Below are 56,426 nucleotides of genomic sequence, written 5' to 3' on the forward strand. Positions count from 1 at the left end.
TCAGGTTGCCGCCGTCATCCTCGACGATGGCGCTGGCGTTGGCGGTCTCCGGCGCCTTGTCCTTGTCGACTTCCTGCTTCGACTGGCGTGCATCGAAGGTGCCGCGCAAAGCGCCCTGTCCCTGCAGCGAACCGAGCGCATTACGCATATCGTCAAGGCCATTGGCGCAGGCGGCATTGGCAAACAAAAAAGCAAGCAGCGCAGCGTATTTCATCGAGGATCCTTTCTCAACAATCGCAATAGTCGAGCAACTATACCGAAGCACCGAGGCGCAAATTGCCGACTTTGTAATCGATTGTTTCGGCCATATGCACGCGCCACACGGTAAACTGTGCCCTTTCAGTTTCGCCGCAACCTGCCCATGTCGTTCACCTCTCTCGGCCTGATCGAACAGATCGCCGGCACCCTCGCCTCCCTCGGCTACAAGGCGCCCACGCCGGTCCAGGCCCAGGCCATTCCCGCCGTGCTCGCCGGGCGCGACGTGATGGCGCTCGCCGCCACCGGCACCGGCAAGACGGCCGGCTTTGCCGTGCCGCTGCTGCAGCGCCTCGTGATGGACGGCGCGCAGGTCGCCAGCAACTCCACCCGCGCGCTGGTGCTGGTGCCCACGCGCGAGCTGGCCGAGCAGGTCCACGACAGCGTGCGCGCCTACGGAGCGGGCTTGCCGCTGCGCACGCTGGTGGCCTACGGCGGCGTCTCCATCAACCCGCAGATGATGAAGCTGCGCCGCGGCGTCGACCTGCTGGTCGCCACGCCCGGCCGCCTGCTCGACCTGCACGGCAAGAACGCGCTCAAGCTGAACCAGGTGCAGACCCTCGTGCTGGACGAGGCCGACCGCATGCTCGACCTGGGCTTCGCGCGCGACCTCGACGTCATCCTGGCCGCGCTGCCGAACAAGCGCCAGACCTTGCTGTTCTCCGCCACCTTCTCCGACCCGATCCGCGCGCTGGCGGCCAAGCTGCTGCGCGACCCGGTGAGCATCGAGGCCAGCCCGCCCAACACCGCGCCCAAGGCGATCCGCCAGTGGGTGGTCCCGGTCGACAAGAAGCGCAAGCCCGACCTGTTCCTGCACCTGATGAAGAAGCACGGCTGGAGCCAGGTGCTCGCCTTCGCCAAGACGCGCAAAGGCGTGGACGAACTGGTCGGCCTGCTGTCGGCCAAGCGCATCGCGACGGACTCGATCCACGGCGACAAGCCACAGCCGGCCCGCCTGCGCGCGCTGGAGCGCTTCAAGGCCGGCGAAGTGAAGGTGCTGGTCGCCACCGACGTCGCCGCGCGCGGCCTCGACATCGAAGAACTGCCGGTCGTGGTCAACGTCGACCTGCCGATCGTGGCCGAGGACTACGTGCACCGCACCGGCCGCACCGGCCGCGCCGGGGCCTCAGGCGAAGCCGTGTCGCTGGTCTGCGCCGACGAAGTGCAGCTGCTGGCCGCGATCGAGCAGCTGACCGGCAAAACGCTCAAGCGCGTGGACGAAGCCGGTTTCGAGCCGGACCACCGCGTCCCGGAGACCAACGCCAGCGGCCAGGTGCTGAAGAAGCCCAAGAAACCGAAAAAGCCGAAGGGCGACGCGCCGGTGGTCGACGTCGACGTGCGCTTTCGCCGCTGACGGCGCGCCCCGCCGCCATTGGATATGGCACCATAGCCAGCCGGCAGCCCTCTCGTACCGTAGTAAATTTACTTGCAAACTCGCCATTTGCGTAGTAAATTTACACACCAAGCGTCCACCCACTTGCGATCGATACCCATGGCTATTTCTGATTTTGACCTCGTTCTCTTTGGCGGCAGCGGCGACCTCGCGATGCGCAAACTACTGCCCGCGATGTACGCACGCGACTACTGCCAGGACCTTCCCGACAGCGCGCGCATCATCTGCGTCGGCCGCAACGACTGGTCGCAGGAGCAGTTCCTGCAGACCGTCGAAGCCAGCGCCAAGCCGCACATCAAGGAGACCCCGGTCGACGAACACTGGCAGCGCTTCCTGCAGCGCATCGTGTACGTCCCGATCAACGCCTCCGACGTCAGCACCTACGGCAAGCTGGCCGACACGCTGCGCCGCGATCCCGCCATTACGCTGGTTTACTACCTGGCCACCCCGCCTTCGCTGTTCGCGACCATCTGCGACAACCTGAAGGCGACTGGCCTCGCGACCCCGAACTCGCGGGTGGTGCTGGAAAAGCCGCTCGGCCGCGACCTCGAAAGCGCCAAGCAGATCAACGCCGAAGTCGGCAAGGTGTTCGCCGAATCGCAGATCTACCGTATCGACCACTACCTCGGCAAAGAGACCGTGCAGAACCTGTTGGCCCTGCGCTTCGGGAACATCCTGTTCGAGCCGCTGTGGCGCCGCGAGTGGATCAGCGACGTGCAGATCACCATCGCCGAGAAGATCGGCGTCGGCAACCGCCTTGGCTACTACGACACCTCCGGCGCGCTGCGCGACATGCTGCAGAACCACCTGCTGCAGCTGCTGTGTATCGTCGCGATGGAGCCGCCCACCTCGATTTCGCCGGATGCCGTGCGCGACTCCAAGCTGCAGGTCCTGCGCTCGCTGAAGCGCTTCACCCCGACTACGCTGTCGCAGAACATCGTGCGCGGCCAGTACCGCGCCGGCTACGTAGACGGCAAACCGGTGCCGGGCTACCGCGAGGAGCCGGACGCACCGAAGCAGTCGAAGACCGAAACCTTCGTCGCCCTGAAAGCCGAAATCGACACCTGGCGCTGGGCCGGCGTGCCCTTCTATCTGCGCACCGGCAAGCGCATGTCCGACCGCCTGGCCGAGATCGTGGTGCGCTTCAAGCAGATCCCGCACTCGATCTTCAACCAGCCGACGTCGAGCTTCCAGCCCAACAGCCTGGTGATCCGCCTGCAGCCGGACGAAGGCCTGTCGCTGAACCTGATGGCCAAGACGCCGGGCGACAGCATGCGCCTGAAGCAGGCCGAACTCGAACTCGACTTCCGCGAGCAGTTCAAGGCGCCGCGCATGGAAGCCTACGAGCGCCTGCTGCTCGACGTGCTACGTGGCCAGCTCACCCTGTTCATGCGCGGCGACGAGCTGGAAGCCGCGTGGGAATGGGTCGAGCCTATCCTCGACCACTGGGACCAGGACGACAACTCGCCGCTGCCCTACGCATCGGGCACCTGGGGCCCGGCCGCATCGTCCGCGCTGATCGGCCGCGACGGCCTGCAATGGCGCGAAGAATCGCTGCCCGAAGACTGACGTGCTGCTCGATTCGATCCGTACCCAGCTCGACTCGCTCTCCAAATCGGAGCGCAAGGTCGCGCTTGCGGTGCTCGACAATCCGTCGGCCACGGTCAGCCAGAACATCACCGCGCTTGCCAAGAGCGCGGGAGTGTCCGAGCCGACCGTGGTGCGCTTTTGCCGCACGCTCGGCTACGACGGCTGGCATGAGTTCAAGCTGAAGCTGGCCCAGGGCCTGGCGCTCGCGCTGCCCGGCGCCACCGACCAGCCGGCGCAGGACGATCTCGCGGCGGACCTCGTCAACAAGATCTGCAGCCGCTCGATCAACACCCTGCTCGACCTGCGCAACAACCTGAACCCGGAGACGATCCAGAAGGCGCTCGACATCCTTTCGCGCGCCAACAAGATCGAGTTCTACGGCCAGGGTTCGTCGGGCTTTGTCGCGGCGGACGCGCAGCACAAGTTCTTCCGCTCTGGCGTGCCAACCGTGGCCTACACCGACCCGACCATCCACTCGATCGCCGCGGCGCTGGTGCGCGAAGGCGACGCGGTGGTGGCGATCTCCCAGCGTGGCAACAACGCGGCGCTGGTGCGCTCGGCCAAGCTCGCGCGCCGCGCTGGTGCGGACGTGATCGTGCTCGCGCCATCGGGCACGCAGCTGGCCGAGATGGCCACGGTGCTGATCCCGATCGACCTGGTCTTCAACATCGATCCCTACACGCCGATCTCCGCGCGCCTCGCCCACCTCGTCGTGATCGACGTGCTGGCCGTCGGCCTGGCCCTGAAGCGCGGCCCCGACTTCCGCAAGAAGATGCAGAACGCGCAGAAGGCGCTGCAAGAATTCGACATGCAGTTCGATTCCTTCATCGGCTAGATCATCTCCAGCGGCACCTTGCGCTTCGGCGGTGCGAAGGCGCGGTCGAGCGCTTGCAGGTCTTCCGGCGACAGCACGATGTCGAGCGAGCCGCAAATCTGTTCCACGTGATTCGGCGTCGCGGCCTTCGGGATCGCGATCACATCGCCACTGCGCATGACCCATGCCAGCGCGGCCTGCGCCGGTGAGCATGCATGCTCTTGCGCGATGCGGCACAGTGCCGCGTCATTCAATATCCTGCCCTGCTCCAGCGGCGAATACGCCATGACCGGCATTCGCTGCCGCGCGCACCACGGCAGCAGGTCGAACTCGATGCCGCGCCGCGACAGGTTGTACAACACCTGGTTGGTTTGCGCGTGCTCGCCGCCGGGAAGCGCGAACATCTCATCCATGTCCTCGGTATCGAAATTGCTGACGCCCCAGTGGCGAATTTTCCCGTCGCGCACGAGACGCTCAAGCGCGTCGACCGTTTCTGCCAGCGGCACGTTGCCGCGCCAGTGGAGCAGGTACAGGTCGATGTAATCGGTACCTAACCGCTGAAGACTCGCCTCGCACGCCGCGACCGTGCCCTTGCGCGAAGCGTGATGCGGCAGCACCTTGCTGACGATGAATGCGTCACCGCGCCGCCCTTCGAGCGCCTTGCCTACCACCTCCTCGGCGCCACCGTCGCCGTACATCTCCGCGGTATCCACCAGCCGCAGCCGCTGTCGAACGCGAGGCGCACGGCGTCGATTTCGTTTCGCCGGGTCTGCCGACTCTCGCCCATGCCCCAGGTGCCGACTCCGAGCACGGGAACTTTAAGGCCACTTGGAAGTCTTGTCATGAGCATTGAATACTCCAGTTTGGCTTCATTCAGCGTCTATAAATTTCGAGTCAAGTTCCCCAAAAAGCTTAGATCAAAGTCGAGGGCAACCGTGACGAGCCACCTTCCTCAATGGGTCCAAGATATGAGTGCCGTCACGGGTATCGCTGGCTTCGTTGTGACCTTGATCGTGATGTTCCAGGTTCATTCGATACGGATGACGTTTCGAGCTCGTGCTCGCCTTCCTCAGATTACCAAAGAACTGGCAAGAATTTGAATTGGGAATAATCATGTACGACGCAGACGATAAGACCACCACCCTCATCGTGAAGTTGAACAGGTTGACCTCCCTTGGAGAAATCAACTGGAGAGTCGAGCCGCCCCCACGAACGATCGTGCGGCGGATCGACGATCATATTCCGGTCTTCCTGCGCACTCTCTACAAGGACAGGCAGCTCGGCTTATTCCAGCAACGCTATCAAACGTATGATGACGAACGTGACCGCTTCTATTGGAGCGAGCGGGTAGTCCTCGCAATCCTAGACTCGAATGATGAGGTGCTTTTGGAGATCGCCAACAATTCGTCCGCCTTGAACGACTTGTTCGATACCGTCCGACGAAAGGTAGCCGACGTCGACAGCATCATCGATGACTTAATTAGCGATGCCGATGAGGATTCTGACCATCCCTTAAGTCATCCATGAAATCCATGTGCTAAAGTGCTCCGCTTGCTCCGAAACGACGGGCACTTTGAGCTTCGGCTGACCAAACCTACAGCACAACCATGGACAACAATACTCCACCACCGGAATTCTGGAATCGCGCCAACGCCCTCATCAACCTGGCGAACGACCAGTGCGATTCCGCGATCCCGAACGAAGTCGCCGCATCGACGATGTACGCCTCGGCCCGATTCAACGCCTTCATCGTCGCGACCACCACCGGCAGCGCGGAAAACATGAAAGCCGAGAAAGAGCGCGCGCTGGAATATTTCACCGACCAGTTCCGCAAAATGATGGAATCGAATCTCGACGACTTTGCCGAGAATTTCGAGAAGTACCTGGCACCGGCCGCTCGATAAGCTCCCTTCCATGAACAAGCGCCATACCTTCCACCAGCTGGACGTCTTCACCGACATCCCATACAAGGGCAATCCCCTTGCGGTGGTCCATGACGCGCAAGACCTCAGCGATGCGCAGATGGCGTCGTTTGCGCACTGGACCAATCTGTCCGAAACGACCTTCCTGTTACCCCCGGCAGATCCGGCAGCCGATTATCGTGTGCGCATCTTCACGCCGGGAGGCGAGCTTCCTTTTGCCGGTCACCCCACCCTGGGCAGTTGCGCAGCCTGGCTCAAGGCTGGCGGCGCACCGCGCGAGGAAGGCGTGGTTGTGCAGGAATGCGGCGTAGGACTCGTGCGCATCCGGCGTAGCGGCAAGCGGCTCGCATTTGCCGCGCCGCCTTTGCGCCGGAGTGGGCCACTCGATTCGGCCTCGCTGCAGCAAATCAAACAGGCGCTCGGCCTGGCCAATGATGACATCGTGGACCATCAATGGGTCGACAACGGCCCCGGCTGGTGTGCGCTGATGTTGCGCTCCGCCGAGCAGGTCCTCGCGGTCAAACCTGATTTCGCTGCCTTGGGCGACATCAGGCTGGGCATCGCGGCACCGCAGCTGGCCGGCGCCGACACCGATTACGAAGTGCGCGTGTTCGTGCCATCGCTAGGTGTTCCGGAAGACCCGGTGACCGGCAGCCTGAACGCCGGCTTGGCCCAGTGGCTCATCGGTACCGGAGCCGTCGCGGACAGTTATGTGGCGGCGCAAGGCACCGCACTTGGCCGAGCAGGAAGAGTGTTCGTCGAACGTGTTGGCGACGACATCTGGATCGGCGGCGAAGTCGTCAGCTGCATCGAGGGAACGGTCGATTTTCCGGCTGCATGATCCCTGCACGAGGGCCGCTGATCATTTCATGTGATTCGCGCCCTCTTTTTTGTTATTCTTGAAAGATCATTTCTTTCAGGAGACACCGTGCTGCGACTCGCCGCTCTTTTGTCTACGCTGGTTCTGCCATGCGCCTTTGCCGCCGCGCCGGATCCGGCAATCACCCATGCCCGTGCCCTGCTCAAGTCGACCATCCTGATCGATGGCCACAACGATCTGCCGTGGGAAATCCGCGAGGACGAGAAGGCGCCGATGGACGTGGAGGCTTATGACCTGCGCCAGCACACGCGCGGCGAGACCGACCTCGCACGCCTGAAACAAGGACAGGTGCGGGGACAATTCTGGTCCATCTACGTGCCGGGCGAAATCAAGGACGGCTACGCGCGCACCCAGCTGGAGCAGTTCGACATCGCCAAACGCATGATCGCCCGTTATCCGGAAGCGATGGAGCTCGCGCTCACTTCGGCCGACGTGCGCCGCATCGCCGCCAAGGGCAAGGTCGCCTCGCTGCTGGGCATGGAAGGCGGCCATGTGCTGGAAAACTCCCTCGGCGCACTGCGCGCTTATTACGACCTCGGCGCGCGCTACATGACGCTGACCCACAACGTGACGCTGGACTGGGCCGACGCCGCGCTGGATGAGCCGCGCCACCATGGCCTGACGCCGTTCGGCAAGGAAGTGGTGCGCGAGATGAACCGGCTTGGCATGCTGGTCGATGTCAGCCACGTGTCCCCGGACGTGATGCGCAACGTGCTCGATGTCAGCGCGGCCCCGGTGATCTTCTCGCACAGCTCGGCCCTGGCGCTGACTGACCATCCGCGCAATGTTCCGGACGACGTGTTGAAACGGATGAAGGATAACGGCGGCGTGGTGATGGTGACTTTCGTGCCGCAGTTCGTAAACCAGGCAACGCGCGCGTGGAATGTCGAGCTGAACCGCCAATCCAAAGGTGTGGCGGCCGAAGCGGATCTCAAGCGCATCGAAGCTGCCTACATCAAGGAACACGGTCCGGCGCCGAAAGCCACACTGAAGGATGTAGCCGACCACATCGACTATGTCGTCAAATTGGCCGGTCACGACCACGTCGGCCTGGCCGCCGATTTCGCCGGTGGGAGCTCGCCAGTTGGACTGGAAGACGTGTCCAAATATCCGGACTTGTTCGCCGAGCTGATCCGCCGCGGCTGGAGCGATGCCGACCTGAAGAAGCTGGCCGGCGAAAACGTCCTGCGCGTCTTTGCCCAGGCGGAGCAGGTGTCCAAGCGCCTCCAGAAAGAACGTCCACCGAGCGTCGCCACCATCAGCGCACTGGATCACTAAGGAGCATTTGGATGGGCAAGAACCGAATAGAAGCCTTCAGCGACGGCGTCATCGCGATCATCATCACGATCATGGTGCTGGAGCTGAAGGTCCCGCACGGCTCCTCCTTGGATGTGCTGCTTCCGCTATTGCCGGTGCTCATGAGCTACGTGCTTAGTTTCCTGTACGTCGGCATCTACTGGAACAACCATCACCATCTGTTCCATGCGACCAAGCACGTCGCGGGGAACATCCTCTGGTACAACCTGCACCTGCTGTTCTGGCTGTCACTGTTCCCGTTCGCGACTGCATGGATGGGCGAGAATCATTTTGCGACCTACCCTGTCGCGCTGTACGGCTGTGTGCTGATGATGGCGGCCATCGCCTACTACTTCCTCGTGCGTGCATTGATTCATCACCACGGCCACCAATCGGAATTCGCGGTCGCGTTTGGCAGAGACACAAAAGGTAAGCTGTCGATTGTCGCCTACCTGGTTGGGGTCGTTCTGTCTTGCGTTCACCCTTGGCTCGGCCTCGCGATGTATTTTGCCGTCGCCCTGTCGTGGTTCATTCCGGACCGCCGCGTCGAAAAGCATTCGGCCAGCGCGGAATAGCACGCAGCCCCCTCTTGACAAAGAATCCAGATCGGCCGATTATTTCGATAATCATCTAATTAGGTGAAAATCGAATAATCGGAGGAGTGATGAAATCTGGTTTCGCGAAATGGCTGCTGGGTATGGTGCTTTGTGGGTTGGCGGCGCTGGCGTCCGCCGCCGAGTTCCAGGAACAAGCTGTCACGCTGGACACCGGCACCGGTACGCTGTTCGGCTCCCTGCTTCTGCCCGCGATGCAAGGCAAGGTCCCGGTGGCGCTGATCATCGCGGGCTCCGGCCCGACGGACCGCAATGGCAATAATCGCCTGATCCCCGGAAGTAACGACAGCCTGAAAATGCTGGCGCAAACGCTGGCTGGCGATGGCGTCGCCTCGCTCCGCTACGATAAGCGTGGCATCGCGGCCAGCGCCGCTGCAATGGGCAAGGAATCGGACCTGCGCTTCGACATGTACGTCAACGACGCCGCGGCTTGGGTGGAAAAGCTCAGGGCCGATCCGCGCTTCGGCCAGATCGTCGTCATCGGCCACAGCGAAGGCTCGCTGATCGGCATGCTGGCCGCGCAGAAGACCAAGCCGGCGGCCTACGTTTCGCTTGCGGGCGCAGGCGATTCCGCCCCGGTCGTCCTGCGCAAGCAACTCGCCGGCAAACTGCCGCCTGCGCTGGCAAGCGAAAACGAACGCATCCTCACTTCGCTGGAGCATGGCCAGTCGACGGACGCGGTGCCGCCGGAACTCGCCAGGCTTTATCACCAGGGCGTCCAGCCCTATCTGGTTTCATGGTTCCGCTACTCGCCGGCGCAGACCGTCAAGTCGCTCGACATGCCTGTCCTGATCGTCCAGGGCGATACCGATATCCAGGTCGGCGTCGATCAGGCGCAAGCGCTGAAGGCCGCCAAGCCGGATGCGACACTGGCCATCATCCCGGGCATGAACCACGTCCTCAAGATGGTAGCCGCGGACTCGAAGATGCCGCTCGCGTCCTACGGCGATCCTACTTTGCCTCTGGCGCCGCAGCTGCTCACCACGCTGAAAGACTTCCTGGTTTCGGCGCACATCATCGCGCCTGCCCGCTGATCCCAATGACCGACCACTGCACGTCGACCACCGGCGTGCGCGTCTCGCGGTCGCGCCGGTAGCTGTGGAAGGTGAACGGCGCGTCCTCGTGCGGACGGTGGCACATCGTGCACTCCTCCCGCACCGAGACCGACGTGAAACCGGCATCACGCACTTGCCGCCGCGCGATCGCGCCGAGGTCCAGCAAGCGGCCGCGCGGCGCGACCAGTTCGCGCGGCATCTCCCACCGCGTGCAGAACTGCTCGATCACCTCCTCTGACACTTCGTAGCAGCACGACCCGGCTGACGGCCCGAGCGCCGCGGTCCAAGCGGCAGGATCATCTCCGCGCTCGCGCAGCAGTTCCACGAAACGATCCACGATACCGGCCAGCGCGCCGCGCCAGCCCGCGTGCAGCGCCGCGACGGCGCGCCCGTCCGAGCGCGCCAGCAGGATCGGCACGCAGTCCGCGGTCGCGATACTCAACAGGAGGCCTGGCCGCTCGGTGTACATGCCGTCCGCTTCGCCGCAGTCTTCGCGCTGCCGGTCGACCACGGCGATGCGTGTCCCGTGCCGCTCGTGCTGGATCGGCCGCTTGGGCCACCAGGCTGAAAACAGCGCCGCCATGTCGTCGGCGCGGGTACCGAAGCCGTGGACAATGCCGCCGACCGCGGTCAAGGATGAACTCTTTAACATCACGAAGCAGGTATTGAAGAAGTGTCCATTGTGTCAGATGCGCGGGCGCGCCGCTGGGGGGCGCGGTAAAATACGGGGTTTGAAGCGTCGACACCGAACATCGCCATGCACATCAACCCCGAACGCAGCACCCGTCCCGACTACGACCTGCTGGTGCGCCAGGTCGCCAGCGTCCTCGAAGGCGAGACCTCGCTGGTCGCCAACGCCTCGCAGTTTTCCGCGCTGGTCTACGACACCCTCGCGGACCTGAACTGGGCGGGTTTCTACCTGACCGTTCCGGGCAAGAGCGGCCGTGAACAGGACCTGCTGGTCGGCCCGTTCCAGGGCAAACCGGCCTGCGCGCGCATCCCGTTCGGGCGCGGCGTATGCGGCACCTCGGCCGCGGAGCGCCGCACCATCGTGGTCGCCGACGTGCACGAATTCCCGGGCCATATCGCCTGCGATTCGGCGTCGAACTCGGAGATCGTCATCCCGCTGATCAAAAACGGCAAGGTGATCGGCGTGTTCGACATCGACAGCCCTTCCCTCAAGCGCTTCTCGGAAGAAGACCGCGCCGGCCTTGAAGCGATGCTGAAAGCCTTCCTCGACGCGACCGACTGCTGATTCAGAATTCAACCCACCACTCCGATCATGAACCAACTCGAACAGCTCAAGCAGTACACCACCGTGGTTGCCGACACCGGCGACTTCCAGTCGATCAAGGCCTACGCGCCGCAGGACGCGACCACCAACCCGTCGCTGATCCTGAAGGCCGTGCAGAAGCCGGAATACCGACCGCTGCTGGAAAAGACCATCGCCGATAATCCGAAGGCGTCGACCGGCGAGATCATCGACCGCCTGCTGATCGCGTTCGGCACCGAGATCCTGAAATTCGTGCCGGGCCGCGTGTCGACCGAGATCGACGCCGCCCTGTCCTTCGACACCGAAGCCACCGTGGCCAAGGGCCTGGAGCTGATCGCGCTGTACGAGGCGGCCGGCATCGACCGCAAGCGCGTGCTGATCAAGATCGCGTCGACCTGGGAAGGCATCCGCGCCGCTGAAATCCTGGAGCGCGAAGGCATCCGCTGCAACCTCACGCTGCTGTTCTCGCTGTGCCAGGCGATCGCCTGCGCGGAAGCGAAGGTGCAGCTGATTTCGCCGTTCGTCGGCCGCATCTACGACTGGTACAAGAAGTCGACCGGCAATGAGTACACCGGCGCCGACGATCCGGGCGTGCAGTCGGTGAAGCGTATTTACCAGTACTACCGCAAGTTCGGCTACAAGACCGAGGTGATGGGCGCGAGCTTCCGCAACACCTCGCAAATCCTCGAACTGGCCGGCTGCGACCTGCTGACCATTTCGCCGGACCTGTTGCAGAAGCTGGCCGATACCGAAGGCACCGTCGAGCGCAAGCTGACCGCGGATGCGGGCGCAGACGTCCAGAAGATCGCGATGGACGAGAAGACCTTCCGCTTCATGCTGAATGAAGATGCGATGGGTACCGAGAAGCTGGCCGAAGGCATTCGCGCGTTCTGCGCGGATTCGAACAAGCTGAAACAGATGATCGAGTCGATGCGCTGATCGCGCGACTAGCTCACGCTTTCACCGCTTACCTAAAAGCCGTCGTCCCGGCGAAGGCCGGGACCCATGCTGAGTGTGCTTTTCGACTGCGCACGCGTTCTATGGGTCCCGGCCTTCGCCGGGACGACGTATTTGGGGGTAGCTATTTAATGCTCACGCCCGCAAGCCACTGATCTGCGCATCGATCGCCTGCGCGCCGACCTCCAGCAGATCGAACGACGCCGGATCGAACAGCCAGTTGCGGATCAGGCCCTCCTCCAGCGACCACATCCCCAGCGCCGCCGCGCGCGGATTGACGTCTGCCCGCACCGTCCCCAGCGCGATCGCGCGCTTGATGCGCTCCTCGAAACGCGCCTTCCAGCTTTGCATGCTGTCGTGCCGGCGCAGCCGCGCCGCGTCCAGCTCGCCCACGATCTCCATCTTCAGCGACGCAATCTCGAACACGCGCCGGGCGCGCTCGTCCTCCACAGTGACGCGCAGGCCAGCCATCATGTGCTCGCGCAGGTCGCGCAGCGGATCGCTGCCGTCCATCTCCCCCAGCGCCATTTCCAGCGGCATTACGACGCGCTCGATCATCGCGTTGAAGAGGGCGACTTTGTCGTCGAAATGCCAATAAATGGCCCCGCGCGTCACGCCGGCCGCGGTTGCTATATGCTGCAAGGTTGTACGCGAAACGCCATGTTCAGCAAACAACTGCTCCGCAGCGTCGAGAATGCGGTCGCGGGTCGCTGCCGCTTCTTCTTTGGTCCTGCGGGCCATGCCTACCTCAAAAAGTTAGGGTCCAAAACACTAAACATACATTCGTGATAGTATCTCGAAAATTTTACAAAAGCCAGTGACACGGCCTCAGTGGGACCACAAAACCCGGTGGGGGAATGGATGTCACGTAACTCCTGAAGGAAGCAAACGTAATGCGCTCTGCCAACTCCTCCAACCTTTCCCTGACCCGGGTCGCAGTGGCCACCCTGGCCGCGCTGGCCCTGTTGTCGGCCTGCGGCAAGAAGGACGCCGCTGCCGGCCCTGGCGCCGGTGGCCACATGCCGCCGCCGGAAGTCGGCGTCATCACCACCAAGTCCCAGCAGGTCGCGCTGCAGACCGAGCTGCCGGCGCGCGTGGACGCCTTCCGCGTGGCCCAGGTGCGCGCCCGCGTCAATGGCGTGGTGCTCAAGCGCCTGTTCACCGAAGGTAGCGAGGTCAAGCAGGGCCAGTCGCTGTTCCAGATCGATCCGGAGCCCTACCTGGCCCAGGTCAACAGCGCCAAGGCCGCCGTCGGCAAGGCCGAAGCCAGCGTGGCCTCGGCCACTGCCCTGTCGGAGCGCTACAAGCCGCTGGTCGCCACCGAGGCCATCAGCAAGCAGGAATATACCAACGCCGTCGCCGCCCAGAAGCAGGCGGAATCCGACCTGGCCTCGGCCAAGGCGGCCCAGCGCATCGCGCAAATCAATTATGACTACAGCAACGTCTATGCGCCGATCTCCGGCCGCATCGGCCGCGCCTTGGTCACCGAAGGCGCGCTGGTGTCGGCCACCGAGGCCACCCAGCTGGCCCTGGTCCAGCAGCTCGACAAGGTGTACCTGAACATCACCCAGTCGGCCAGCGACCTGCAGCGCCTGCGCCACCAGGCCGGCGCCCGCAACATCTCCAACGGCCTGCCGGTGTCCGTGGTGCTGGACGACGGCAGCGTGCTGCCGCGCCAGGGCCGCCTGCTGTTCTCGGACGTGACCGTCGACCCCAGCACCGGCCAGGTAACCCTGCGCGCCGAGATGGACAACCCGGACCGCGCCCTGCTGCCGGGCCAGTACGTGCGCGTGCGCCTGGCCCAGGCCGAGCTGCCGAACGGTATCCTGGTGCCGCAGCAAGCCGTCACCCGCGGCGGCCAGCAAGGCGATACCCTGATGGTGATCGGCGCCGACAACAAGCCGGCCCAGCGCACCATTAAGATCGGCTCGCAGGACGGTCCGAACTGGGTTGTCACCGATGGCCTCAAAGCCGGAGAAAAGGTGATGGTCGACGGCTTCCAGAAGATTGCGATGATGCCGCCTGGCACGCCGGTCAAGCCGGTGCCGTGGACTCCGGTGGCCGACAACGCTCCCGCCGCCGCCGCTGCCGCCGCGTCCCGCTAAGCAACGCAAGGATTTTTCATGGCACGTTTTTTTATTGACCGCCCCATCTTCGCGTGGGTGATCGCACTATTCATCATGGTGCTGGGCGCCGTCGCGATCAAGCAGCTGCCGATCGCGCAGTACCCGACCGTGGCGCCGCCGACCATCGTGGTCTCGGTGGCCTACCCGGGCGCCTCGGCCCAGACCCTGGAAGACTCGGTGATCTCCGTCATCGAACGCGAGATCAACGGTTCGCCCGGCATGGTCTACATGGAATCGACCAGCCAGGCCAACGGCACCGGCTCGATTACCATCAGCTACAGCACCAACACCGACGCCGACCTGGCCCAGGTGGACGTCCAGAACCGCCTGTCGCGCGCCACCCCGCGCCTGCCGCAGGCGGTGGTGCAGCAGGGCGTGCGCGTGGACAAGGCGCGCGCCAACTTCCTGCTGTTTACCATCCTCTATTCGGACGACCCGAACACGGACCCGATCGCGCTCGGCGATTACGCCTCGCGCAATATCGTGCCTGAAATCCAGCGCCTCGACGGCGTCGGCCAGGCCCAGCTGTTCGGCACCGAGAAGGCGATGCGCATCTGGATCGACCCGGCCAAGCTGGTCGGCTACGGGCTGTCGCCGAATGACATCAACAACGCGATCCGCACCCAGAACGCCCAGGTGGCGTCGGGCACCATCGGCGACCTGCCGCTGGCGGCCGGCCAGCAGATGACCGCGACCGTGATCGTCACCGGCCAGCTCAGCACCGTTCAGCAGTTCGGCAACATCGTGCTGCGCGCCAACCCGGACGGCTCGACCGTGCGACTGAAGGACGTGGCCCGGATCGAGATCGGCGGCCAGGCCTACGCCACCACGGCGCGCCTGAACGGCCGCGCCGCGACCGGTATCGGCGTCCAGCTGTCGCCGACCGGTAACGCGCTGCAGACCGGAAAGCTGGTCAAGGAGCGCATGGAGGAGCTGCAGAAGTACTTCCCGAAAGGCATGCACTACGCGCTGCCCTACGACACCACCACCTTCGTCAACCTGTCGATCCGCCAGGTGGTCGAGACCCTGGTCGAAGCCGTGATCCTGGTGTTCCTGGTGATGTACCTGTTCCTGCAGAACTTCCGCTACACGGTGATCCCGACCATCGTGGTGCCGGTCGCCCTGCTCGGCTCGTTCGCCGCGCTGCTCGCGCTGGGCTTCTCGGTCAACGTGCTGACCATGTTCGGCATGGTGCTGGTGATCGGTATCGTGGTCGACGACGCCATCATCGTGGTCGAGAACGTCGAGCGCATCATGTCCGAGGAAGGCTTGCCGCCCTTGCAGGCGGCGCGCAAGGCGATGGGCCAGATCTCGGGCGCGATCATCGGCGTGACCGTGGTGCTGATCTCGGTGTTCGTGCCGCTGGCCTTCTTCGCCGGCGCGGTCGGCAACATCTACCGCCAGTTCTCGGCGGTGATGGTGTCCTCGATCGCGTTCTCGGCCTTCCTGGCGCTGTCGCTGACGCCGGCCCTGTGCGCCCACCTGCTGAAACCGGTCGAAGCCGGCCACCACCTGGAGAAGAAAGGCCTGTTCGGCTGGTTCAACCGCACCTTCTCGCGCTCGGCCAAGAACTACGAAGGCATCGTCGCGCGCCTGCTGCGCCGCGTCCCGCGCACCATGGTTGTGTTCGCGGTGGTGATCGCGGTGGTCGGCCTGCTGTTCGCCAGGTTGCCGACCTCCTTCCTGCCGAACGAAGACCAGGGCTACATCATCGCCAACATCCAGCTGCCGCCGGGCGCCACCGCCGAGCGCACCAGCGCCTCGCTGGACAAGGCCGAGAAGTTCATCCTGGCGCAGCCGGAAGTGAAGGACATGGTGGCCGTGACCGGCTTCTCGTTCTCCGGCCAGGGCCAGAACATGGGCCTGGGCTTCATCATCCTGAAGCCGTGGGACGAGCGCAAGGGCGCCGGCCATGACGCCCAGAGCGTGGCGGGCCGGATGACCGGCTACCTGATGGGCACCCTGCGCGACGCCTTCGTGTTCGTGATCAGCCCGCCGCCGATCCCCGAACTGGGCCGCGGCGCCGGCTTCTCGTTCCGCCTGCAGGACCGCGGTGGCCTCGGCCACAACGCCCTGCTGGCCGCGCGCAACCAGATGCTGGGCATGGCGATGCAGGACCCGATCCTGACCGGCATCCGTCCGGAAGGCCTGGAAGACGCGCCCCAACTGTCGCTCGACATCGATCGCGACAAGGCGCAGGCGCTGGGCGTGACTTTCGACGCCATCAACACCGCGATCTCGACCGCGCTGGGCTCGTCCTACGTGAACGACTTCCCGAACGCCGGCCGCCTGCAGCGCGTGATCGTGCAGTCCGAAGCCAAGGACCGCATGCAGCCGCAAGACCTGCTGCGCCTGAACGCGCTCAACAGCAAGGGCCAGCCGGTGCCGCTGTCGGCGTTCGCCAGCACGCACTGGGTCACCGGCCCGATGCAGACCACCCGCTACAACGGCTATCCGGCGATGAGCATCACCGGCGAACCGGCCCCGGGCCACTCCTCGGGCGAGGCGCTGGCCGAGATGGAGAAGCTGGCGGCCAAGCTGCCGGCCGGCTTCGCCTTCGAATGGACCGGCCAGTCGCGCGAGGAAATCCTGGCCGGCTCCACCGTGTTCGTGCTGATCGGCTTCTCGCTGCTGGCCGTGTTCCTGGCGCTGGCGGCGCTGTATGAAAGCTGGTCGATCCCGGTGTCGGTGCTGCTGGTGGTGCCGCTCGGCGTGCTGGGCGTGCTGCTGGCGGCCACCCTGCGCGGCCTGCCCAACGACGTCTATTTCAAGGTCGGCCTGATCACCGTCATCGGCCTGGGCGCGAAGAACGCGATCCTGATCATCGAGTTCGCCAAGGACCTGCAGGCGCAGGGCATGTCGGCGATCGATGCCGCGATCAAGGCCAGCCACCTGCGCTTCCGCCCGATCATCATGACCTCGATGGCGTTCATCCTCGGCGTGCTGCCGCTGGTGATCGCCTCCGGCGCCGGCGCCGCCTCGCAGCGCGCGATCGGCACCGGCGTGATGGGCGGCATGCTGGTGGCCACCGGCCTGGGCGTGTTCTTCGTGCCGGTGTTCTTCGTGGTCATCCGCAGGATCTTCAAAGGCAGCGAACGCCAACGCAAGAAGTACGCACACGAACAGGAAACCGGCCCCGTCGTCGAGGATAAAATCTGATGAAACAAATTAAACGACTCGTCACCCCGCTCGCCCTGGCGCTGGCCCTGGCCGGCTGCGTCAACCTGGCGCCCAAGTATGAACGCCCGGCCGCGCCGGTGGCCTCGAGCTTCCCGACCCTCGGCGGCAGCAACGCCAGCGGCAACGCGGTCGCCGCGCAGGCGCCGGCCACCATGGCGTGGCAGCAGTTCTTCACCGACGCCCGCCTTCAGCGCCTGATCGGCATCGCGCTGGCCAACAACCGCGACCTGCGCATCGCGGTCGCCAACATCGAGCAGGCACGCGCCAGCTACCAGATCCAGCGTTCGCAGCAGTTCCCGGCGGTGGGCGCCGCCGTCAATGGCAGCCAGTATGCCCACGACGTGCAGCCGAACACCTTCACGGCCGGCCTGGCCGTGTCCGCGTTCGAGCTCGACCTGTTCGGCCGCGTGCGCAACCTGTCGCAGTCCGCGCAGGCGCAGTTCTTCGCGGTCGAGGAAAACCGCAAGACCGCGCAGATCAGCCTGATCGCCTCGGTCGCCAGCACCTACCTGCAGGCGATGGCCGACGACGAGCAGCTGGCCCTGACCCGCGACACCCTGCGCACCCGCGAAGACACGCTGCGCCTGACCAAGCTGCGTTTCGATAACGGCGTCACCTCGCGCATCGATCTCGACAGCGCCCAATCGCTGGTCGACAACGCCCGCTACGTGATGCAGCAGCAGCTGCGCCAGCGCGCGCAGGACGACAACCTGCTCACGCTGTTGATTGGCCAGTCGATCCCGGTCGACCTGCCGCAGGGCGCCACGCTGGCCAGCACCAGCCTGCCCGACCTGCCGGCCGGCCTGCCCTCGGACCTGCTGGCCGAGCGCCCGGACGTGCGCGCGGCCGAGCAGCAGCTGATCGCGGCCAACGCCAACATCGGCGCGGCGCGCGCGGCCTACTTCCCGCGCATCGCCCTGACCGCGAGCGCGGGCAGCGCCAGCACCGCGCTGAGCGGCCTGTTCAGCGCCGGCCACTGGGGCTGGACCGCGGCCGAGAGCGTGACGATGCCGATCTTCGATTTCGGCCGTACCCGGGCCGGCGTCGATTCGGCCAAGGCCCAGCGCGATGCCGCCGTGGCGCAGTACGAGCGCTCGATCCAGACCGCGTTCCGCGAAGTGTCGGACGCGCTGGCCGGCCAGGCCACCTATACCGAGCAGCTGCGCGCTGCGCAGTCGGCGGCCAACACCGAGTCGAACCGCTTCAGCCTGTCCGAGCAGCGCTACAAGACCGGCGCCGCCAGCTACCTCGACCTGCTGGACGCGCAGCGTTCGCTGTTCTCGGCCCAGCTGACGGCGGTGCAGGCCAACCTGGCGCGCCTGCAGAACCAGGTCACCTTGTACCGCGTGCTGGGCGGCGGCTGGAGCGAGCCGCGCGCTTGAGTTGATGGCGCGGTGAGATAACACCGCGCTAGCAAAATGGGGTTCCCGCCTCCGTGGAAACGACGAGCTGAAAGATGCCGTCGTTCCGGCGCAGGCGGGAACCCCATTTGTCTTTTGCTTGCAATAACGCCAATCCTTGATGCGTTCTTGCAACATACTCCCACCCCACATCCCCATTCCCATTCCTATCCGGCATAATCGTTTGCGGACCACTCGTTCTCTACCACAAACCAACTATAAGTACATGAGACACTTCTTCCGCAATGCCCGCATCGGCACCCGCCTGACCCTCGGTTTCGGCCTGATCCTGATCCTGTCGATCGTCTCCACCACCTACGCGCTGATGCACGCGCGCGCCAACGTCGCGGCGATGGAACAGATGATGGACGCGCCGCTGGCCAAGGAACGCCTGGTGTCCGACCAGAAGACCCTGATCGCCAGCGCGATCTGGCGCACCTCGCTGATCGCGCGCTCGGCCGACGGCAACCTGGCCGTCACGTTCGCCGACGCGCAAGCCGAGGGCGTCAAGCTGGGCAACGCCAAGATGAAGCAGATCGAAGAGCTGCTGTCCTCGGATGAAGAAAAAGCCAAGTTCGCCGACATCACGGCCGAACGCGCCAAGTACCAGGCCGCCAAGGTGGCGGTGATGGATGCGAAGAAGGCCGGGAATATCGAGGAAGGCGAGCGCCTGTACAAGGAACGGTTCGAGCCGGCCGCCAAATCCTATCAAGGCAAGGTCGAGGACCTGCTGGTCATGCAGCGCAAGCAGATGGACGCCACCAGCCACGCGATATCGGCGGCCAACGCGCGCGACGCCCGCCTGTGCATCGCGCTGACGGTGCTGCTGATTGCGCTCGGCGGCGCCTGCGCCTTCCTCACCGCGCGCGGCATCACCGTGCCGCTGGCGCGCGCGGTCGATATCGCCGAGACGGTGGCCGCGGGCGACCTCAGCTCCGACTTCGAGGACGATGGCCAGCATGAACTGGGCCACCTGATGCGCGCCCTGCACACGATGAACGACGCGCTGGCCAGGGTGGTGTCCGAGGTGCAGTCGGGGACGCAGGCGATCGCCGGCGCCGCCAGCGAGATCGCCAGCGGCAACCTGGACCTGTCGGCGCGCACCGAGCAGCAGGCCAGCTCGCTGGAAGAAACCGCGTCGTCGATGGAAGAGATGACCGCGACCGTGCGCCACAACGCCGACAACGCCGGCCAGGCCAACCAGCTGGCGCAGGCTGCGTCCACGGTGGCGGCGCGCGGCGGCGACATTGTCGGCAAGGTGGTGCAGACCATGGATTCGATCGATGCCTCGTCGCGCAAGATCGTCGACATCATCTCGGTCATCGACGGCATCGCGTTCCAGACCAATATCCTCGCGCTGAACGCGGCGGTGGAAGCGGCGCGCGCCGGCGAGCAGGGGCGCGGCTTCGCGGTGGTGGCGTCCGAGGTGCGCAGCCTGGCGCAGCGCTCGGCCGCGGCGGCCAAGGAAATCAAACAGCTGATCGGCGATTCGGTCCAGCAGGTCAACGAGGGAAGCACGCTCGTGCAGCAGGCCGGCGCCACCATCAAGGACGTGGTCGAGAGCGTGGCGCGGGTGACCGACATCATCGCCGAGATCACCGAGGCCAGCCGCGAGCAGAGCGCCGGCATCGACCAGATCAACGAGGCGATCAACCAGATGGACCGCTCGACGCAGGAGAACGCCGCCCTGGTGGAAGAAGCCGCGGCCACGGCGGCCAGCATGCAGGAACAGGCGCAGCGCCTGTCCCAGGTGGTCGGCAGCTTCCGCCTCGCCGCGCATCACGCGACGCCCCCTGTCGCCGCCAGGGTCGCGACCCGCGCCATCGTCCCTGCTCCGGCACGCAAGCGCCCACCCCGCCCTGCCGCCGCCGAGCGCAAGGCACCGAAAGTCGCCGCCACCGCGGCAGCCGACTGGGAACAATTCTGATTCCGCTAGCACGTCGTCCCGACGAAGGTCGGGACCCATGCTGAGCCTCCAGCCACGCGCCTTCATCCAAAAAGTCAAAAAAATCACAAGCGTTGCTTTGCCGCAACGTACGTATTGTTGCCGAGTGGAATGATGCATAATCAAATGAAGTCGATTTGCATCATCTATATCACCTAAATCATGTTCGCCAGCCTCCAGAATCTCCGCATCGGTACCCGCCTCGCCCTCGGCTTCACCCTGATCCTCCTGCTGTCGATTATCGCCACCGCGCTAGCGCTGCGGGACGCGCGCAGCACCGTCGTGTCGCTACGCGCGATGATGTCCGCGCCGTTGGCCACCGAGCGCCTCACCTCGGACATGAAAACCCTCATCATCGCGGGCGTGTGGCGCACCACGATGGTGGCCCGCACCGAAGACGTCAACCTCGGCGTGACCTTCGCCAAGGAGATCGCGGATGGCGCCAAGGAAGGCGGCGCGACCATGAAAAGGATCCAGGCCAGCCTGACCACCGACGTCGAGAAGCAGGCGTTCGCCACGCTGAATGCCGCGCGCGACAAATACCAGGCCGCCAAGACCGCGGTGATCGAGGCCAAGAAGGCGGGCCAGATGGACGAGGCGCTGCGTCTGTACAACGATGTGTTCCAGCCCGCGACCAATACCTACAAGGCGCGCGTCGACGACCTGCTCGGCATTGAACGCAAGATCATGGACGATACGGCCGATCGCATCGAGGCGACCAACAACGCCGACACCCGCCTGTGCATCATCCTGTGCGTGCTGCTGGCCGCGCTCGGCGCGACCGGCGCCTGGCTGATCGCCCGCAGCATCACGCGGCCGCTGCGTTTTGCGCTGAAAGTCGCGCAGTCCGTGGCCGATGGCGACCTGACCACCAGGTTCAGGGAGCAGCCGCGCGACGAAGTGGGTGACCTGATGCGCGCGCTGCAGTCGATGAACGACGGCCTGGCCAAGCTGGTCGGCGAAGTCCAGACCGGCACCAACGCCATCGCCAATGCCTCCGGCGAAATCGCCAGCGGCAACCTGGACCTGTCCTCGCGCACCGAGCAGCAGGCCGGCGCGCTGGAAGAGACCGCGTCGTCGATGGAGGAACTGACTGCCACCGTGCGCCACAACGCCGACAACGCGGGCCAGGCCAACCAGCTGGCGCAGGCGGCATCCGGCGTGGCCGGACGCGGCGGCCAGATCGTCGGCAAGGTGGTCGAGACCATGGACTCGATCGATTCCTCGTCACGCAAGATCGTCGACATCATCGCGGTCATCGACGGCATCGCGTTCCAGACCAACATCCTCGCGCTCAACGCGGCGGTGGAAGCGGCGCGCGCGGGCGAACAGGGGCGCGGTTTCGCTGTCGTGGCATCGGAAGTGCGCAACCTGGCGCAGCGCTCGGCGGCGGCGGCCAAGGAGATCAAGCAGCTGATCGGGAATTCGGTGGACCAGGTCAACCTCGGCACGGAGCTGGTGCGCCAGGCCGGCGCCACGATCAAGGAAGTGGTCGACAGCGTGGCGCGCGTGACCGACATCATGGGCGAAATCACCGCCGCCAGCCGCGAACAGAGCGCCGGCATCGACCAGGTCAACGAAGCGATCACGCAGATGGACCGCTCGACGCAGGAAAACGCGGCGCTGGTGGAAGAAGCCGCGGCTGCGGCGGGCAGCCTGCAGGAACAGGCGGCACGGCTGGCGCAGGCGGCCAGCAGGTTCAGGCTTGCCGATGTCCCGGCCGAGACCCGTGCATTTGCGGCGCCGCGCCAGCAGAAGCGTGGGGCCGCGGCACCGAAGCGTGTCGCCGCCGCACCCCAGCCGGTGCGCGCCACGACCACGAAGCGCCGCGAGCCAGCAATGGCCACGGAAGAGTGGGAGCGTTTCTAGGCCCCTCCCCCAAAAAACCGTCGTCCCGGCGCAGGCCGGGACCCATGCTGACTTTCCGAAGTAGCAGGCGGTCAATAGGTCCCGGCCTGCGCCGGGACGACGGTCGATCATTTCCTGTGATTCTTTTTGCGTATCACAGAGGCCGAAATAATATATTAGACAAATCACAGGGATCTCAGGCACCCTAACACTCCCAGTACGTCCAACACGCCGAGGAGACCATGCCTACTTACCGTTCCCGCACCACCACCCAGGGCCGCAACATGGCCGGGGCCCGCGCCCTGTGGCGCGCCACCGGCATGAAGGACGGCGACTTCGAGAAACCGATCATCGCCGTGGTGAACTCCTTCACCCAGTTCGTCCCCGGCCACGTGCACCTGAAAGACCTCGGCCAGCTGGTCGCGCGCGAGATCGAAGCGTCCGGCGGCGTCGCCAAGGAATTCAACACCATCGCCGTCGACGACGGCATCGCGATGGGCCACGGCGGCATGCTGTACTCGCTGCCCTCGCGCGACCTGATCGCCGACTCGGTCGAGTACATGGTCAACGCCCACTGCGCCGACGCCATGGTCTGCATCTCCAACTGCGACAAGATCACCCCCGGCATGCTGATGGCTGCGATGCGCCTGAACATCCCGGTGGTGTTCGTGTCCGGCGGCCCGATGGAAGCGGGCAAAGTGGTCAAGGTCGTCAACAACGACAAGCAGATCATCAAGCTCGACCTGATCGACGCCATGATCAAGGCCGGCGACGCCTCGGTGTCCGACGCCGACGTGGCCGAAACCGAACGCTCGGCTTGCCCAACCTGCGGTTCCTGCTCCGGCATGTTCACCGCGAACTCGATGAACTGCCTGACCGAAGCGCTCGGCCTGTCCCTGCCCGGCAACGGCACTATCGTCGCCACCCACGCCGACCGCAAGGAGCTGTTCCTGCGCGCCGGCCGCCTGGTGGTGGAACTGGCCAAGCGCTATTACGAACAGGATGACGCATCGGTCCTTCCGCGCAACATCGCCACCAAGGCCGCGTTCGAAAACGCGATGGCGCTCGACGTGTCGATGGGCGGCTCGACCAACACCGTGCTGCACCTGCTGGCCGCCGCGCACGAGGCCCAGGTCGCGTTCACCATGGCCGACATCGACCGCATCTCGCGCAACGTGCCCTGCCTGTGCAAGGTCGCGCCGATGACCAACAAGTACCATATCGAAGACGTGCACCGCGCCGGCGGCATCATCTCGATCCTCGGCGAGCTGGCCCGCGCCGGCCTGCTGGACACCACGGTGCCGAGCGTGCACAGCCCCTCGCTGGCCGCCGCCATCGACAAGTACGACATCCGCCGCAGCGACGACCCGGCGGTGCACCAGCTGTTCCGCGCGGCGCCGGGCGGCGTGCCGACCCAGGTCGCGTTCTCGCAATCGGAACGCTACCAGGAAAACGACATCGACCGTGCCAACGGCTGCATCCGCGACCTTGAGCACGCGTACTCGAAGGACGGCGGCCTCGCGGTCCTGTACGGGAACATCGCCGAGAAGGGCTGCATCGTGAAGACGGCCGGTGTGGACGAGAGCATCCTCAAGTTCAGCGGCCGTGCGCGCGTGTTCGAGAGCCAGGACGCGGCGGTGGAAGCCATCCTCGGCGACCAGGTGCTTGCGGGCGACGTGGTCATCATCCGCTACGAAGGGCCGAAAGGCGGTCCGGGCATGCAGGAAATGCTGTATCCGACGTCGTACCTCAAGTCGAAGGGCCTGGGCAAGCAGTGCGCGCTGGTGACGGACGGACGCTTCTCGGGCGGCTCGTCTGGCCTGGTGATCGGGCACGCTTCGCCGGAAGCGGCGGAAGGCGGCGCGATCGGGCTGGTGCAGGAAGGCGACACGATCGACATCGACATCCCGGCGCGCACCATCGAGCTGCGCGTCAGCACCGAAGAACTGGCGCATCGCCGTGCGAAGATGGAAGAGAGCGAGCATCCGTGGCAGCCGGTGAGCCGCGAGCGCGTGGTGTCGCAGGCGCTGCAGGCGTATGCGGCGCTCACCACGTCGGCTGATCGCGGTGCGGTGCGGGACCTGGCGCAGCTGAAGCGCTGATCGCGGCCGTTCAAGCAAAATGGGGTTCCCGCGGCGGGAACCCCATTTCTCATGCAAACCAATAGCGCCGATTACTCGGCCAAAAACATCTCCTGCAAATCATTCAGGAACCGCTGCCCCAGCTGCGTCGGCCTGATGATCTTGTAATCCCGGTACAGCAGCCCCTTCCCTTCCGCTTCATTGAGCTGCTTCTCGATCGCGGTAATGCTCATCCCCGTGCGCTCGCCAAACAGGTTCGGATCGAAGCCTTCGGTCAGCCTGAGCGCATTGAGCATGAACTCGAATCCCATATCGCCGCGCGCGATCTCGTGTTCCTCCGCGACCGGATTCCCCGCGCGCGCCGCCTCCATGTACGAGCCAGGCTGCCTGAAGCGCGCCTGCCGCAGCACGCGGTGCGGGAACGAGATCTTCGAGTGAGCACCCGCGCCGATCCCGAGATAGTCGCCGAAGGTCCAGTAATTCAGGTTGTGCCGCGCACGCCGCCCCGGCTGCGCATAGGCCGACACCTCGTAATGCCCGAAGCCCGCGGCTGCCGTCATCTCCGCGATCATGTCCTGCATGTCCGCGCTCTCGTCGTCCGACGGCAGCGCCGGCGGGTACTTGGCGAACACCGTGTTCGGCTCCATCGTCAGGTGGTACAGCGACAGGTGCGGCGGCGCGAACGACAGCGCGGTCTCCAGGTCGAGCTTCGCTTCGGCCATCGTCTGCGACGGCAGCGCGTACATCAGGTCGAGGTTGAAGTTGTCGAAATTGGCCTGCGCAATCTCCACCGCGCGCCGCGCCTCGGCTTCGTCATGGATGCGGCCCAGCGCCTTCAGGTGCGCCGCGTTGAAGCTCTGGATGCCGATCGACAGCCGGTTCACGCCGCTCTCGCGGTAGGCGCGGAACTTGTCGGCCTCGAAGGTGCCGGGATTCGCTTCCATCGTGATCTCGGCGTCGAGGTCGAGCGGCAGCAAGGTGCGCACGTCCGACAGCAGCCGGTCCAGGCCCGCCGCCGACATCAGGCTCGGCGTGCCGCCGCCGATGAAGATGCTGCGGATCGGCCGGCCCCAGATCATCGGCAGCGACTGTTCCAGGTCCAGGCGCACCGCGTCGAGATATTCCTGCTCCGGCAGCGCGCCCTTCGCTTCATGCGAATTGAAGTCGCAGTACGGGCATTTGCGCACGCACCACGGGAAGTGGATGTACAGCGACAGCGGCGGCAGCGCGGTGAGGTTGAGCGTACCGGGCTGCAGGTACTGCAAGGCGGTGGTGGCGGGCGAGCGCGGCTCGGCGCGCTCGCTGACCGGTTTAATCGGGATCATCGCAGCTTCCCGACCAGCGCGCGCAGCGCCTGGCCGCGGTGGGAAATGGCGTTCTTCTCGCCGGACGCCAGTTCGGCCGCGGTCTTGCCGAGGTCCGCCAGCAGGAAGTAGGGGTCGTAGCCAAAGCCGCCCTCGCCGCGCGCCGTGTCGACGATCTCGCCGCGCCACACGCCGTCTGCGATCACCGGCTGCGGGTCGTCGGCATGGCGCACGTAGACCAGCACGCAGTAGTAGTAGGCCGATTTGTCCGCATGCGCGGCCAGGTCGGCGATCAGCTTGTCGTTGTTGCGCGCGTCCGATTTCGGCTCGCCCGCGTAGCGCGCCGAATACACGCCCGGGGCGCCCCCCAGCGCGTTCACGCACACGCCCGAGTCGTCCGCCAGCGCCGGCAGGCCGGTCAGCCTGGCGGCGTGGCGTGCCTTGGCCAGCGCGTTCTCGACGAAGGTGCCGAACGGCTCCTCGGCCTCGGGCACATCGAACTCGCCCTGCGGATGCAGCTCGAAGCCGATCGGCGCGAGCAGCTGGGCGAATTCCTTGAGTTTGCCGGCGTTGTTGGAGGCGAGGACGAGGCGTTGGGTCATGGCGGTCGTTGGTTCAGCGGGAAGGCCGACATTTTACCGCGTCCGCCCAAGCCGCGCCGCGGCGAGGCGCTACCGTCTGTCCCCGCAAAAATGCATTTTGTCGCGTGGCGATGGATGCGGACGCCCGCGAAACCTACAGTGACGGCAGTTCAACAAAAACAACGAGTGTGACCACTTATGAAACTCCGCCAGTTCACGCAGCAGTACCCGATCCTGAGCGCCACGCTGATCGCGGTGCTGCAATTCGGGATCACCTTCCTCATCCTCGCCGCCGGCAAGCAGTTCGCGCCGCCGCAGGCCTTCGGCAAGATCAAGCTGCTCGCGTTCGCGTCGACCGTGCTGCTGCCGATCCTGATGGTGCAAGCGCTCGGCATCTGGCGCGAGATCGGCCTCGGCGCCGGCAAGGCCTCGCCCTTCTTCCTCGCCTGCCTGCTGCCGGTGGCGATGTTCGCATCGATGGGCGTGCGCCTGCCGGCCGGCGGCGTGAGCGGCGACCTGCTGATCCAGCTGTTCAACGCCTTTGGCGAAGAGCTGCTGTTCCGTGGGGTGATCTTCGTGATCCTGCTGCGCCTCCCGCTCGCACAGGCCATCGTCATCAATGGCCTGCTGTTCGGCTCCATGCACCTGATGCACGGCTATATGGACGGGAACTGGCCGGCCGCCTTCAAGTGGGCGCTGATGAGCGCGATGGCGGGCATGATGTTCACCGCGGCGCGCTACCGCGTGGCAAGCCTGTGGTGGCTGGTCGGGCTGCACATGGTGCTGAACCTGGCGAGCATGTACTCGAACGTCGAGCCGGTGGCGGGGGCGCAGGTCAACCAGCTGGTGCAGTACGCGACCAAGGCGGTGGAGGTGGTGCTGGCGGTGTATGTGATGGTGACGGCGTATCGGCAAAAACCGGTGCACCAAATAGCCTGAAACGTCGTCCCGGCGGAGGCCGGGGCGACGGTCTTAAGGGAAGTTGTTAAAGGAGGCCGAGCGACTGCTTTTGGAGATGGATCAGCCGCGCGATGCCGTCCTGCCCCAGGTCCAGCAAGCGGTTCATGACAGCGCGGTCGAACGCCGCGCCTTCCGCCGTGCCCTGCACCTCGACGAAATGCCCGGCATCCGTCATCACGATATTCATGTCGGTGTCGCAGTCCGAATCCTCGACGTAATCGAGGTCGAGCACCGGCGTGCCGCGGTACACGCCGACCGAGATCGCGGCCACGAAGTGCTTCACCGGCACCGCCGCGATCACGCCGCGCTCCACCAGCTGCGAGAACGCGTCGTAAGCCGCCACCATCGCGCCGGTGATCGACGCGGTGCGGGTGCCGCCATCGGCCTGGATCACGTCGCAGTCCAGCTGCAGCGTGCGCTCGCCGAAGGCTTCGAGGTCGAACGCGGCGCGCAGCGAGCGGCCGATCAGGCGCTGGATCTCTTGCGTGCGCCCGCTCTGCTTGCCGCGCGCGGCTTCGCGGTCCATGCGTGAATGCGTCGAGCGCGGCAGCATGCCGTATTCGGCGGTCAGCCAGCCCTGCCCTTTCCCCTTCAGGAAGCCGGGCACCTTCTCGTCGATGCTGGCGGTGCAGATCACCTTGGTGTCGCCGCACTCGATCAGCACCGAACCCTCCGCATGACGGGTGTACTGGCGCGTCAGCCGGATGGCGCGCAGTTGGTCGACCGCGCGGCCGCTGGGACGAAATTCAAGGCTCATGGGGCGCTCTTGTCCTTGTCGGTCAGGACCTGCGACGACTTTTCGATCGCCTCGCGGATCTCGGCAATCGCCTTCTCGATCTCGTCCTCGTCGAAAGCATCGGCCGCCAATGCAGCGGCAGGCTCGGGATCGCCAATGATGGTGCTGGTGACCTGGTCGGCCGGCAGCATCAGGGTCGAGATCAGGTCGGAGTCGACACTGCCGTCGTCCGCGCCCTGGTACATGATCGCCAGCGCGGTGGTGTTGTCGGCCTTCGGGCCGGCCACTTCGAGCGCGGTGGAGATCATGTCCGGCACCGCCTGCACCACGGTCTGGTTGGCGAGGCGGCGCACGATGTCGTTATCCGGCAGCATGGACCACAGGCCGTCCGAGCACAGCATGATCACGTCGCCCGGCAGCAGGTTGGCCGGGCGCGACACTTCCACCTGCGGCGGCTGTTGCGCTCCCAGGCAGTTGTACAGCTTGTTGCGGTCCGGGTGGGTGGTGCGCTCGTATTCGGTGGCGCGGCCCTTGGCGATCAGGAATTCGATGTGCGAGTGATCGCGCGTGCGGCCCAGCAGCTTGTTCTGGCGCACCCAGTACAGGCGCGAGTCGCCGCAGTGCGCCCAGATCGCCATATTGTGCTGGATCAGGCAGGCCACCACGGTGGTGCGCGGCGCGTCCGGCAGCTGGTTCAGGGTGCTGTAGCGGATGATGTCGTTGTGCGCCTTGAGCAGCGCGTCTTCGAGGAAGCGCTCGGGCTTCTTGATGAACGGCGTCGCGTGCGACTGGAACAGGTGCGACAGCGCCTGCAGCGCGATGGTGGCGGCGATCTCGCCGCCCTTGTGGCCGCCCATGCCGTCGGCCAGCGCCAGCAGCAGCGCGTCGCGCGTGTAGCTATAGCCCATCCGGTCCTGGTTGACGCGGCGCGCGCCTAGTTCACTCTTCTGGTACACCGAGAACTGCATACTTTTCCCAATCTTTTTATTTACTGCGCATCATGACGGCGCCAATCCGGTTCAACCACGCGCGCCAGCCGGCGCTGGCGGCCTGTACTTTTTCCTGCTGCTGCTCGCGGGCCAGCTGGCGCGCCGCGGTGGCAGCCGGCAGCGCCGCCGTCAGCGTCTTCTGGATCGCGAACACGCTTTGCATGCGCGCCATCGGGTCGATCGCCAGGCAGGCCCGCACCATGCCGACCAGTTCAGCCGAGTAGGAACGTTCGAGCTGGGCGAAGCGTGCCTCCATCGTATCTTCTTTCTTGCGCAAATTGGCAGGTTGCGGCGGCCCGCCCGCCATGCATGCGAAGATCGAGGCGCCGATGCTGTAGATATCCGACCACGGCCCCAGCGGCGAGCCCTTGGCGTACAGCTCCGGCGGCGCATAGCCCGGCGTGTACATCGGCGCCAGCAGCGGCGAATCGACGTTGATGGTCTGGCGCGCCGCGCCGAAGTCGAGCAGCAGCGGCGTGCCGTCGGTCCGGATGTAGATGTTGGCCGGCTTCAGGTCCAGGTGCAGCAGCTTGTTGGCATGCACTTCGCGCAGGCCCGAGCACACGCCGATGAACAGCAGGCAGAGCGCCTCTTCCGACAGGCGGCTGCCCTTGGCCTGCACGCGCGAGATGCGTTCCTGCAGCGTGTGGCCGGATTCGTAGGCCATCACCATGTAGACCGTTTCGTGCGCCTTGAAGAAGTTCACGACGCGAACCACGTTCGGGTGGACGATGCGCGCGAGCGCCCGCCCTTCCTCGAAGAAGCACTTGAGTCCGATGCGGAAGATCGGCAGGTTTCCCTTTTCGATCGACGGCACCATTTCACCCGGCTGACGAAGCGCCAGCGCGCTTGGCAGGTATTCTTTAATGGCTACAGCATTGCCCTCGCCGTCATATGCAAGATATACAATACTGAACCCGCCGGACGCAATTTTCTTTACAATGCGATATCCGGCAATGTCGAGCCCATCGGGCAACGGTGCGTTATTTTGTGCGGCCATCCACGGGTTCCTTGCGTAACACGACGATTGTGTGGATAAATCTGTTCTTTGTAAAGAATAAAAACCGGGGAATCCATTGAGCATCTCTAGCATGACAGGTTATGCGGTTGCCACCAGCGAAGGCGCGGCGGGCACCCTCACGATCGAAATCAAGAGCGTCAACTCGCGTTTTCTTGACTTGCAGTTCCGGATCAACGACGACTTGCGGGCGCTGGAGCCCGACCTGCGCACCGCGATCATGGCCGCGATCTCGCGCGGCAAAGTCGAGGTCCGGGTGTCGTTCGGCCGCAAGGTCGCCGGCGGCGCGCAAGTGCTCAACCAGGAATTGCTGGCCGACCTGGCCAAGCTGCAGGCCGAAGTCGCCGGCCATTTCGCCACCGCCCCGCAGATGACGGTGGCCGAGCTGCTGCGCTGGCCCGGCGTGATCGAGGAATCGCACATCGGCCAGGAATCGCTGCAATCGGACGTCGCTGCACTCACCACCAAGACCATCGCCGCCTTCGTCGAAAGCCGCAAGCGCGAAGGCGCGGCGCTGGAACAGATGCTGCTGTCGCGCATCGATGCGATGGAAGACATCGTCAAGCGCATCACGCCGCTGATCCCGCAGGTGATCGCGCAGTTCCAGCAGAAGGCGGTCGAGCGCATGCAGGATGCGTTGGGGCTGGCCGGGCACGGCAATCCGCAGGCGCTGTCGCGCCAGGAAGTGTTCGAGCGCATTCGCCAGGAAGTGACCTTGTACGGCATCCGCATCGACGTGTCGGAGGAGCTGTCGCGGCTGTCCGCGCACCTGAACGAAACCCGCCACATCCTCAAGAAAGGCGGCCAGGTCGGCAAGCGGCTCGACTTCATGATGCAGGAACTGAACCGCGAGGCGAATACGCTGGGTGCAAAGGCGTCGGTGAAAGAGCTGGCGGATGCGTCGATGGAGCTCAAGCTGCTGATCGAGCAGATGCGCGAGCAGGTGCAGAATTTGGAGTAAAAGCCACATCACGAACGTCGTTCCCGCGAAAGCGGGAACCCCATTTTGCTAGCAGTTCGGTTACGCATAAAAATGGGATTCCCGCTTTCGCGGGAATGACGGTGGGCTTAGTGGAGCGGTAACCGTAAAATTTAGCTTCAACCCGTCGTTCCGGCGCAGGCCGGAACCCATGCTGAGCGTCCTGTCACGCGGTCTATGGGTTCCGGCCTGCGCCGGAACGACGGCTTTGGGGCTGGTGGAAAATAATTGGCACCAGCTCAAGACATAGTGTTAAGGAATCAACCATGCCCATCTCCCCCGCCCCCGCCTACTCCGGCAGCCTGTTCATCGTCGCCGCGCCCTCCGGCGCCGGCAAGTCGACGCTGGTGAATGCGCTGCTCGCGCTGGAGCCGGGCATCAAGCTGTCGATCTCGACCACCACACGCCCGCCGCGCCCGGGCGAGCAGGATGGCCGCGAATACTTCTTCACCACCGCCGACGATTTCGTCGCGCGCGCCGAACGCGGCGAGTTCCTGGAATGGGCCGAGGTGCACGGCAACTACTACGGCACCAGCCGCCTGACCGTGGAAAAGGAAATGAAGACCGGCACCGACATCCTGCTCGAAATCGACTGGCAGGGCGCGCGCCAGGTGAAGAAGCAGTTCCCGGACGCGGCCGGCATCTTCATCCTGCCGCCGTCGATCGCGGCGCTGGAGGAGCGCCTGCACAAGCGCGGCACCGACGAGCCGCACATCATCACCCGGCGCCTGCTGGCCGCCGGCGGCGAGATGGCTCACGCTCCTGAGTTCGAGTATGCTATCATCAACGAAGAGTTCAACGTCGCCTTGGCCGAGCTGCAGGCGATTGTCAAAGCGACACGTTGCCGGTTCCCCCAACAGGCCGCCCGCAACACTTCGCTTTTTGCCCAGCTGGGTATCCACGCGCAACAAAAATCGTGAACCGCACGCGCCGCACGGCACGCGCATCCATCGTTATTCAGGAGTGACTACACATGGCCCGCATTACCATTGAAGATTGCCTCAAAGCCGTCCCGAACCGCTTCCAGCTGACCCTGGCGGCGACCTACCGCGCGCGCCAACTGCTGCAAGGCCACACCCCGAAGGTCGACGCCAAGGACAAGCCGACCGTGCTGGCCCTGCGCGAAATCGCCGCGGGCAAGGTCGGCCTGGAAATGCTGAAAAAGGTGCCGATGTAAGTCCCACACCGGGGGGAGTCAGTCCGTAATTCTGTTATTCTGTTCGCACAAGGGCTGAACGACACTTTATGAACCTGACCACCCCGGACTCGACGCAAGCAGGCAACAAGACCCGGGCGCGGCGCCCGGCGTCCGCGCCGGAACCGCAGGACACGCCGCCCGGCGTGGCCACCGTCACCGGGCTGATCAACAAGCTCAGCCAATACCTCACCCCCGCCGAACTCAAGAAGGTCAAGGAAGCCTACCGCTTCTCCGACGAAAAGCACCTCGGCCAGCTGCGCAAATCCGGCGAACCCTACATCTCGCACCCGATCGCGGTCGCTGAAATCTGCGCCGACTGGAAGCTGGACGCGCAAGCCATCATGGCCGCGCTGCTGCACGACGTCATCGAAGACCAGGACGTCAAGAAAGACGAGCTCATCGAGCGCTTCGGCCCGCAGGTGGCGAACCTGGTCGACGGCCTGTCCAAGCTCGAGAAAATCGAATTCCAGAGCCTGGTCGAGGCGCAGGCCGAAAACTTCCGCAAGATGCTGCTGGCCATGGCCAGCGACGTGCGCGTCATCCTGATCAAGCTGGCCGACCGCCTGCACAATATGCGCACGCTCGGCTTCATGACCCAGGCCAAGAAGCGCCGCATCGCCTCCGAGACGATGGAAGTATACGTGCCGATCGCGCACCGGCTCGGCCTGAACGACATCTACCGCGAGCTGCAGGACCTGTCGTTCTCGCACCTGTACCCGATGCGCTACCGCACGCTGGCCAAGGCGGTGAAGGCGGCGCGCGGCAACCGGCGCGAGGTGGTCAAGAAAATCCTCGAGGCGGTCAAGAACACGCTGGCCGCGGCCGGGCTGCCGGCCGAAGTCTACGGCCGCGAAAAGACCCTGTACGGCATCTATAAAAAGATGCGCAACAAACACCTGTCGTTCTCGCAGGTGCTGGACGTGTACGGCTTCCGCGTGGTGCTCGACACCGTGCCCAACTGCTACGTGGCCCTGGGCGCGCTGCACGGCCTGTACAAGCCGATGCCGGGCAAGTTCAAGGACTACATCGCGATCCGCAAGATCAATGGCTACCAGTCGCTGCATACCACCCTGATCGGCCCCTACGGCACGCCGGTGGAGTTCCAGATCCGCACCCAGGAAATGCACCGCACCGCCGAATCGGGCGTGGCCGCGCACTGGCTGTACAAGAACGGCGACGCCAACATCAGCGACCTGCAGCAGCGCACCCACGCGTGGCTGCAGTCGCTGCTCGACATCCAGCAGCAGACCGGCGACTCGGCCGAATTCCTGGAGCACGTCAAGGTCGACCTGTTCCCGGATTCGGTGTACGTGTTCACGCCGAAGTCCAAGATCATCGCCCTGCCGCGCGGCGCCACCGCGCTCGACTTCGCGTATTCGATCCACACCGGCATCGGCGACCACACGGTGGGCGTCAAGATCAACCACGAGCCGCAGCCGCTGCGCACCGAGCTGCACAACGGCGACATCGTCGAGATCGTCACCGACACGGAGTCGCGGCCGAGCCCGACCTGGCTGTCCTTCGTCCGCACCGGCAAGGCGCGTTCCGCGATCCGCCACCACCTGCGCACGATCAACCTGAACGAATCGGTGGAGCTGGGACAGGAACTGCTGGCGCAGTCGCTCGGGCACCTGGGCATCTCGCCGGAGCTGCCGCCGGCCACCATCGAAAAGCTGCTGGGCGAATCGTCGGCCAAGTCGATGGATGAAATGTACGCCGACATCGGCATCGGCAAGCGCATGCCGGCGCTGGTCGCGCGCCACATCTTCGGGCTGATCGACGATACCGGCGCGCTGCCGGCGGCGCAGCCGGTGGCGGGCGGCGAGCTCGATCCGGTCACCATCTACGGCAGCGAAGGCGTGTCGGTGCAACTGGCGCCCTGTTGTCTTCCGATCCCGGGCGATTCGATCATCGGCCAGCTGCGGCGCGACCAGGGGCTGGTGGTGCACACCGCCGACTGTTCGCAAGCCAAGCGCCTGCGCATGAAGGAACCGGATCGCTGGATTCCGGTGCAGTGGGGAACCGAGCTGAACCGCCGCTTCGATTGCCGGATCCGGCTCCTGATCAACAACGAAAAAGGCATCCTCGCCCGCGTGGCGGCCGAGATCGGCGAGTCCGACGCCAACATCACTTATGTGGGCATGGACGAGGACGACCAGAACATGATGACCCAGCTGCGCTTCACGATCCAGGTCAAGGACCGCGTGCACCTGGCGCACCTGATCCGCAACCTGCGGCGCGTGGCCGGGGTGAACCGGGTGGAGCGGGAGCGGGCGTAAGAGCGGCCTCACCGTTACAACTTTCCCTCTGACCTAAAAACCGTCGTCCCGGCGAAGGCCGGGACCCATGCTGAGCGTCCGCAGTCGCGCACCTCTGCGCCACATCATCCCCGACCTCAACCGAAGCACGCATGGTGAAGTTTTTGAGCGTGCCACCATGTCCCGCAATTCCTACGTCTACATTCTCGCAGGCCGCCGCTACGGAACGCTCTACGTCGGCGTCACCTCAGATATCATCAAGAGAATTTGGCAGCACCGCGAAGGTCTTGTGGCGGGCTTCACCAAGAAATACCACGTGAAGCTACTCGTGTGGTATGAAATACATGACGAAATCATGCAGGCGATCACTCGTGGAAAGCAGATCAAGGAATGGAAGCGGGACTGGAAACTCCGGTTGATCAACGAGTTCAATCCACTGTGGTGCGATCTCTACCCTGATCTGGTCTGAGCCGAAGAGCAGCAAACTCAGCATGGGTCCCGGCCTTCGCCGGGACGACGGTATTTCGTATAACGATGAAATTGGCGGCCGAAGGCGTTCCAGCGCGCTCCGGTAATCCGCGCTCCGCCACCGCTCAGGTCAGCCGCATCGAATTCTGCAGTATGCTTGGCTATTCGCCATATCTTCCGGCCCGATCCCGGCATCAGGAGATAACTCCATATTCGATCCTGCCCAGAGTATCCATAACCAGTTCATAGCCGACCTCGGTATCCAGCAACTCAAGCGGCGCCTCGCCGCCGATTGAACGGTTCGACTGACGCAACCACGTTCGAGCAGCATCCCGATCCTCAAGCACCGCCAGCGCCTTCTCCAGTACTTTCTCGGCTCGGTAAATTCGATCTTGTTCGGTTGGCGACAGCAGGTCGTCCTTCACGATGCGGCTATTCATATTGCACTCTGGTAGCCGCAACAGTTCGAACAACTTTTCCTCACTTACGCCGAGCTTGGCGGCGACGCCAGCGATAGCGCGAACGGGTGTACCTGCGCGCATTTGATGGATCAATTCACCAGTGTCACCGGCAAATGCGACCATTGCTTCTTCCTGCCTGTTTCCCATGGCTATCGTCCAGTGTTGGCACAATCACGCTTCAAGTATAGGCATCACGAGCCCGTTGCGTCAGCCTGCACCCGCCGCAACCAGCTCTCGCGCCAGAACAGGTACTCCTGCCGCGGGCAATGCGCCACGCACCTTCCTTGGCAAGTCACGCCCTCCAGCGCCACCGTGTGACTCAGTTCGATCATCTCGCCAGTGGTTTCGACGATCATGCGGCGTACCGGGAACGCGACCTGGAATGTGCTGCCAATCGCGCCGTTCATGGTCGGTTGGAAGGTCAGGCCGCGATTCCGCCCACGGACGTCGAGCGTGTCGCGAATTTCATCCGGGGACTTGACCGTGATCCATTCGCCCGGCGCCAAACGCAGCTCTCCACGACTGGGCCGCTGCGCCGATCCGGCGAGGGCCTCGGCCTCCGGCCGGCCCAGCACGCGCCGCCGCAATGCCCCCCACACGGTCCCGATAAACGCGCGCAGCGACAGTTCGCCACGCCAGACCTCGCCCAGCCACGGGCGCAAGTCCCAGCGGCTGATCGGCGTGGTGGCCGCAGCCAGCCGGGTCGACTGGCACACGTAGCCCCCCTCGCGCCGCGTCGGCAGGCGCGCCAGCACACGCGCCGCTTTCAGGTCCGCCGCGTGATCGGCTTCGTCTTCGATGCGGTCCTGGTCCAGCGCCTTCAGCCAGGCTTCCTTCCAGAACAGCAGGCAGCCGCGGTCGCAGTTGTCGTGAACGCTGCCGTTGCAGCGCGCATCGTGCAGGAACACCGCCGAGCGCATCCGGCGAAAGCCGTGCCCGACCACGCAGGTGCGGCTGGCGCGGCGCGCGACCGTGATGCGCTGGCCGCAGAACGCCAGCATCTCGGGCATGAACGGCAAGCCATCGAGCTGGCCGTGCTGGTCCAGCGTGGCGAGAATCTCGCGCGGGCTGCGCACTTCCACCAGCCGGCGCGCCAGCACTGCCTTGGAATCGTGAAGGAATGCCATGGGCCTGTCCTCATCAATCGACAGGCCGATTCTGGCGACAAAACAGCGCCCGATTTATATGTGGCTCAAACGCGCGCGGCAACGCGGCCGGGAAATGCCAGCACAAGCATCGCGTCGAACGCATCGCACGCACCGGCGCAGGCCTCCTCGATGCCGGCCTCGTCCTTCACATTGGCACGCAGCGCCAGCATGAAGGCGCGCCAGCGCGGCCCCGGCCCTTCGGCGGCGCCGCGCAGGTAATCGAGGGGGTGCGGCGCCAGCCGTTCGCGCAGGCGTTGGTACAGCACGCTGCCGCCCAGCTGCGAGCCTTCGACCACATAGCAGATGCCCCAGCGATAGGCCTCGCTCATGTCGCGCGGCCAGCAATGCGCAGAAGCATCGTGTGTCGGGAACAGGCCGGCAAGGCTCGGGTGCGCCAGATCACGTTCGATCTCGACCAGGCGGTTCAGGCCCGGCAGCCCGGCCGGCGATTGCGCCAGCGCCGCATGCAAGGGCACCAGCCAGTTGCGCAGCAGGACCAGGTGCGAGGCGTAATCGGATAATGTGGCGGCCTCGTGCGACAGCGGCAGTTGGCTGTCGAGCGCCGCGTGACGGCTGGCGGTGGCGCGCCGCAGCGCGGCGAGCACGTCGGCGTCGCCCGCGCCGTCATTGGTGGTGTTCATGGTCTGCTGGTCAAAGGCGAAACCGCAATGTTACCAGCCCTGCCGCAACATTTAATCTTCAATCGGAGCGGGGTAGCTCACCTCGACGATTTCCAGCTCGTCCATTCCCAGCGGCGTCTGCAGCGTGATCACATCCCCTTCGCGCGCCTTGGTCAGTGCGCGCGCCACCGGCGACACCCAGCTGATCTTGCCCTTCAGCGGATCGAGCTCGTCGATGCCGACGATGGTGACGGTATGCTCCTCGCCCGCCTTGTTGATATAGCTGACGGTGGCGCCAAAGAACACCTGGTCATTGCCATGATGCACGGATGGATCGACCACGAAGGCCGAGTCCATGCGCTTGGTGAGGAAACGGATGCGGCGGTCGATCTCGCGCAGACGCCGCTTGCCGTAGATATAGTCGCCGTTTTCCGAACGGTCGCCGTTGGACGCGGCCCAATGCACGATCTTGACGACTTCCGGGCGGTCGATGTCGATCAGCTGCAGCAGCTCGTCCTTGATGGCCTTGTACCCGGCCGGGCTGATGTAGTTCTTGGACCCGGCCGGGATGGCCGCCGCCAGCGCCGCGCCTTCGGCGTCCTCGTCGTCCGCATCGGACTCTTTGACAAATGCCTTATTCATGATTCCTATTGTAGCGGGCCGGCGGCCCGGCGCGTGTTGTTGCCGTATCATGCACGCAATGACACGACCGCTTCCAAACCGATCCCGGCTGTTGGCGCCACTGATCTACCCGGTGGCGCTCCTGCTGTTGTTCGAGGACTGGTGCTGGGACGTGGGCGGCCGCATCGCCGCCGCGATCGGCGCCTGGCCGCCGCTGCGCGGCTTCGAGGCCTGGGTGTGCCGCCTGCCGCCCTACGTGGCGCTGGTGGCCTTCGTGCTGCCGGGCCTGCTGCTGTTTCCGGTCAAGATCCTCGCGCTGCTGGCGATCGCCCATGGCCACGCCTGGTCCGGCATCCTCACCCTGCTGGTGGCAAAGCTCGGCGGCGCCGCCGTCGTGGCGCGCCTGTATGTGCTGGCCTTGCCGCAACTGCTGTCGCTGGCGTGGTTCGCCCGCCTGCACGCCTGGTTCATGCGCCTGAAGGAGCGCAGCCTGGCCTACCTGCGCACCAGCGGCACCTGGCGCCGCGCGCGCCGGCTGGCACAGGACGTGCGGCGCCGGCTCCGGCGGACCATGCGCCGGCTGCGCCCCGATCCCCGCGGCAGCCGCTGGTGGCGCGCGCTGCGCCGTTTCGTTATGCTGTGGCGCGCACGCCGGCGCAAATCCACCGAATCCGAACGCCTATGAGTCCAGCCACGCCCATCCTCGCCGCGCCGATGCAGGCGGCCAGCTCCGAGATCTACCTGATCGACGCGGCCACCCTGCAGCTGGTCGACGTCAACCAGGCCGCCTGCCTCAACCTGCAGTACGAGCTGCCCGCCCTGCAGCACATGACGCCGCTCGATCTGGCGCCAGGGCTGGTGCGCGCGGAGCTGGAGCACCTGCTGGGCGCGCTGGGCGACGAGATCGGCGCCGAGGTTGCGCTGTGCGCCCGCCACCGGCGCGCCGACGGCAGCAGCTATCCGATCCGGCTGTGCTTCCTGCGCACGGTGCGCGACGGCCGCGACCTGTTCCTCGGCATCGGCTGCGACCAGACTTCCGAGCACACTGCGGCCGAAATGCTGCGCCAGTACCAGGCGCGCTACAACGCCATCGTCAACCACACGCCCGGGCTGGTCTACCAGTTCGTGCAGCACACCGACGGCAGCTTCAGCTTCCCTTACCTGTCGGAAGCCTGCAATGCCCTGCTCGGCCTGACGACCCGCCAGCTGCAGCAGGATCCCGGCCGCTTCCTGCAGCTGGTGCTGGCCGAGGATCGCGAGAGCTACCTGCGTTCCATGGCCGAATCGAAACAACAGCTGTCGGCCTGGAACTGGGAGGGCCGGATCTGGATCGACGCCTGGCATGACGTCAAGTGGATCAACCTGCGCGCCACCCCGCAGCTGCTCGATGGCGGCACGGTGCAGTGGGACGGCATCATGACCAATATTTCCGACAGCAAGCGCGAGCAGGAAGAGCTGATCAGCTCGCGCAGCCGGCTGGCGCAACTGACCGATCACCTGGAGCGTGCCAAGGAGCAGGAACGCACCCGCATCGCGCGCGAAATCCACGACGACCTCGGCGGCAACCTCACGGCCATCAAGATGGCGCTCGCGATGCTGGCCGCGCGCCTGCCGCAGGATGATGCCCTGGCCGACAAGGCGGCCTACGTGGACGGCCTGGTCGACCGCACCATCGACGCCGTGCACCGCATCGCGCTCGACCTGCGGCCACCGACGCTGGACCTGGGGCTGTCGGCCGCGCTCGAATGGCAGGCCCAGGAATTCGAGAAGCAGACCGGCATCGCCTGCGTGTTCCGGGCCCCGGCGCGCGAGATCGCGCTCGATCCCGAGCATGCCAGCGCGCTGTTCCGTATTTTCCAGGAAGCGCTGACGAATATCGCCAAGCATGCCGACGCGACCCGGGTCACGGTGTCGCTGCGGCGCGAACGGCGCAAGCTCGAACTGTGTATCCGCGACAACGGTCGCGGCCTGGCGCCGGGCGACCGCCTGAAGCCGGAATCATTCGGGCTGCGTGGCATGCACGAGCGCGCGGAAGCCTTGGGCGGCACGTTGACCTTGTCTGCTGAGCCGGGAGCTGGCACGATGGTGACAATAACGATCAGGCTGGCCAGCCGCGCCGACCCCGCAGAATGAGTGACAAAGCAACTATTCGTGTTTTCATCGCCGACGACCACGCCATTGTGCGTGAGGGGCTCAAGCAAATCCTGGCCGAACAGCGCGACATCGTGGTCGCGGGCGAGGCCGAAAACGGACTGGACGCGATCCGCCTGTTTTCCAAGGCGCGCTGCCAGGTGATGTTGCTCGATATCTCGATGCCCGACCGCAACGGCATCGAAGTGCTCAAACAGGTCAAGAAGGACAAGCCGGACAGCGCGGTGCTGATGCTGTCGATGCACCGCGAAGACCAGTATGCGATCCGCTCGCTCAAGGCAGGCGCGGCCGGCTACTTGACCAAACAGAGCGCGCCGCGCGAGCTGTTGGTGGCAATCCGCCAGGTGGCCGCCGGCCAGAAATACGTGAGCGCGGCGCTGGCCCAGACCCTCGCGGCCCAGGTCGGCGCCGACCACGAGACGCCGCCGCACGAGGGGCTGTCCGACCGCGAATACCAGACCCTGCTGATGATCGCGTCGGGCAAGACGGTGAGCGAGATCGCGCGCGAGCTGTCGCTGTCGGTGAAGACTGTCAGCGAATACCGGGCGCGGCTGCTGGTCAAGATGAAGCTGAAGAACAGCGCCGAGCTGACGCATTACGCGATTCGCAACCAACTGGTCGATTAAGCCTCAGCCGTAGGGTGGGCGGGTTTCCCGCCCACGCGTTCACGATATGTGAGCGTTTCCTGAACGCGTGGGCAGCAAGCTGCCCACCCTACCGGCTATGGGTCCCCGCCGGCGCCAAAACCCTTCCCCGCCGCGCCAACTGCCGCCAAAACAACACTCACCGAAAGTTGACTCTTTAAGATGGCTTAACGACAAGCAAGCGCGTTATCATGGCGCCATACAGTAGCAAGATTGCTTTCGATGCACCGACCACCCGCCTCCGCCCTGTCCGCACCGTCCGAGTTCGCCAATCCTGCCGATATCGCCCGTGAAGCGTTCCGCCGCCTGGCGTCGCGCCGCATCCAGCCGACCCCGGAAGCCTACCGCGACGTCTATAACGAGGTGGCCGGCATCGTGCCGGCGGCATCCAGCGATGGCGCGGTGCAGTTGCTGTCGACCCTGGCGCTGCGCCTGGCCGACATGCCGGGCGAGCTGTCCGACTATGGCGTCCGCTTCCGGCGCGCGGTCAAGGAGCGTGACTGGGACGGCTACAGCAAGCTGCTCGGGCACCTGATCGACACCCACCTGCGCAAGGGCGGTGCGCTGGAACGCCTCGGCGCCGAGCAGCCGGAGGCGCGCGCGCTGCGTGACATGCTGGGCCGCGCGCTCGGCTACGCCCTGCCCGCCCTGCTGTCCGGCGCGCCCCAGCTGGCGGCCGAATCCGAATCGCTGGGCATGGCGCTGCGGATCCAGGTCGGCGAATCGGAACTGCAGGACATGGCCGCCCGCTTCAAGCAGCTGTGCTACCAGATCGAACTCCACAGCGGCGACCTCGGCGAACAGCAGGAAATGCTGCTGCGCCTGTTCCGCCTGCTGCTCGACAACGTCGCCGAACTGCTCGACGACGACAGCTGGATGCGTGGCCAGATCGCCACCGTGCAGGAGCTGATCGCCGGCCCCGTCAACCACCGGGTGCTGGACGACGCCGCGCGCAGCCTGAAGGACGTGATCTACCGCCAGGGCAAGCTCAAGCACGGGCTGGCCGAGGTCAAGCTGACCGTCAAGAACATGATGATGACCTTCGTCGACCGGCTCGGTTCCGTGGCCGCCTCGACCGGAGACTTCCAGGCCCGCATGGGCGGCTACGTCGAGCGCATCGGCAGCGCCGGCAACATCGCCGAGCTGAACGATGTGCTGTCGGAAGTGGTGAAGGCCGCGCGCCAGGTCGAGCAGGATGCGATCGATTCGCGCGACAGCATGCTGGCCGCGCAGGACGAGGTGCAGGCCGCCGAGCAGCGCATCGCCAGCCTCGAGGCCGAGCTGCAGCAGATGAGCGAGCTGGTGCGCGAAGACCACCTCACCGGCAGCCTGAACCGCCGCGGCATGGACCACGCCTTCGAGCGCGAACGGGCCCGCGCCGACCGCCGCAACAGCCCGCTGTGCGTGGCCCTGCTCGACCTGGACAACTTCAAGCGCCTGAACGACACCCACGGCCACGCCGCCGGCGACCAGGCGCTGCGCCACCTGGTGCGGGTGGTCAAGGAGACCGTGCGCGCCGAGGACACAATCGCGCGCTACGGCGGCGAGGAATTCATGATCCTGATGCCGGACACCACCCTGGAAGACGCGTCGCTGGCCATGACCCGCCTGCAGCGCGCCCTGACCAAGCACTTTTTCCTGCATGACAACGAAAAACTGCTGATCACCTTCTCCTGCGGCGTCGCCCTGCGCCAGCCGGGCGAAGGCCAGGACAGCCTGCTCAAGCGCGCCGACCAGGCCATGTACCGCGCCAAGCACAGCGGCAAGAACCGCGTGATGATCGCGCCCTGAGCGAGTCACTGTTAGCACCCTCCCCGTCGTCCCGGCGCAGGCCGGGACCCATGCTGAGTGTTCCCACACGCTGCGCGTGATGGTTCGCATCTGCGCGGATCGTCTATGGGTCCCGGCCTGCGCCGGGACGACGGTTTTGGGGTTATGGGCATTTATGCAAACGCAGGAATAGAGGGCAAAAAATTCCGCTTTTCTCGCTAAAGTTTCCCAAAAACCTGCCGAAGAAGCGACCCATCCAACCCGGGCTTGAGGGTCGAACCCACAAAAAAATTCGCCCCGCATGCACTCAAGGTTTTCCGTATGGCACCGTTACCGGGAAAGACTGCGGTGTGATTGCTCTAGAGTAAAAGAGCACCCCAAGGTCTACCCGGCACTGCCGCCGACCCCGGAATACCCAAGCTTGGGAGAGAAGAAATGCCTTCGTATATCAATACCAATATTGCGTCGCTGAACGCACAACGCAACCTGAACGCTTCGCAGTCGTCGCTGACCACTTCGCTGCAACGCCTGTCGTCCGGCCTGCGCATCAACAGCGCGAAAGACGACGCCGCCGGCCTCGCGATCGCAACCCGCTTCACCAGCCAGATCGACGGTACCAACCAGGCCATCCGCAACGCCAACGACGGCATCTCGCTGGCGCAAACCGCTGAAGGCGCACTGGGCGAGATCACGAACAACCTGCAGCGCATCCGCGAACTGGCACTGCAAGCATCGAACTCGACCAACTCGGCTTCGGACCGTGCGGCACTGGACCAGGAAGTGCAGCAGCGCCTGTCCGAGATCGACCGTAACGCCTCGCAGACCAACTTCAACGGCCAGAAGATCCTGGACGGCTCGTTCGGCACCGCCAACTTCCAGATTGGCGCCAACGCCGGCGAAACCATCAGCATCTCGCTGGGCCAGGGCGCCAGCATGCGCACCGGCTCGATCGGCGCCGTGGCATCGACCACCACCACCAAGTCGATCGGCGCGGACGCGACCGGCGGCTCGGTCGACATCAGCCCGAACACGACGAGCTTCGGCACCGCCGGTTCGGCCGCCACCGCCGGCTCGCTCACGATCAATGCCGGCACCCGCCTGTTCGGCAGCGCCGCTGTGGCCCAGGTCGACGGCAAGAACGCCGGCGCCGCCGCCGCCGCCACCAACTTCTCGATCGCCGCTTCCGCCGCAACCGGTGCCAGCTTCCAGAGCCAGGCCATCACCAAGTCGGACTTCAGCGCCAGCGGCCCGGCCGCGCACTTCGACGTTAACGACGGCACCAGTACCTTCACCGTGGCGCTGGACGGCAAGAACTACTCGGCCGACGCGAACCTCGGCAACATGGTCAACGACATCAACACCCAGTTGAGCGCGGCCGGTGCGAAGGTCACCGCCAGCGAAAACGCTGGCAAGCTGGTGTTCACCAGCACTGTCACCGGCGCCGCATCGCCGACCCCGACCCTGAGCAACATCGGTGCCGACCTGGCGACCGCCGGCCTGACCGCAGGCGGCGGCACCACCACCACCACCGCCGGCCAGGACGCCGTCACCACGACCAACGCTTCGTTCACCGTCGACGGCACCACCGTCAACCTGAACGGCAACTACGCCGACCGTAACGCCCTGGCCACCGCCATCAAGGGCCAGCTGAGCGGCTACAATGTCCAGGCCGACGCCACTACCGGCGCCCTGACCATCACCCACACCGGCAACGTGGCCGCCGTGGCAGTGGCTGGCCTGAACGCCAACGAGACCGCCAACCTGGGCCTGAGCAACAGCGCCGGCACCGCCGGCAGCGCCAGCGTGGCCACCACCAACGCCTCGTTCACGGTCGATGGCACCAAGAACGTGACGCTGAACCAGAACTACGCGTCGTACGATGCGATGGCGACCGACATCACCAGCCAGCTGGGCGCAGGCTACACCGCGACCAACAACAACGGTGCGATCTCGATCACCCGCTCGACCACCGGCGCCGCCTCGACCGCCGTCGACATCACCGCTGCCGACTCGCAGTCGACCGCGGCCGGTTTCGGCACCGCCACCGGCACCGGCGGCGCCAATGCTGTCGCCAGCACCAACGCCAGCTTCCAGGTCGACGGCCACACCGTCAACCTGAACGCCAACTACGCCGACCAGACCGCGATGGCGACCGCGATCACCAGCCAGCTGTCGAGCTCGGGCTACACCGCGACCGTCGACTCCGGCAAGATCAAGATCACCAACAACACCGACGGTTCGGCTGCGGTGCAAGTCACGCAGACCACCGCCTCGGCTGCGGCTGGCATCACCACCGCCACCGGCACCGCCGGCGTGACCTCGGGTTCGGTGTCGCTGGCTGCCGGTGACTTCACCATCACCAACAGCGGCGGTTCGACCATCGACCTGAAGGGCAGCTACGCTTCGGCGGACGACCTGGCGGCCGAGATCAACAAGAGCGTCAGCGGCGTGTACGCGTCGGTGAGCGGCGGCAAGCTGTCGCTGACCTCGTCGGGCGACCTGACCCTGGGCGGCACGCAAGCGTCGGCCATGGGCTTCGCCTCGACCTCGATCAAGGCCAATACCGGCTCGCTGACCGGCACCAACGTCAAGACCACCGACGCCGCACTGTCGACCGTGCAGCGTGTGGACTCGGCGCTGAGCTCGGTAAGCTCGCTGCGCAGCCAGTTCGGCGCAATCCAGAACCGCTTCGACTCGGTGATCTCGAACCTGTCGTCGTCGAGCGAGAACCTGACCGCGTCGCGCAGCCGCATCCAGGACACCGACTTCGCTGCTGAAACGGCTTCGCTGACCCGCGGCCAGATCCTGCAGCAAGCCGGTACCGCGATGCTGGCGCAAGCCAACTCGCTGCCGAACGGCGTGCTGTCCCTGCTGCGTTAATCGGAACCGGCCGGCCTTCGGGCCGGCTGACGCCGAAACAAGGCAAGACCCGGTCGGATTTGTCCGACCGGGTATTTTTCGTTAAGGAGCAAGGTCATGGATATCCGACAGGTAGGCAGCCCGGCGCCCGGCGCCACCCTCCCGCAGGCCCGTCCGGCAGCCCCGGCGCCGGCCTCGCCGATCCCGGCCAGCGCGCCCGCGCCCAAGGCCGAAGCGCCCGACCACCAGCAGCAGCTGGAGGAAGCGGTCAAGCAGCTGAACAAGACGATCGCGTCCCTGAACACGGGGATCGAGTTCTCGATCGACAAGGACACCAAGGAACGGGTGGTCAAGGTCATCGACCAGGACACCAAGGAAGTGCTGCGCCAGATCCCGTCCGAAGAGACGCTGCAGATCTCGAAGGCGCTGGACAAGCTGCAGGGCCTGCTGATCAAGCAGGAAGCTTGATTTACAGCAATACGTACCCTTGATCCGGCGCAAGACGCGCCGCCGGGCCGTTTTATCGTCCGCGTTTCGAATTAAGCAGGTTTTCCCCCTCTAAAGTCTGCATTGCCGCCTCCGTTAACTGTTTATAGTTGACGCATCAAAGGAGGTAGCAGTGGCAACCGTTGGAACTATCAGCTCACCGGGCATCGGCTCAGGCCTGAACGTCAAGGACCTCGTCAGCAACCTGATGGCGACCGAGCAGGGTCCGATGAACACGATCCTGAAGCAGGAAGCCACCGACCAGGCCAAGCTGTCGGCCTTCGGTACCCTGAAGGGCGCGCTCGGCACGCTGCAGACGGCGGCGTCCACGCTGAACATGAGCTCGACCTTCGCCTCGGTCGCGGCCAATGTGGCCGACTCCTCGTATTTCACGGCCTCCACCAGCGGCACCGCGGTGGCGGGCGACTACAACATCCAGGTCAAGGCGCTGGCCGCCTCGCAAAAGCTGATGTCGAGCGGCTTCAGCGACCCGACCACGGTGGTCGGCGACGGCACCCTGACCATCGACATCGGCAAGTACGACACGGCCACCCCGCCCGGCTTCACCGCCAAGAGCGGCAGCACGGCGGTGACCATCACCATCGGCCCCGACAACCACACGCTGGCCGGCATCCGCGACGCCATCAATGGCGCCAACGCCGGCATCTCGGCCAGCATCGTCAACGACGGCACGACCTCGCGCCTGTCGATCACGACCAAGGACAGCGGCACCGCCAACCAGGTGCGCATCGGCGTCGCGACCAGCGGCGGCAGCGGCCTGTCCGCGCTCGCCTACAACGGCGGCGCCGCGACCGGCCTGACCCAGAACGTGGCGGCGGCCGACGCCCACCTGGTGGTGGACGGGCTGGACATCTACAAGTCGAGCAATACGGTCACCGACGCGGTGCAGGGCATCACCCTGAACCTGCTCAAGACCACGCCCGACGCCACTCCGGACAAGCTGTCGCTGACGCCGGACACCAACAAGATCCGCAGCGCGATCGACAGTTTTGTCAGCGCCTACAACGCGGTGCACGCGCAGATCGGCCAGCTGACCGCCTACGATGCCTCGACCGGCACCGCCAGCCTGCTGACCGGCGATTCGACCACCACCGGCATCGACGCCAAGCTGCGCAGCATGGTGACCAGCACCGTGGCCACCGGCATCCCGGGGCTGACCTCGCTGACCGACATCGGCGTCGGCTTCCAGCTGGACGGCACGCTGAAGGTCGACACCGACAAGCGCGACAGGGTGCTGAACGATCCCACGATCGACGTCAAGAAGCTGTTCGTGAAGAGTTCCGACACGATGGTCGGCGTGGGCTCGATCATGAACACCGGCGTCAGCGCCATGATCTTCGGGAACAACGCCACGATCAACCAGAAGGTCGACAACCTGAACGCCGACTTCAAGCAACTGGAAAAGCGCAAGACCGACGAAACCGCGCGCCTGCAGCAGGTGCAGGACCGCTACACCTTGCAGTATTCGAGCCTGGACACGCTGATCGCCAGCATGAACAAGACCCAGAGCTACCTGACCCAACAGCTCGCCGCGCTCAAGGCGAACTCAGCGTAGACGCAGAATTAACAGGAGAACCGTAATGTTCGGAGCCAAAAAAAGCGGCGTGGCCGCGTATTCCCAGGTCGGCCTGGAAACCGGCGTGCACGCCGCCGACCCGCACAAGCTGACCGTGATGCTGTTCGACGGCGCCCTGCAGGCGCTGCGCAACGGGCGCGAGCACATGAAGGCAGGCGACATCGCCGCCAAGGGCAAGTCGATCACCCATGCGAGCACGATCATCACCAGCGGCCTGCGCGCCAGCCTCGACCTGGAAAAAGGCGGTGAAATCGCCGGCAACCTGGACGCGCTGTACGACTACATGGTGCGCCGCCTGACCCACGCCCACGTGCACAACGACCTCGCCGCCATGGACGAAGTCGAGCGCCTGCTGGGCGAGCTGCGCGAAGCCTGGAACGCGATCGGCACCAGCGCCGCCGCCGTGCCGGTCCCGGCGCCGGCCGTGGTCGCGCCGCACGTGGCCGACCCGCTGGCCCCGCGCTCGGTCTCTTTCGTGAGCGCATGATCATGGTCCACGCCCACCTCGCCCTCTACGAAAACGTGGCCGAGACCACCCGAGCGATGGCCGATGCGGCGCGCAGCAGCGACTGGGATCACCTGGTGGAACTGGAGCAGCGCTGCAAGCAGCAGGTATCCAGCATCATGCAGGGACCCGCGCCCGAGCTGTCGGACGAGGAGCGCGAGCTCAAGGCCGGCATCATCCGCGAGATCCTCAAGCACGACCGCACCATCCGCGACCACACCTCGCCGTGGATGAAGCAGCTCGGCGTCCTGATCGGCAGCTTGCGCAACGAGCGCAAGCTGCTCGGCGCCTACCGCTGAGCGCGCCGCCCGGTGCGGCCGCTCGCTTCCCTTCCTGATCCATGTTGCCGCGTGACCTGCTAGGCCCCTCCCCGGTTGCGCGGCCCACCCCGGCCAACGCCGTCGAGGCGCTGGCCGATCCGCGCCAGCAAGCCTTCCAGCGCGCCCTCGCCAGCCAGGTCGGCCAGCCGATGCGGGCCCAGGTGCTGGCGCGGCTGGCCGACGGCAGCGCCATCGTGCGCGTCAACGACACCCCCGCGCGCATGATGCTGCCGCCCGGCGCCGAAGTCGGCAGCGAAGTGCCGCTGCGGCTGGTGGCGGTCTATCCCCGCCCGACTTTCGAATACGGCGCCGGCAAGACCCTGATCGAAGCCTCGCCCGCGCACCCGCCCGACACCCCGGGCCAGCCGCGCGCGCTGGACGCGGAAGGCGCCGATGCGGCCGTATTCACCCCGCACGAGGATGCCGACGGCGCCGCGCTGGTCTACCGGCCGGATGGCCGTGGCCCGGCCGCCGCTGGTGGCGCCGGCGGCAGTGTCGGCACTGCTGCCACCGCGCAGGCGGCGGCCGCAGCCGCCACCGCGGCGCCGTCAGCCCAGGCCGCGCGCACGACGGGCGAACCCGGCGCCACCCTGTCGCCGGCGGCCCAGGTGCTGGGCAGCGTGCTGGCCGCCGTGCTCAAGCTCGACCAGCCGGCCAAGGCGGTCGCCGCGCGCGCCCCGGTGCTGGCCACGATCAACACCGACCCCGCCGCGCTGGCGCCGGCCCTGCGCCAGGCCCTCGAACAGAGCGGCCTGTTCTACGAGTCGCACGTGGCCGCATGGGCCGAGGGCCGGCGCGAGCTGGCCTCGCTGGCCTTCGAGCCGCAGATGCGGGACCGTCCCGCGAACCCGGCCGATCCCGCGCCGGCCCAGCTGATCAACCTGCAGCTGGCCGCGCAGGAACAGGACCGTGTGGCGTGGCAGGGACAGTTATGGCCGGGCCAGCCGATGCAGTGGGAGATCCGCCGCGACGCCCCGCAACAGGACGGCGGCGCGGCCGGCGGCGAACCCGAACCAACGTGGCAGAGCCGCCTGCGGCTGCGCTTTGCGCTGTTCGGCGAGCTCGATGCGACCGTGGTGCTGCACGGCGGCCAGGTCGCGATCCGGATCGGCCTGGCCGACGAAGGCAACGCCGCCTTGCTGCGCTCGCACACGGCCTCGCTGCAGGGCGCGCTGGCCGCCGCCGGTACGTCGCTGTCGGCGCTGGCCATCGTCAACGAGGGCGCCGATGAGTGATCCCGCCGCACCGCAGCAACGCAGCAACGCGGTCGCGCTGGCCTATCGCGAAGGCGAACATGCGCCCAAGGTGGTGGCCAAGGGCCAGGGCCTGGTGGCCGAACAGATCATCGCGCGGGCCCGCGAAGCCGGCGTGTTCGTGCACGAATCGAAGGACCTGGTCGGGCTGCTGATGAACGTCGACCTCGACCGCGAAATTCCGCCTGCCCTCTACCGCGCGATTGCGGAACTGCTGGCATGGCTTTATCATGTTCAATCTAATCCGCATCCAGGCGACGTGCCACCGCCGGGCGGACCCGAACGAATCTCCGTAGAAAGCGGTTCCTAGCAATGTCTAATTCCGAACTGGATAACTGGCACGATTATCGAGTGGTCTCCCGACGGGAGATTCTTGCGTTATTACGCCAGATCGGTGAAAAAAACCAGCTGGTCCGCATGCTGATCAACGGCGAGGCCGACGTCTGCGTCACCTCGATCCTCGACCTCGACCCCGACAGCGACACCCTGGTGCTGGACCGCTCCATCGACCGCGACCAGCACCGCCGCGTGCTGGCGGCGCCGCGCCTGTCTTGCGAGACCAGCCTGGACAAGATCCGCATCCTGTTCAAGGCCGAGAACCCGCGCGAGATCGACTACGAAGGGTCGGTGGCGGTCGCCGCCGACATCCCGGAAAGCCTGGTGCGCCTGCAGCGGCGCGAGTTCTACCGGATGCAGATGCCGGTATCGAATCCGGTCAAGCTGGTGCTGCCCCTGCCGGACGAACTGGGTGGCGGCAGCGCCACCGTGCCGCTGGCCGACATCAGCTGCGGCGGCATCGCCTTCATGGACAACAAGCTGGCGCTGGGCGAACTGGCGATCGGCTCCACCTTCGAGGGCTGCCGCCTCGACCTGCCGGACGTGGGGCCGGTGGTCACCGGGCTGGAGATCCGCAATGCGCAGGACGTCACCCTGCTCAACAACAAAACCGCGCGCCGCTTCGGCTGCATGTTCACCGGCATCTCGCGCGGCAACCTGGCCAACGTCCAGAAATACATCACCAAGCTTGAACGCGAGCGCAATGCGCGGCTGGCTGGCCTGGGCTGATCAAACGCTCCCTCGAAATACAAAAAGAACGTCGTTCCCGCGCAGGCGGGAACCCATAGAACGCATGACTATACGCTCTGCATGGGTCCCCGCCTGCGCGGGGACGACGTGTTTTGAAGCTTAGCGAGCGTCAGGCGCCCCCGCCATCACACCTGCATATTCATGATCTCGTGATACGCCGACACCAGCTTGTTGCGCACCTGCACCGCAGCCTGGAAGTCGATGTTCGCCTTCTGCATCGCGATCATGGTGTCCGACAGGCTGACGGTGTCGTCGCCCATCGCGAACTTCTGCCCCATCTCGTCGGCCTTGTCCTGCGCCGCGCTGACCTGCGACAGCGAATTCTTCAGCGCCGCCGCGAAATCGGCCTTGGGCGCGGCCGTGGCGCCGGCGCCGGCCAGCGGCGACGCGTCCGGACGGGTGGCCGCCGCCTTCAGCTGCGCCATCATCGATTCGATGCGGCTGCTGTCGATACCGCCAATATTCATTGCTTCCTCCTTGGTGTACAGCTATCTCAGGCTGTCAGAATAGCAGCGCCCGCGCCAGTCCCAGCCCGAAGCAGGCAGCGAAATGGGGCTCTTATCGGGGGTTTGAAGCAGCCCGGCCGGCGTGATAATGGACGCTGGATTTCCCCCATCTAAAGACATCGCAATGGCAGCAGCGGACCAAGAACACGACGACAACGTGAAACCACCCTTCCTGCAGACGAAATTCGGACGCAACATCGCCATGGGCGGCGCCGCCGCCGTCGTGCTGGCGGTCGGCATCGCGCTGTGGCTGTGGAGCCAGCAGCCTGACTACCGCGTCCTGTTCTCCAACTACACCGACCGTGACGGCGGCGCGATCACCGCCTCGCTCGAGCAGATGGGGGTCAAGTACAAGTTCTCCGAAGGCGGCAACGCGATCCTGGTGCCGGCCGAGATGGTCCACGACATCCGCCTGAAGCTGGCCTCGCAGGGCCTGCCCAAAGGCGGCAACGTCGGCTTCGAGCTGATGGAGAACCAGAAGCTGGGCGTGTCCCAGTTCCTCGAGCAGGTCAACTACCAGCGCTCGCTGGAAGGCGAACTGGCGCGCTCGGTCGAGTCGCTGGGCGCGGTCGCCAACGCCCGCGTGCACCTGGCCCTGCCCAAGCCCTCCGTGTTCGTGCGCGACCAGCAGAAGCCGACCGCCTCGGTGCTCCTGACCCTGCAGCCGGGCCGCGCCCTCGACCAGGGCCAGGTCTCGGCCATCGTGCACCTGGTCGCATCGAGCGTGCCCGAACTCACGCCGGCCAACGTGACCGTGGTGGACCAGAACGGCTCCCTGCTGTCCGATCCGAACGGCCAGGCCGCCGGCGCACGCCAGCTCGACCCCAACCAGCTCAAGTACGTGGCCCAGCTGCAGCAGAACATCGTCAAGCAGGTCGAGTCGATCATCACCCCGCTGGTCGGGCGCGGCAACGTGCGCGCCGAGGCGACCGCCGACGTGGACTTCGCCCAGGTCGACACCGCCGCCGAAATGTACAAGCCGAATTCGCCGCCGGAGCCGCAGGCGATCCGCAGCCAGCAGACTTCCGAGCAGCAGCCGCTCAAGACCCCGGCCTCGGGCGTGCCCGGCTCGCTGTCGAACCAGCCGCCGGCCGCCAACCCGACCCCGCCGGGTCCGGGCCAGGGCAGCACCGTGGCGGCGGGCGGCAACGGCCAGCAGAACGCCGCGCCGCAGGAGACGCGGCATGACGCCACCACCAATTTCGAAGTCGACAAGACCGTGCGCTACGAGCAGCGCCCGATGGGCGGCATCAAGCGCCTGACGGTGGGCGTCGTGGTCAACTACAAGCGCAACGTCGATCCCAAGACCGGCAAGGTCACGGCGGCGCCGCTGCCGCCGGCGGTGATATCCCAGATCAATGAGCTGGTCAAGCAGGCGATGGGCTATTCGCAGGCGCGCGGCGACACGCTGAACGTGACCAATGCGCCGTTCGAAGGCGTCGACAAGCTGGCCGACCAGCCGCCGGCCGTGGTGTGGTACAAGGACCAGGACCTGATCGGGCTGGCCGGCCAGGTCGCCAAGTACGCGGTGTCGATCCTGGTCGTTGGCTTCCTCTACTTCCGCCTGGTGCGCCCGCTGCTGCGCCGCTACGACAAGGCGATCGAGCTGCCGCCGGGCCCCGATCCGGAGCAACTGGCCGAGCAGGCCCGCCTGGCGATCGAAGCCGAGATGATGGAAGAGCATTCGCAGCAGCAGGCCAAGGGCTACCGCTCCAACCTGCAGATGGCCAAGGATCTGGCGCGCGACGATCCGCGCATCGTCGCCAACGTGGTGAAGACATGGGTAAGTTCAAATGAGTAATGCTGATGAAGGCGTCCAGCGCGCCGCGATCCTGATGCTCGCGCTGGGCGAGCAGGAAGCGGCCGAGGTGATGAAATTCCTCGGGCCGAGGGAAGTGCTGAAACTGGGCGCCGCGATGGCGACCATGAAGCAGGTCCAGCACGAGCAGGTGGTGCAGGTGCTGGACGCGTTCCGCACCCAGACCGACCTCAGTTCCACCGTCGGCCTGGATTCGGACGAATACATCCGCCAGGTGCTGACGCGCGCGCTGGGCGACGACAAGGCCTCGGTGCTGCTGTCGCGTATCCTGGGCGGCAAGGACGCTTCCGGCATCGAGAGCCTGAAGTGGATGGATGCCTCGTCGGTGGCGGAACTGATCCGCAACGAGCACCCGCAGATCATCGCCACCATCCTGGTCCACCTGGAGCGCGACCAGGCCTGCGAAATCCTCGGCAATTTCAGCGACCGCCTGCGCAACGACGTGGTGCTGCGCATCGCCACCCTGGACGGCGTGCAGCCGGCCGCGCTGCGCGAACTGAACGACGTGCTGACCAAGCTCCTGTCGGGTAACGAAAACATCAAGAAGTCCTCGCTGGGCGGCATCCGCGCGGCGGCCGAGATCCTCAACTTCATGAGCGGCGAGCAGGAATCGTCGGTGATGGACAACATCAAGAACTACGACAACGACATGGCGCAGAAGATCATGGACGAGATGTTCGTGTTCGATAACATCATCGACATCGATGACCGCGGCATCCAGCTGCTGCTGCGCGAAGTGCAGTCCGAGATGCTGATCGTGGCGCTCAAGGGCGCCAGCCAGGACCTGCGCGACAAGATCTTCAAGAACATGAGCCAGCGCGCCGCCGAGATGATGCGCGAGGACCTCGAATCCAAGGGCCCGGTGCGGCTGTCGGAAGTCGAGGCGCAGCAGAAGCTGATCCTGCAAATCGTGCGCCGCTTGTCCGACGAGGGCCAGATTGTCCTCGGCGGAAAAGGCGAAGACTCGTTCGTCTGAGATGGCCCACCTGCCCAAATTCACCGTCGTCCCCGCGCAGGCGGGGACCCATGCTGACTCTGCGACTACGCAGCGCGCCCATGGGTCCCCGCCTGCGCGGGGACGACGTTTTTGATAGCTTAAGATGCAAAAAGAACAGCAAACCGCCTACGAACGCTGGGAACTGTCCTCCTTCGGTGACGACCGCCCAAGCGTGGTCGCGCGCCGCGCCGCCCAGCAGCAGGCCGCGCAGCAGGCCGCCGCGCTGGTGCCGACCGCCGAGGAACTGGCCGCGATCCGCGAAGCCGCGCGCGCCGAAGGCCATGCCGCCGGCCAGGCTGCCGGCCACGCCGAAGGCCTGGCCCAGGGCCGCGCCGCCGCGCAGGCCGAACTTGCGCGCCTGAAGGGCATCGCCGACGCATTCGGCCAGGCCGTCACGCGCGCCGACGAGACCATCGCCGGCGACGTGCTGGAGCTGGCCCTGCACGTGGCGCGCGCGATGACCCGCAGCGCCTTCGAGATCCGCCCCGAACTGGTGGTGCCGGTGGTGCGCGAGGCGATAGGCTACCTGCCGGTGCTGCAGCAGCCGGCGCGCCTGGTGCTCAATCCGGCCGACGCCGCGCTGGTCCAGTCCAGCATCGGCGACGAGCTGGAAAAGACCGGCTGGCGCGTGGTGGAAGACGCCCAGGTGGCGCGCGGCGGCTGCCGCCTCGACACCGCCAGCAACCAGATCGATGCCCAGGCCGCGACCCGCTGGCAGCGCCTGACCCAGGCCTTCGGCAAGCACGTCGAATGGCTGGCATGAGCAATCCCGCGGCCGATGCCCACACCGGGCGCTGGCAAAGCTATCTGCGCGACTGCAGCGCGGTGCTCGACTTCGCCGAGCCGATGCAGGTGTCCGGCCGCGTCACCCGCGTCGCCGGCCTGGTGATGGAATGCGTCGGCCTGCGCCTCGCGGTCGGCAGCGCGTGCACCATCCCGGTGGCCAGCGGCGCCCGCATCGAGGCCGAAGTGGTCGGCTTCGACGGCGACCGCCTGTTCCTGATGCCGCAGAGCGATGTCGAAGGCGTGGTGCCCGGCTCGCGCGTGTTCCCGGTGGAGGCGGCCCTGCCGCGCCCGGGCAGCGTGCCGCATCCGCGCCGCCGCCCGAGCGACCGCGCGCGCCACCTGCCGGTCGGCGCCAGGCTGCTTGGCCGGGTGGTCGACGGCGCCGGCCGCCCGCTCGACAACAAGGGACCGCTTGGCTCCGACGAGATGGCGCCGATCAATGCGCGCCCCGTCAATCCGCTGGACCGCGCGCCGATCAAGGAAACCCTCGACGTCGGCGTCCGCGCCATCAACGCCATGCTGACGGTCGGCCGTGGCCAGCGCCTCGGCCTGTTCGCCGGCACCGGCGTCGGTAAATCCGTGCTGCTGGGGATGATCGCGCGCTACACCAGCGCCGACGTGATCGTGGTCGGCCTGATCGGCGAACGGGGCCGCGAGGTCAAGGAATTCATCGAACAGATTTTGGGGCCGGAAGGCATGGCCCGCTCCGCCGTGGTGGCGGCGCCGGCCGACAGCCCGCCGCTGATGCGCCTGCAGGGCGCGGCTTATGCCACCGCCATCGCCGAACACTTCCGCGACCAGGGCAAGAACGTCCTGCTGATCATGGACTCGCTGACCCGCTACGCGATGGCGCAGCGCGAGATCGCGCTGGCGATCGGCGAACCGCCCGCCACCAAGGGCTATCCACCGTCGGTGTTCGCCAAGCTGCCGGTGCTGGTCGAACGGGCCGGCAACGGGGTCGAGGGCGGCGGCTCGATCACGGCCTTCTACACCGTGCTGTCCGAGGGCGACGACCAGCAGGACCCGATCGCCGACGCCGCGCGCGGTATCCTCGACGGCCACATCGTCCTGGACCGCCACCTGGCCGAAGCCGGGCACTACCCGGCGATCGACATCGAACAGTCGATCAGCCGCGCCATGCACTCGATTACGTCAAGCCAGCACCAGCAGGCCGCGCGCAAGCTCAAGCAGCTGTACTCGCGCTACGAGCGTTCGCGCGACCTGATCAGCGTGGGCGCCTACGCCGCTGGCAGCGACCCGGTGCTGGACCAGGCCATCGCCTCGCACGGCAAGATCGAATCCTTCCTGTGCCAGGAGATCCACGAACGGTCGGCCATGACCGAGAGCTTGGGCCAACTTACCTCTCTGTTCGACTGATCATTGGCCCGGCCGTGGCCATATACTTGACGCATCATGGCCACTTCCTCCGCCCTTGAAACCCTGATCGACCTGGCGCAGCGCGCGTCGGACGAGTGCGCGCGCCGGCTCGGCGCGGCGCGCAAGGGCGAGGATGAGGCCCAGCAGAAGCTGACCATGCTGCTTGGCTACCGCGACGAATACGCCAACCGGCTCGACGCGGCCCAGATGGCCGGCATCACGCCGCACGCGTACCACAACTTCGTGGCCTTCGTCGGCAAGCTCGATACCGCGATCGCCGGCCAGCAGGAAGTGCTGCGC

The 56,426-nt window shown here is 65.6% G+C and carries 53 protein-coding genes and 1 pseudogene (2 of these 54 only partly in view); 40 read left to right on the forward strand and 14 right to left on the reverse strand.

What is annotated here, in order from left to right:
* Positions 1 to 214, reverse strand: the 5' portion of a protein-coding gene (locus NX778_RS08260; RefSeq protein ID WP_258811244.1) for a hypothetical protein. Its footprint begins 524 nt before the window's first position; the window shows 214 of its 738 coding nt (coding positions 1-214); its start codon is at positions 212 to 214; its stop codon lies beyond the left edge, outside the window.
* Positions 215 to 361: 147 nt separating this feature from the next.
* Here NX778_RS08260 and NX778_RS08265 point away from each other — a divergent pair, with 147 nt between their 5' ends.
* From NX778_RS08265 to NX778_RS08275, 3 genes are all read left to right on the forward strand, one after another.
* On the forward strand, positions 362 to 1,609 hold the full coding sequence (locus tag NX778_RS08265; RefSeq protein WP_258811245.1) for a DEAD/DEAH box helicase: 1,248 nt from the start codon (positions 362 to 364) through the stop codon (positions 1,607 to 1,609).
* 138 nt (positions 1,610 to 1,747) lie between these two features.
* Complete coding sequence (gene zwf / locus NX778_RS08270) at positions 1,748 to 3,217, forward strand: glucose-6-phosphate dehydrogenase (protein WP_258811246.1); 1,470 nt, start codon at positions 1,748 to 1,750, stop codon at positions 3,215 to 3,217.
* 1 nt (position 3,218) lies between these two features.
* Positions 3,219 to 4,073 carry an SIS domain-containing protein gene (locus NX778_RS08275; RefSeq protein WP_258811247.1) on the forward strand — a complete coding sequence of 285 codons (855 nt, stop codon included), beginning with the start codon at positions 3,219 to 3,221 and terminating at the stop codon, positions 4,071 to 4,073.
* Here the strand turns inward: NX778_RS08275 and NX778_RS08280 are convergent.
* Positions 4,070 to 4,902: pseudogene (locus tag NX778_RS08280) on the reverse strand (aldo/keto reductase). The gene NX778_RS08275 and the pseudogene NX778_RS08280 overlap by 4 nt on opposite strands.
* Before the next feature lie 263 nt (positions 4,903 to 5,165).
* On the opposite strand from NX778_RS08280, the gene NX778_RS08285 reads away from it, so the two are divergent.
* The 6 genes from NX778_RS08285 (at position 5,166) to NX778_RS08310 (ending at position 9,798) form a co-directional block, all read left to right on the forward strand.
* The gene (locus NX778_RS08285; RefSeq protein ID WP_258811248.1) at positions 5,166 to 5,579 is read left to right on the forward strand and encodes a hypothetical protein; all 414 of its coding nucleotides are present in this window, start codon (positions 5,166 to 5,168) and stop codon (positions 5,577 to 5,579) included.
* Between the two features lie 80 nt (positions 5,580 to 5,659).
* Positions 5,660 to 5,956: a DUF3144 domain-containing protein gene (locus tag NX778_RS08290; RefSeq protein WP_258811249.1), complete on the forward strand. Its 297-nt coding sequence runs from the start codon at positions 5,660 to 5,662 to the stop codon at positions 5,954 to 5,956.
* A 10-nt stretch (positions 5,957 to 5,966) separates the two neighbouring features.
* On the forward strand, positions 5,967 to 6,815 hold the full coding sequence (locus tag NX778_RS08295; RefSeq protein ID WP_258811250.1) for a PhzF family phenazine biosynthesis protein: 849 nt from the start codon (positions 5,967 to 5,969) through the stop codon (positions 6,813 to 6,815).
* A gap of 87 nt (positions 6,816 to 6,902) precedes the next feature.
* The gene (locus NX778_RS08300) at positions 6,903 to 8,132 is read left to right on the forward strand and encodes a dipeptidase (protein WP_258811251.1); all 1,230 of its coding nucleotides are present in this window, start codon (positions 6,903 to 6,905) and stop codon (positions 8,130 to 8,132) included.
* Positions 8,133 to 8,143: 11 nt separating this feature from the next.
* Complete coding sequence (locus tag NX778_RS08305; protein ID WP_258811252.1) at positions 8,144 to 8,725, forward strand: TMEM175 family protein; 582 nt, start codon at positions 8,144 to 8,146, stop codon at positions 8,723 to 8,725.
* Positions 8,726 to 8,814: 89 nt separating this feature from the next.
* Complete coding sequence (locus NX778_RS08310; RefSeq protein ID WP_258811253.1) at positions 8,815 to 9,798, forward strand: alpha/beta hydrolase; 984 nt, start codon at positions 8,815 to 8,817, stop codon at positions 9,796 to 9,798.
* Here NX778_RS08310 and pgeF read toward each other — a convergent pair.
* A complete protein-coding gene (gene pgeF, locus NX778_RS08315) occupies positions 9,779 to 10,471 on the reverse strand; it encodes a peptidoglycan editing factor PgeF (protein WP_258811254.1) in 693 nt (230 codons plus the stop codon). The two genes, NX778_RS08310 and pgeF, sit on opposite strands and share 20 nt — an antisense overlap.
* 105 nt (positions 10,472 to 10,576) lie before the next feature.
* On the opposite strand from pgeF, the gene msrC reads away from it, so the two are divergent.
* Both msrC and tal read left to right on the forward strand, forming a co-directional pair.
* The gene (gene msrC / locus NX778_RS08320; protein WP_258811255.1) at positions 10,577 to 11,074 is read left to right on the forward strand and encodes a free L-methionine (R)-S-oxide reductase MsrC; all 498 of its coding nucleotides are present in this window, start codon (positions 10,577 to 10,579) and stop codon (positions 11,072 to 11,074) included.
* 27 nt (positions 11,075 to 11,101) lie between these two features.
* Positions 11,102 to 12,031, forward strand: coding sequence for a transaldolase (gene tal, locus NX778_RS08325; protein WP_258811256.1), 930 nt, complete (start codon positions 11,102 to 11,104; stop codon positions 12,029 to 12,031).
* A gap of 153 nt (positions 12,032 to 12,184) precedes the next feature.
* Here the strand turns inward: tal and NX778_RS08330 are convergent, their stop codons facing one another.
* Positions 12,185 to 12,790 carry a TetR family transcriptional regulator gene (locus NX778_RS08330; RefSeq protein WP_258811257.1) on the reverse strand — a complete coding sequence of 202 codons (606 nt, stop codon included), beginning with the start codon at positions 12,788 to 12,790 and terminating at the stop codon, positions 12,185 to 12,187.
* Positions 12,791 to 12,942: 152 nt separating this feature from the next.
* Between NX778_RS08330 and NX778_RS08335 the strand changes: the two genes are divergently transcribed.
* The 6 genes from NX778_RS08335 (at position 12,943) to ilvD (ending at position 24,650) form a co-directional block, all read left to right on the forward strand.
* On the forward strand, positions 12,943 to 14,154 hold the full coding sequence (locus NX778_RS08335; protein ID WP_258811258.1) for an efflux RND transporter periplasmic adaptor subunit: 1,212 nt from the start codon (positions 12,943 to 12,945) through the stop codon (positions 14,152 to 14,154).
* A gap of 18 nt (positions 14,155 to 14,172) precedes the next feature.
* Positions 14,173 to 17,334, forward strand: coding sequence for an efflux RND transporter permease subunit (locus NX778_RS08340; RefSeq protein ID WP_258811259.1), 3,162 nt, complete (start codon positions 14,173 to 14,175; stop codon positions 17,332 to 17,334).
* Positions 17,334 to 18,737, forward strand: a complete 1,404-nt coding sequence (locus NX778_RS08345; RefSeq protein ID WP_258811260.1) for an efflux transporter outer membrane subunit — start codon at positions 17,334 to 17,336, stop codon at positions 18,735 to 18,737. Before NX778_RS08340 ends, NX778_RS08345 begins: the two co-directional genes overlap by 1 nt.
* A 244-nt stretch (positions 18,738 to 18,981) precedes the next feature.
* Positions 18,982 to 20,682 (forward strand): methyl-accepting chemotaxis protein, encoded by a 1,701-nt coding sequence (locus NX778_RS08350; RefSeq protein WP_258811261.1) that lies wholly within the window; start codon positions 18,982 to 18,984, stop codon positions 20,680 to 20,682.
* Positions 20,683 to 20,862: 180 nt separating this feature from the next.
* A complete protein-coding gene (locus NX778_RS08355; RefSeq protein ID WP_258811262.1) occupies positions 20,863 to 22,569 on the forward strand; it encodes a methyl-accepting chemotaxis protein in 1,707 nt (568 codons plus the stop codon).
* Positions 22,570 to 22,790: 221 nt separating this feature from the next.
* Positions 22,791 to 24,650: a dihydroxy-acid dehydratase gene (gene ilvD, locus NX778_RS08360; RefSeq protein ID WP_258811263.1), complete on the forward strand. Its 1,860-nt coding sequence runs from the start codon at positions 22,791 to 22,793 to the stop codon at positions 24,648 to 24,650.
* Between the two features lie 71 nt (positions 24,651 to 24,721).
* On the opposite strand, the gene hemW is transcribed toward ilvD, so the two are convergent.
* Positions 24,722 to 25,954, reverse strand: a complete 1,233-nt coding sequence (hemW, locus tag NX778_RS08365; RefSeq protein ID WP_258811264.1) for a radical SAM family heme chaperone HemW — start codon at positions 25,952 to 25,954, stop codon at positions 24,722 to 24,724.
* Positions 25,951 to 26,535: an RdgB/HAM1 family non-canonical purine NTP pyrophosphatase gene (rdgB, locus tag NX778_RS08370; protein WP_258811265.1), complete on the reverse strand. Its 585-nt coding sequence runs from the start codon at positions 26,533 to 26,535 to the stop codon at positions 25,951 to 25,953. The genes hemW and rdgB overlap by 4 nt, the downstream gene beginning before the upstream one ends.
* A gap of 177 nt (positions 26,536 to 26,712) precedes the next feature.
* On the opposite strand from rdgB, the gene NX778_RS08375 reads away from it, so the two are divergent.
* Positions 26,713 to 27,453 (forward strand): CPBP family intramembrane glutamic endopeptidase, encoded by a 741-nt coding sequence (locus NX778_RS08375; RefSeq protein ID WP_258811266.1) that lies wholly within the window; start codon positions 26,713 to 26,715, stop codon positions 27,451 to 27,453.
* A gap of 46 nt (positions 27,454 to 27,499) precedes the next feature.
* On the opposite strand, the gene rph is transcribed toward NX778_RS08375, so the two are convergent.
* The 3 genes from rph to NX778_RS08390 are packed head-to-tail and all read right to left on the reverse strand — an operon-like array spanning position 27,500 to position 30,199.
* Positions 27,500 to 28,231 carry a ribonuclease PH gene (rph, locus tag NX778_RS08380; protein ID WP_258811267.1) on the reverse strand — a complete coding sequence of 244 codons (732 nt, stop codon included), beginning with the start codon at positions 28,229 to 28,231 and terminating at the stop codon, positions 27,500 to 27,502.
* Positions 28,228 to 29,178, reverse strand: a complete 951-nt coding sequence (locus tag NX778_RS08385; RefSeq protein WP_258811268.1) for a PP2C family protein-serine/threonine phosphatase — start codon at positions 29,176 to 29,178, stop codon at positions 28,228 to 28,230. The genes rph and NX778_RS08385 overlap by 4 nt, the downstream gene beginning before the upstream one ends.
* A 16-nt stretch (positions 29,179 to 29,194) precedes the next feature.
* A complete protein-coding gene (locus NX778_RS08390; RefSeq protein ID WP_258811269.1) occupies positions 29,195 to 30,199 on the reverse strand; it encodes a serine/threonine-protein kinase in 1,005 nt (334 codons plus the stop codon).
* Between the two features lie 91 nt (positions 30,200 to 30,290).
* Between NX778_RS08390 and NX778_RS08395 the strand changes: the two genes are divergently transcribed.
* From NX778_RS08395 to NX778_RS08415, 5 genes are all read left to right on the forward strand, one after another.
* On the forward strand, positions 30,291 to 31,178 hold the full coding sequence (locus tag NX778_RS08395) for a YicC/YloC family endoribonuclease (protein WP_258811270.1): 888 nt from the start codon (positions 30,291 to 30,293) through the stop codon (positions 31,176 to 31,178).
* A 284-nt stretch (positions 31,179 to 31,462) separates the two neighbouring features.
* Positions 31,463 to 32,116 (forward strand): guanylate kinase, encoded by a 654-nt coding sequence (gene gmk, locus NX778_RS08400; RefSeq protein ID WP_258811271.1) that lies wholly within the window; start codon positions 31,463 to 31,465, stop codon positions 32,114 to 32,116.
* 53 nt (positions 32,117 to 32,169) lie between these two features.
* Positions 32,170 to 32,373, forward strand: coding sequence for a DNA-directed RNA polymerase subunit omega (gene rpoZ / locus NX778_RS08405; RefSeq protein ID WP_258811272.1), 204 nt, complete (start codon positions 32,170 to 32,172; stop codon positions 32,371 to 32,373).
* A 68-nt stretch (positions 32,374 to 32,441) separates the two neighbouring features.
* Complete coding sequence (locus NX778_RS08410; protein ID WP_258811273.1) at positions 32,442 to 34,673, forward strand: RelA/SpoT family protein; 2,232 nt, start codon at positions 32,442 to 32,444, stop codon at positions 34,671 to 34,673.
* 67 nt (positions 34,674 to 34,740) lie between these two features.
* Complete coding sequence (locus NX778_RS08415) at positions 34,741 to 35,121, forward strand: GIY-YIG nuclease family protein (protein ID WP_258811274.1); 381 nt, start codon at positions 34,741 to 34,743, stop codon at positions 35,119 to 35,121.
* Positions 35,122 to 35,314: 193 nt separating this feature from the next.
* Here NX778_RS08415 and NX778_RS08420 read toward each other — a convergent pair whose 3' ends face one another.
* The 4 genes from NX778_RS08420 to greB form a co-directional block, all read right to left on the reverse strand.
* Positions 35,315 to 35,704 carry an Xre family toxin-antitoxin system antitoxin gene (locus tag NX778_RS08420; protein WP_258811275.1) on the reverse strand — a complete coding sequence of 130 codons (390 nt, stop codon included), beginning with the start codon at positions 35,702 to 35,704 and terminating at the stop codon, positions 35,315 to 35,317.
* Positions 35,705 to 35,772: 68 nt separating this feature from the next.
* A complete protein-coding gene (locus NX778_RS08425; protein ID WP_258811276.1) occupies positions 35,773 to 36,708 on the reverse strand; it encodes a hypothetical protein in 936 nt (311 codons plus the stop codon).
* A gap of 65 nt (positions 36,709 to 36,773) precedes the next feature.
* Positions 36,774 to 37,370 carry a biliverdin-producing heme oxygenase gene (locus NX778_RS08430; RefSeq protein WP_258811277.1) on the reverse strand — a complete coding sequence of 199 codons (597 nt, stop codon included), beginning with the start codon at positions 37,368 to 37,370 and terminating at the stop codon, positions 36,774 to 36,776.
* A gap of 51 nt (positions 37,371 to 37,421) precedes the next feature.
* Positions 37,422 to 37,991, reverse strand: coding sequence for a transcription elongation factor GreB (greB, locus tag NX778_RS08435; protein ID WP_258811278.1), 570 nt, complete (start codon positions 37,989 to 37,991; stop codon positions 37,422 to 37,424).
* A gap of 91 nt (positions 37,992 to 38,082) precedes the next feature.
* Here greB and NX778_RS08440 point away from each other — a divergent pair, with 91 nt between their 5' ends.
* From NX778_RS08440 to NX778_RS08500, 12 genes are all read left to right on the forward strand, one after another.
* Positions 38,083 to 38,655 carry a hypothetical protein gene (locus tag NX778_RS08440; protein ID WP_258811279.1) on the forward strand — a complete coding sequence of 191 codons (573 nt, stop codon included), beginning with the start codon at positions 38,083 to 38,085 and terminating at the stop codon, positions 38,653 to 38,655.
* Positions 38,652 to 40,103, forward strand: a complete 1,452-nt coding sequence (locus NX778_RS08445; RefSeq protein WP_258811280.1) for a sensor histidine kinase — start codon at positions 38,652 to 38,654, stop codon at positions 40,101 to 40,103. Before NX778_RS08440 ends, NX778_RS08445 begins: the two co-directional genes overlap by 4 nt.
* Positions 40,100 to 40,747 (forward strand): response regulator, encoded by a 648-nt coding sequence (locus NX778_RS08450; protein WP_258811281.1) that lies wholly within the window; start codon positions 40,100 to 40,102, stop codon positions 40,745 to 40,747. Before NX778_RS08445 ends, NX778_RS08450 begins: the two co-directional genes overlap by 4 nt.
* A 240-nt stretch (positions 40,748 to 40,987) precedes the next feature.
* On the forward strand, positions 40,988 to 42,556 hold the full coding sequence (locus NX778_RS08455; protein WP_258811282.1) for a GGDEF domain-containing protein: 1,569 nt from the start codon (positions 40,988 to 40,990) through the stop codon (positions 42,554 to 42,556).
* Positions 42,557 to 42,970: 414 nt separating this feature from the next.
* The gene (locus tag NX778_RS24575; RefSeq protein ID WP_307727984.1) at positions 42,971 to 45,415 is read left to right on the forward strand and encodes a flagellin N-terminal helical domain-containing protein; all 2,445 of its coding nucleotides are present in this window, start codon (positions 42,971 to 42,973) and stop codon (positions 45,413 to 45,415) included.
* 96 nt (positions 45,416 to 45,511) lie between these two features.
* Positions 45,512 to 45,862: a flagellar protein FlaG gene (locus NX778_RS08470; RefSeq protein ID WP_258811283.1), complete on the forward strand. Its 351-nt coding sequence runs from the start codon at positions 45,512 to 45,514 to the stop codon at positions 45,860 to 45,862.
* Positions 45,863 to 46,013: 151 nt separating this feature from the next.
* The gene (gene fliD / locus NX778_RS08475; protein ID WP_258811284.1) at positions 46,014 to 47,456 is read left to right on the forward strand and encodes a flagellar filament capping protein FliD; all 1,443 of its coding nucleotides are present in this window, start codon (positions 46,014 to 46,016) and stop codon (positions 47,454 to 47,456) included.
* Between the two features lie 25 nt (positions 47,457 to 47,481).
* Positions 47,482 to 47,964: a flagellar export chaperone FliS gene (gene fliS / locus NX778_RS08480; protein WP_258811285.1), complete on the forward strand. Its 483-nt coding sequence runs from the start codon at positions 47,482 to 47,484 to the stop codon at positions 47,962 to 47,964.
* On the forward strand, positions 47,961 to 48,281 hold the full coding sequence (locus NX778_RS08485; RefSeq protein ID WP_258811286.1) for a flagellar protein FliT: 321 nt from the start codon (positions 47,961 to 47,963) through the stop codon (positions 48,279 to 48,281). Before fliS ends, NX778_RS08485 begins: the two co-directional genes overlap by 4 nt.
* Before the next feature lie 41 nt (positions 48,282 to 48,322).
* The gene (gene fliK, locus NX778_RS08490; protein WP_258811287.1) at positions 48,323 to 49,537 is read left to right on the forward strand and encodes a flagellar hook-length control protein FliK; all 1,215 of its coding nucleotides are present in this window, start codon (positions 48,323 to 48,325) and stop codon (positions 49,535 to 49,537) included.
* Entirely contained in the window at positions 49,530 to 49,865 is a 336-nt protein-coding gene (locus NX778_RS08495; protein ID WP_258811288.1) for an EscU/YscU/HrcU family type III secretion system export apparatus switch protein, read from the forward strand. Before fliK ends, NX778_RS08495 begins: the two co-directional genes overlap by 8 nt.
* 2 nt (positions 49,866 to 49,867) lie before the next feature.
* Positions 49,868 to 50,620, forward strand: coding sequence for a flagellar brake protein (locus NX778_RS08500; protein WP_258811289.1), 753 nt, complete (start codon positions 49,868 to 49,870; stop codon positions 50,618 to 50,620).
* A 146-nt stretch (positions 50,621 to 50,766) separates the two neighbouring features.
* Here the strand turns inward: NX778_RS08500 and fliE are convergent, their stop codons facing one another.
* Positions 50,767 to 51,108: a flagellar hook-basal body complex protein FliE gene (fliE, locus tag NX778_RS08505; RefSeq protein WP_258811290.1), complete on the reverse strand. Its 342-nt coding sequence runs from the start codon at positions 51,106 to 51,108 to the stop codon at positions 50,767 to 50,769.
* 163 nt (positions 51,109 to 51,271) lie between these two features.
* Between fliE and fliF the strand changes: the two genes are divergently transcribed.
* The 5 genes from fliF to fliJ form a co-directional block, all read left to right on the forward strand.
* Positions 51,272 to 52,948, forward strand: a complete 1,677-nt coding sequence (fliF, locus tag NX778_RS08510) for a flagellar basal-body MS-ring/collar protein FliF (RefSeq protein WP_258811291.1) — start codon at positions 51,272 to 51,274, stop codon at positions 52,946 to 52,948.
* Positions 52,941 to 53,942 (forward strand): flagellar motor switch protein FliG, encoded by a 1,002-nt coding sequence (gene fliG, locus NX778_RS08515; RefSeq protein WP_258811292.1) that lies wholly within the window; start codon positions 52,941 to 52,943, stop codon positions 53,940 to 53,942. The genes fliF and fliG overlap by 8 nt, the downstream gene beginning before the upstream one ends.
* A gap of 124 nt (positions 53,943 to 54,066) precedes the next feature.
* Positions 54,067 to 54,726: a flagellar assembly protein FliH gene (locus NX778_RS08520; protein WP_258811293.1), complete on the forward strand. Its 660-nt coding sequence runs from the start codon at positions 54,067 to 54,069 to the stop codon at positions 54,724 to 54,726.
* Positions 54,714 to 56,126: a flagellar protein export ATPase FliI gene (gene fliI / locus NX778_RS08525; protein ID WP_370661320.1), complete on the forward strand. Its 1,413-nt coding sequence runs from the start codon at positions 54,714 to 54,716 to the stop codon at positions 56,124 to 56,126. The genes NX778_RS08520 and fliI overlap by 13 nt, the downstream gene beginning before the upstream one ends.
* A 36-nt stretch (positions 56,127 to 56,162) precedes the next feature.
* Positions 56,163 to 56,426, forward strand: the 5' portion of a protein-coding gene (fliJ, locus tag NX778_RS08530) for a flagellar export protein FliJ (protein ID WP_258811295.1). Its footprint extends 177 nt past the window's final position; only the first 264 of its 441 coding nucleotides appear in the window; its start codon is at positions 56,163 to 56,165; its stop codon lies off the right edge, out of view.

This window comes from Massilia terrae, assembly GCF_024753145.1.
Classification (GTDB): Bacteria; Pseudomonadota; Gammaproteobacteria; order Burkholderiales; family Burkholderiaceae_D; genus Telluria; species Telluria terrae.

What these genes read in the sequence shown, in the direction of transcription:
- NX778_RS08265 (WP_258811245.1), top strand. Translation starts at nt 362, where the DNA reads ATGTCGTTCACCTCTCTCGGCCTGATCGAACAGATCGCCGGCACCCTC.
- zwf (WP_258811246.1), top strand. Translation starts at nt 1,748, where the DNA reads ATGGCTATTTCTGATTTTGACCTCGTTCTCTTTGGCGGCAGCGGCGAC.
- NX778_RS08285 (WP_258811248.1), top strand. Translation starts at nt 5,166, where the DNA reads ATGTACGACGCAGACGATAAGACCACCACCCTCATCGTGAAGTTGAAC.
- NX778_RS08290 (WP_258811249.1), top strand. Translation starts at nt 5,660, where the DNA reads ATGGACAACAATACTCCACCACCGGAATTCTGGAATCGCGCCAACGCC.
- NX778_RS08295 (WP_258811250.1), top strand. Translation starts at nt 5,967, where the DNA reads ATGAACAAGCGCCATACCTTCCACCAGCTGGACGTCTTCACCGACATC.
- NX778_RS08305 (WP_258811252.1), top strand. Translation starts at nt 8,144, where the DNA reads ATGGGCAAGAACCGAATAGAAGCCTTCAGCGACGGCGTCATCGCGATC.
- NX778_RS08310 (WP_258811253.1), top strand. Translation starts at nt 8,815, where the DNA reads ATGAAATCTGGTTTCGCGAAATGGCTGCTGGGTATGGTGCTTTGTGGG.
- pgeF (WP_258811254.1), bottom strand. Translation starts at nt 10,471, where the DNA reads ATGTTAAAGAGTTCATCCTTGACCGCGGTCGGCGGCATTGTCCACGGC.
- msrC (WP_258811255.1), top strand. Translation starts at nt 10,577, where the DNA reads ATGCACATCAACCCCGAACGCAGCACCCGTCCCGACTACGACCTGCTG.
- tal (WP_258811256.1), top strand. Translation starts at nt 11,102, where the DNA reads ATGAACCAACTCGAACAGCTCAAGCAGTACACCACCGTGGTTGCCGAC.
- NX778_RS08330 (WP_258811257.1), bottom strand. Translation starts at nt 12,790, where the DNA reads ATGGCCCGCAGGACCAAAGAAGAAGCGGCAGCGACCCGCGACCGCATT.
- NX778_RS08335 (WP_258811258.1), top strand. Translation starts at nt 12,943, where the DNA reads ATGCGCTCTGCCAACTCCTCCAACCTTTCCCTGACCCGGGTCGCAGTG.
- NX778_RS08340 (WP_258811259.1), top strand. Translation starts at nt 14,173, where the DNA reads ATGGCACGTTTTTTTATTGACCGCCCCATCTTCGCGTGGGTGATCGCA.
- NX778_RS08345 (WP_258811260.1), top strand. Translation starts at nt 17,334, where the DNA reads ATGAAACAAATTAAACGACTCGTCACCCCGCTCGCCCTGGCGCTGGCC.
- NX778_RS08350 (WP_258811261.1), top strand. Translation starts at nt 18,982, where the DNA reads ATGAGACACTTCTTCCGCAATGCCCGCATCGGCACCCGCCTGACCCTC.
- NX778_RS08355 (WP_258811262.1), top strand. Translation starts at nt 20,863, where the DNA reads ATGTTCGCCAGCCTCCAGAATCTCCGCATCGGTACCCGCCTCGCCCTC.
- ilvD (WP_258811263.1), top strand. Translation starts at nt 22,791, where the DNA reads ATGCCTACTTACCGTTCCCGCACCACCACCCAGGGCCGCAACATGGCC.
- hemW (WP_258811264.1), bottom strand. Translation starts at nt 25,954, where the DNA reads ATGATCCCGATTAAACCGGTCAGCGAGCGCGCCGAGCCGCGCTCGCCC.
- rdgB (WP_258811265.1), bottom strand. Translation starts at nt 26,535, where the DNA reads ATGACCCAACGCCTCGTCCTCGCCTCCAACAACGCCGGCAAACTCAAG.
- NX778_RS08375 (WP_258811266.1), top strand. Translation starts at nt 26,713, where the DNA reads ATGAAACTCCGCCAGTTCACGCAGCAGTACCCGATCCTGAGCGCCACG.
- rph (WP_258811267.1), bottom strand. Translation starts at nt 28,231, where the DNA reads ATGAGCCTTGAATTTCGTCCCAGCGGCCGCGCGGTCGACCAACTGCGC.
- NX778_RS08385 (WP_258811268.1), bottom strand. Translation starts at nt 29,178, where the DNA reads ATGCAGTTCTCGGTGTACCAGAAGAGTGAACTAGGCGCGCGCCGCGTC.
- NX778_RS08390 (WP_258811269.1), bottom strand. Translation starts at nt 30,199, where the DNA reads ATGGCCGCACAAAATAACGCACCGTTGCCCGATGGGCTCGACATTGCC.
- NX778_RS08395 (WP_258811270.1), top strand. Translation starts at nt 30,291, where the DNA reads ATGACAGGTTATGCGGTTGCCACCAGCGAAGGCGCGGCGGGCACCCTC.
- gmk (WP_258811271.1), top strand. Translation starts at nt 31,463, where the DNA reads ATGCCCATCTCCCCCGCCCCCGCCTACTCCGGCAGCCTGTTCATCGTC.
- rpoZ (WP_258811272.1), top strand. Translation starts at nt 32,170, where the DNA reads ATGGCCCGCATTACCATTGAAGATTGCCTCAAAGCCGTCCCGAACCGC.
- NX778_RS08410 (WP_258811273.1), top strand. Translation starts at nt 32,442, where the DNA reads ATGAACCTGACCACCCCGGACTCGACGCAAGCAGGCAACAAGACCCGG.
- NX778_RS08415 (WP_258811274.1), top strand. Translation starts at nt 34,741, where the DNA reads ATGCTGAGCGTCCGCAGTCGCGCACCTCTGCGCCACATCATCCCCGAC.
- NX778_RS08420 (WP_258811275.1), bottom strand. Translation starts at nt 35,704, where the DNA reads ATGGTCGCATTTGCCGGTGACACTGGTGAATTGATCCATCAAATGCGC.
- NX778_RS08425 (WP_258811276.1), bottom strand. Translation starts at nt 36,708, where the DNA reads ATGGCATTCCTTCACGATTCCAAGGCAGTGCTGGCGCGCCGGCTGGTG.
- NX778_RS08430 (WP_258811277.1), bottom strand. Translation starts at nt 37,370, where the DNA reads ATGAACACCACCAATGACGGCGCGGGCGACGCCGACGTGCTCGCCGCG.
- greB (WP_258811278.1), bottom strand. Translation starts at nt 37,991, where the DNA reads ATGAATAAGGCATTTGTCAAAGAGTCCGATGCGGACGACGAGGACGCC.
- NX778_RS08445 (WP_258811280.1), top strand. Translation starts at nt 38,652, where the DNA reads ATGAGTCCAGCCACGCCCATCCTCGCCGCGCCGATGCAGGCGGCCAGC.
- NX778_RS08450 (WP_258811281.1), top strand. Translation starts at nt 40,100, where the DNA reads ATGAGTGACAAAGCAACTATTCGTGTTTTCATCGCCGACGACCACGCC.
- NX778_RS08455 (WP_258811282.1), top strand. Translation starts at nt 40,988, where the DNA reads ATGCACCGACCACCCGCCTCCGCCCTGTCCGCACCGTCCGAGTTCGCC.
- NX778_RS24575 (WP_307727984.1), top strand. Translation starts at nt 42,971, where the DNA reads ATGCCTTCGTATATCAATACCAATATTGCGTCGCTGAACGCACAACGC.
- NX778_RS08470 (WP_258811283.1), top strand. Translation starts at nt 45,512, where the DNA reads ATGGATATCCGACAGGTAGGCAGCCCGGCGCCCGGCGCCACCCTCCCG.
- fliS (WP_258811285.1), top strand. Translation starts at nt 47,482, where the DNA reads ATGTTCGGAGCCAAAAAAAGCGGCGTGGCCGCGTATTCCCAGGTCGGC.
- NX778_RS08485 (WP_258811286.1), top strand. Translation starts at nt 47,961, where the DNA reads ATGATCATGGTCCACGCCCACCTCGCCCTCTACGAAAACGTGGCCGAG.
- fliK (WP_258811287.1), top strand. Translation starts at nt 48,323, where the DNA reads ATGTTGCCGCGTGACCTGCTAGGCCCCTCCCCGGTTGCGCGGCCCACC.
- NX778_RS08495 (WP_258811288.1), top strand. Translation starts at nt 49,530, where the DNA reads ATGAGTGATCCCGCCGCACCGCAGCAACGCAGCAACGCGGTCGCGCTG.
- NX778_RS08500 (WP_258811289.1), top strand. Translation starts at nt 49,868, where the DNA reads ATGTCTAATTCCGAACTGGATAACTGGCACGATTATCGAGTGGTCTCC.
- fliE (WP_258811290.1), bottom strand. Translation starts at nt 51,108, where the DNA reads ATGAATATTGGCGGTATCGACAGCAGCCGCATCGAATCGATGATGGCG.
- fliF (WP_258811291.1), top strand. Translation starts at nt 51,272, where the DNA reads ATGGCAGCAGCGGACCAAGAACACGACGACAACGTGAAACCACCCTTC.
- fliG (WP_258811292.1), top strand. Translation starts at nt 52,941, where the DNA reads ATGAGTAATGCTGATGAAGGCGTCCAGCGCGCCGCGATCCTGATGCTC.
- NX778_RS08520 (WP_258811293.1), top strand. Translation starts at nt 54,067, where the DNA reads ATGCAAAAAGAACAGCAAACCGCCTACGAACGCTGGGAACTGTCCTCC.
- fliI (WP_370661320.1), top strand. Translation starts at nt 54,714, where the DNA reads ATGGCTGGCATGAGCAATCCCGCGGCCGATGCCCACACCGGGCGCTGG.